We start from the raw sequence: 57,671 nt of genomic DNA, 5'->3' as shown, positions 1-57,671 counted from the left end.
AAGGTCAAGGAATCAAAACTTATTGCCCGCAGCGTCCAGCCGCTCGGCGAACAGTGCGTCGCATCGGGCAAAAACATAATCCCATTCCGCCTGATCGGCGGTGGAAGGTTTCGCTACAGCTTTAGTCCGCAGCAATCCGCCGAGTCCTCCGTCCATTCGTATCGGGGGCCACTTAGCGGCTTCGATCTGGAAGTTATGAGTGGGACACTGGAGACCTTGATCGGTTATAAACCAAATGTCGGCAACAACCTCTCTCAGACGTCCCTTCAAGCGAATTTCGTCACTGTCGCGACGTCTAGAACGAACCGCTAAGGACAGCGCGCGAGTGAAACGCGTCGCCACTCGACCCCACGGAATGTTCAGAATTCCGGCCCCCGCCTTCGAAAGCGCTAATACAAGGTGGCGGGCGACATCCGTGAATTCCTCACTCGGTGACCAAGTAGATTCCAAAATTTCGTCACTATCAGTCAAAGTCGATTCGGCCCGAAGGACAAGGACATGTGAAGTCCCGACCGTCTCTCGATCGAACACATTATCAATATGCTTCAACGCGATAGAAAGAGTTACTTCGCCGGGATTATCAGTTGCTTGAATGAAGATTTCTTCACCGGCTAGCGCCCCCACCTCCACGGCCTGAGTAAGCAACCGGAAGACAGAGTCGTAGGCGAAATTCTGTTCCGCAGCATGCAGGGTTTCGTCCTGACGCTTCACTTCTTCTGCGACAGCGGCGCCTACACGGTCTTCCAAGGTGTCTAACCGTTCAGCCAATGGCGCTGCCTCCACTAGGGCAGCGGCTTTGGCTTCCTCCCGAACTTTACGAGTTAGAAGGGGCTCAAAAAGAGCTAGTAGACCCGCCGTTATGAAAGCAGTGCCAACATTAGTGATGACTGACTGAACAACAGGTAGGTCATTCTGATCGAGCCACAGCCATGGCGGCCACCCCTGAAATCCCCTCACGCCCACTAGGTACCGCGGGAAGAAGGCCAGAAGAGTGATCAGAAAACCGGTTAGGACCAGTCCAAGTACCCAGCCCCAATGAAATTGAGCGAACCACTTTCGAATGGCACCTGTCCTAGAGCGACGGGGCTTCTGCTCAGAATTGGCTGTATCGTCATTGGTTCCCAAACTTCCCCAATCGCTGATCATAGCTGCGCTCCTACAATACAAGGCGTGAACATACTTCAGCGATTCTCAGGACTGATCATCGTGGTCGGTGGCCACTCGCTCAAGCCTTCCTGCTGGCCTATCCTGATTCACCAGCAGCTCCCACGCTTCGGCCGCGACGACACGACGACCGGCCGCGGAGACCCCACGTAGAACATCATCAAGATGGAGGTCGGCGGCCGCCCTCGCCTGGTGTGCTTCTTATGGCACAACAGCGCCTTCGCTCCGAAAATCAAGGACCTAGCCACCTTGTATCCGGAGGACTTTCACCGCCTCAACAGACGGCACGTGGCTCCCGTGCCGCCTGACCGAAGCCCAAAACCCCTGTGAAATTCCATCCTCACATCCCCGCGGCTCGTTCGCTAAACAGTTCCGGGTTCCACGACCACCCCTGGACTGCAGATGACCCTGCGAAGCGCAGAACGAGGGCTCGTACATTACGACTCTGGCGAAGAGCGCTGAGTAGATCCTAGGCCGTAACATGCGGCCCATGCGCGGAGTAGCGACTAGACCATAAGCGGTCCCGCACAGTCCACGAGCGTCAACGACACCTCCTGCGCATGCCTGTGGCGGATGCACTAATTCGGGGTCTTACCGGATCGGGCCTACGGCCGTAACATCGGCCCCTCACCGCGAACCACTTGCACCGCACCTAGGCAGACCGCTTTGATCACTCTATGACGAGCGAATGGGTTTACGACCTAAAGGGCAAGGAAGTTGTGTTCACCGGGAACTTCGAAGGTTGCGTCAAAGCTGACCTCGCGAAAATCGCACGTGACCTTGGTGCCAGGAATGTGTCAGGCTGGGTCAACCAGTCAAGCACCGATCTGCTCGTCCGTGGTTTCAGCAAGGCCTGGAAATACGGGGACTACGGTGACCGGGAAAAGCAGGTGGCAGACATGCAGTCGTATGGTCACCACATCCAGCTCATCGATGAAAAGGGCTTCCATGGTCTCCGATCCGGCTTCCCCGCTCCAGCGCTGAAACCTCACTGGCCCAACACACTGGTGCGTGCCGCGGCAGAGGGCGGAGTGGTGGGTGCCCCGTATCAGCCTGGTGCTTTCGCCGGCCCGCTGCAGGGAAACGGTGAGCACTACCGGGACCCGGGCATCATGGAACGAGGGCTCAAGGCGCATTCGGCGACGCAGGACAAGCTAGCGGAGCTGATAGAGCTGCGTGGGCTCACGCCGCTGTCCCCATTCGACACGACCTGCAACTTCGATCTGGCATGGGAACGCGAGGACGGCTCCGTCGGCGTCGCCGAGGTCAAGAGCATCACCGAAGCGAACGAGGCCTTCCAAATCAGGCATGGACTCGGACAGGTACTGGACTACGGCCACCGGCTGACGGGCCGCGGCTTCCAGCCGCAGCTGTTCCTAGTCCTTGAAGCGAAACCCCAAGATGCAGTTCACTGGAAGCCACTGTGCGCTGAACATGGCGTCGTCCTGACGTGGGGTCCGTTGTTCCGTGATGTTTTCCGACGCGCGGCTGTCTTTTAAGTACACGTTTTTTGTACGTGTTCCATCAGAAGCGATGTCGCTCTGAACCGGACCCGGGTGAAGAGTTGCTGCCGATCCGTTGATTCACATTCAATTCCTACTGAACGTCATGAAGTTGATCATCGGCAGAACCACAGCCTTGCGCAAGGAAGAGACAAGTGAACACTAATTAGGTCGCCTGGCGACGCCGTTTTTGGGCGAGGCGTTCCTCAAATACGAGTCGTTCCAACCTGCGATGCCACTCGCTTCCACAGTGCTGGTTCAGAAGTCTGACGAGCGTATCCCCGTCGCAAAGGGACATCCTCGCAGGGCTGAACGAAGCAACCTCAGTTGCCGAAGCGTGGCCGGAGGTGAACCCAGAAGTTCCGACCACGACCCCTCGCGTTACCCGATCCATCTCAACTCGGCCTGTCAGAGCCGCTACAACGTCAGAGTTCACACGACCACGCCAATTTTTGCATTCGATAAAGACAACCTCTCCAGGTTTTCGAGCAATGACATCTTTGCCCCTGTCCTTCTGCAGCGGCGTAACTTCAACCTCGTAGCCCATTCGCCGATAAATGTGCGCCACGAGGAACTCGAACTCTCGCGGTCGCATCGCGAGGAGCAACTCGGTCAGGGATTCAGTCGATTGGCTACCTTGCAGAATGTAACGACTCCGAATCAACTCAACTGCGTCCGCCAGACCGCTGTAGCGCAGGTCTGGCAGGACCTGGGCATGAGCAAGTACATACGCATGGACTGCATCGATTGCCTCTTGGGGAAAATGGGGCAACAGGTCGAGGACCCAAGTGCAACCTTCCCAAGTCGGTAGAGGAGACTGTCCCGCCGCCCGTGCGATCAGACGCCGCTCGTACTCAGTGAATCGCGGAGACCAGCTCAAGTGATCGGCATCTTCCCTATCACCCGGTGACTCACGGTACTTCATGAAAGCAAGGTGCAGTCGATCGTGCTCCCTAATCGACCTAGAGCCTCCAAGGAACGTTCGCAGGATGTTCCGAACTTCTTCCTCAGGGCGGACCGCCGCTTCGGACAAATAGGCCGTTCGGACGTCGTCAGTAGGGAAAGTTATCACTAGGTAATCAGGGGAGGGCTGAGCAATCAGTCCACATTGGACTTTCAGCCACTCATCCAGTTCATAGGACGCCATTCGCCCAACTGTGCCATGGATTCGGGCAGTTGCCTTATAGCCGGACCAAAAGGATTAGCTGCCATGATGAACTTAGTCAGGCTAATGGTCCGGGGGTGTCAGCGGCCATGAAAAACTGCCCATAGGCGGCCACGGAACTGCCCACTGATGGCCAGTAAAACTGCCCGCCGGTGGCCATGGGATCTGCCCACTTCTTTACTGGATCGACCGCGCTTGCGCGGCGGGAGCCTCTTCCCGGGGTTTGATGACGGTGTCTAGTCGCACCAAAGTCGCCCGGGAAGAGGCCCAATTGAAGTCTGACGGAGAAATCATGGAAATACTTGCTGCTTATGATCTGACCGGGTCGTTGCGCGCTGCCGCGGAGCTTACGGGCTGTTCCCACCACACGGTCAACCGGCATGTTGGGGCGCGGAACGCGGGCCAGCCAATGGCCGAGCCGGTCTACCGGGGCCGTGTCACTGACGCGTTCCTGCCCAAGATCGAGGAATGGGTTGAGGCCTCCAAGGGCAAGATCCGCGCCGACAAAGCCCACGACAAACTCCGGGCCCTGGGCTATGAGGGTTCGGAACGCTCGACCCGCCGTGCTGTCGCCCAGGTGCGGGCGGCGTGGCGGCTGGGTCATGTCCGGGTGCACCGGCCCTGGATCACCGAGCCGGGGATGTGGCTTCAGTACGATTTCGGCGACGGCCCCCTGATCGAGGGGAGGAAGACCGTGTTGTTCGTGGCATGGCTGGCCTGGTCGCGGTTCAGGATCGTGATCGCTTTGCGGGACCGGACGGCGCCGAGTGTGTTCGCGGCATTGGACCGCACCTTCCGTGTCCTGGGCGGCGCGCCAACCTATGTCCTAACCGACAATGAGAAAACGGTCACCGTTTCCCATGTTGCCGGGGTCCCGGTGCGTAACCAGCAGACCGTGGACTTCGCCCGCCACTACGGTGTGACAGTGTTGACCTGCCAGCCGGCGGATCCTGCCTCCAAGGGCGGCGTGGAGGCATCGGTGAGGGTCGCTAAAGCCGACATCGTCCCCAAAGACACGAATCTGCGGGCCGAATACGCCTCCTTCGCGGAGATCGAAGCGGCGTGCCAAGTGTTCATGGACGAGGTCAACAACCGTGAGCACCGTGCCACCCGCCGCAAACCAGCGGTGATGCTAGCCGAGGAAGCACCCCGGCTGCACCGGATCCCGGACACCGCGCACACGGTCGCGTTCGGGCTCTCCCGGACGGTGCCGGAGAACACGCCGATGGTCACCTTCGAAAACGGCCAGTACTCCGTCCCGGCAGCCCTGCTCGGCGCGCGCGTATTCGTGCGCAGCCACGGCGCCGGACCCGGTGAGCAGGTCATCATCGTCCATCACGGCAGCGCCGGCCCGGTGGAAATCGCCCGGCACCAGCGGGCCCGCCCGGGCAGCCCCGCGATCAACGACGCCCACTTCCCTGATCACCGGCCGAAGATCCCAGGCGATTACGCGGTCAAGGCCCGCAACGCCGCGGAGGCGGAGTTCCTTGGCATCGGGGACGGCGCCCGCGCGTGGCTGCTCGAAGCCGCCGCCGCGGGCACGGCGCGGATGAACGTGAAGATGGCCGAAGCGGTGGCCTTGGCGAAGATCGCCGGGCAGGCCGACGTCGATCAGGCGTTGGGGACCGCGGCCGTCCATGGCCGCTTCGCGCACAAAGACCTGGCCTCAATCCTGACCGCCGGGGGCGCCCGCACCACGACCCACGCCGCGGACGAAACCCGGTCCTTGACCCAGGGCACGGCCGGGTGGGCGGCCATCGGACGTCCCCCCGGTGCCGGCCGTGGTGAGACCGGACTGGAGGAAAGCGCATGAGCCCGGTCCCGGTCACCGCGCCCGTCCTGCCGGCGGACCTGGAGGCGCTGATGCGGCAGCTGAAGATGCCCTACGCGCGGGCTCTGGCACCGGAGTTGATCGCGACCGCCCGTGCGCAACGCTGGGAACCGGCCGAGGTCATCAAGGCCCTCTTCACCGAGGAAGTCGCTGGCCGGTCCCGGTCCATGCTCGCCACCAGGCGTAAAGCCGCAGGGTTCCCGACCGGGAAGACCTTCGGCACCTGGGATCCCGCCGCGTCCTCAGTCCCGCTACCGACGCAGCAGGCGCTGCGGACACTGGAATGGATCGGGCGCAAGGAAAACGTTGTCATTTGCGGGCCCTCCGGCACCGGGAAAACGTTCTTCCTCGAAGCCCTCGGGCAGCAGGCCGTCGAGGCCGGCATGCGTGTGGCATGGTTCCGCCTTGAAGACCTCGGCGCGCTGATGCGCGCGCACCGCTCCGACGACAGCGTCACGAAAGTGGTCGCCAGGATCCTGCGCGCGGATTTAGTGGTGGTCGATGACATAGGGCTCCTGCCTGTCGGGACCGATGCCGCCGAGGGCCTCTACCGCCTTGTTGACGCAGCCTATGAGAAACGCTCCATCGCGGTCTCCTCGAATCTGCATCCCGCGGGCTTCGACGAGCTCATGCCCAAAACCCTCGCCACCGCGACGGTCGACCGGCTGCTGCACCACGCACACGTCTGCCAAACCACCGGGGAATCGATCCGCCTCAGCCAAGCCCTGGCCGGACAAGGAGTCACGCCAATGAGCTAAACAAATCCCGAACATGGCCAACGCCGCCGAATACCCGGTGGGCAGATCCAATGGCCATGACCGGGCAGTTTTCATGGCCACCAGCGGGCAGTAATGCTGGCCACCCGTGGGCACCTTTAACTGGCCCTTGACACGGGGGGACACAAGCGCTGTATTAGAGCCCGAAGGACGGCGTCTCGTGCCAGCATCCAACGTGTTCTAAACCTTTCGAATTGCAGAGCAAGCTGGGCTTCTCCGGAAGTTGTGATCGGTCGCTCAGCCGCCAGCAGTCACGCCCTCGAAGACATCGTCACGGTCCTCCACCCTGTCAATCGCGCGGCCACACCAGCATTAGACTTAGTTCCATAGAAAAGTTTCACGTCCTTGCAGGTTGGGCATTCCAATCCCTCCGTACCGTATTGCGGGCATGTGCCTCCCGGATCATTTCGCCCGACTTGTGGAGGAATGCTTTTGATTGATCTTCAGGGAAGATAGTTGAGTTTCCCGCTCGACGACGTCAACGCAGCGATCAGGGGGCCACTTAAGCTGGTAAATCTGATGGGGCTCCAAATTCGCTTTGAGTGTTACAAGTGAGATGCTGCCAGGATTCTCCGAGTTGTTCACGTAGCGAACGACTAGTCCTGTGACTGCAACCGCCGCCATCAGGGTATGACCTGGATCAAAGTGTTCCGCCTCCAAATACGTATCCGGACAGATTGAGACTTCAGATAGCAGTCTGACCTCATGCAGGTACCCCGACTTCGTTGTCTGCGCTCGCTCCATTGCCGCTTCCCTTGAACCGAGATGGACGGGTGTCTGGTTCGAATCCTCGAGAAAGGCGGAATCTGCTGAAGAATGCCACCAAGTACGTGAAACTACTGCAGGTAGACGATCCAATAAAGGAACATCTCGCTGGAGAATGCCTAGGTTTTCAGACATGTTTGCATTGCAAGTACCACATTCATTGGACGATGTATTAGAAGGAACAAAAGGAAGAAAGTGACCTCTACGGCAGAGATTCCCCGACATCCCCGGTGGCGCGATTCTAATCGAAGGCAAGACAATGGTGTCGGCCGTCGGCTCGCCGTCCTCAGTCTATGACCTGACCACTTTTAGAAGAGCCTGATCGTCCGGGATCGTGAACGTTTCCATACCGCGAGGGTACCGTTGACCCAACGATCGTTCCTCCTTGATCGTTGGGTCAAGACAGACATAGGTCCAATGCCTGCCTCACACAGCGAGATTCACGCGGTATTGGGCGACGCTGGCAAGCGCGCGCGATGTCCATCAATCCCTGCTTGCGCACCAACACCTATTACACAATCTTCCTTCGCAGCGCTTTAGCTTCGGTCCAAAAATCAATCGACGTTGGTCGTACTCGATCCTCATAGGTCCCCTGAAAGCATCGCTCATGAGTCCTCGGGCTCTCGGATGCTAAGGCTTTCACCGTGTCAGTAGACCAGACAGAGTGCCATATGCGTGGTGCTTAGTGCACGTCTTTTAGGAAGTGTCGCCTCGGCCACAGCGAAAACTATTCACCCATATGTTGAGTACACCGCCGCGGTCCCCTAGGTAAAGAGCCCCGTCGGTCGCGCATGTTCGTGGCGATTACTCGCTTAGGGCCTCAGCGATAGGCCTACCCACTTCGCGTTTCCCTAGGTAATACTCACCTTTGTGCGCTTCGGCGCCGTTGTCGACAGTCCAGCGGGACTCCAAGATTGCGTCGGTGGGTCTGTTTCGTTCAAAGAGCCCAGTGAGGTCGGGTTCGGCGGCGACGAGGTCGTTTCGGTCGGCGATGTTGACCCAGCGGCGGGCACCTTCCGGGTATCCGGGCGGTTGGGGTTGAAGTCGGTCATAGATGATGCTTCGCAATCCTAGGGGGCTGCCGAGGGTGACCAGTAGCGGCAACCGGGTGGGGAGGTGCTGGGCCACTATCTCGTAGGCCACCACTGACCCAAGGGAATGACCGACAATAACTTTCGTTTCCGGTCCCACATGGGCCAGGACACGGCTCTGGATTTCATCTCGCAGTGCCTGGTCGGTTAAGTATGCTGTGACCTGGCGCAGGGGTTTCTTCAAACGTTCCGCCACGGCCATGGCCCCGCCGCCGCCGAACCACGACAGTCGGGTGGCTGCGTTGATCATCACTCGGGCGGCTTCTTCCTTGATTCCCTGGGTTTCGTGGGTGGGGTTGAGGAAGCCGAGTTCACGGACCGCGGTCTTATGGTCCGGATGGTCCTCGCGTTCGGCGGCCCGTTGGAGCCACTCTGCGGTGACCGATTCAGCGACGGCATGTTCGAGGGAGCCCAGATCGTCGAGGTCGTCCCCGGACCCTTGCACGCCCGGGGTGAGGAACAGGTCCCCGTATGCGGCCATCCGCACCTCAATACGATCGCCGCTATGGCGGTTGCGCCAGATCCTGTCGGCCAGGTCAGCGTAACCTGCGACGCGGATCCCGCCAGCCAGAGCCGGAAGCCAACTTTCCTCAAGGCTGTCTGCAGTTTCCTGCTCCTGCGCCATGCCATGAACCAAAACAATCTCGGACACCGAAACCTCTCCGTGCAATAGTTCAAACGCCAGCGGATACTTATTCAGAATCTTATCCACCGTCGTTGTGGTCGTGATAGACAGTGTTCATGGGTTCCCGTCATGCACTTGTCGTGGGGTCGCAATGTGACTCTCTGCAAAATCAGCAATTGTCCTTCTTACCGGACCGTGCCCAGCGACTGCATCAGGTGCTGACGGACCCCCGGCTGGGTGACTGCGACCCAGCCGGCAGCACGCTTGTCCTCGACCCGACGATGGCGGAACTGAAGACGGAAGTGAAAGCCGCGGTGACCCGGGCGGCGGGGACAAAAGCGACCTTGGTGTTGGCGTTCATCGGTCACGCGGAGATCAATACGAACAAAGCATCCGCGCCGCTATTTCTGCTTCCCAAGGATGGCGATCCCCGCGACCTTGACGATGACAGCGCCTACGAGATCGGGCGTCGGCTGGGCAACATGAGCTTGGGAAGCCTAGATGGCCTGATTCTCATCCTGGATGTTTGCCACGCGGGCCTTGGAGTGACAGACGTGATCAAGAACGGCCTCGACCTGAAGGACCAGGTCCGGCTGGAACTCCTCGCTGGCACCTATGATCGGGAAGCCCGCAACGGCTGTTTCTCCCAGTCGTTGATTAGTCTCATGGAATCGGGACAGCCGGACCTATCGGTGGACTACCTAGACATTCGGCATGCCGCAAACTACGGAAACGACACGTGTCATGCCGTTCAAGACCCTCCCATCTACATCGGCTCAGGGATGGGACAAAACACCAGCGATCCCGGGCTGTGGATAACCCGGAATATCGCCTCCCCCAATTTCTGGCCCCTTTCAGGCACCGCCGAAGGGGCACTGGCGGTAACGCTGACCCAATCCTTTCAGATAACACACGACCTGGAACGCGTCATGCGAGCTTTGGCCGAGCAACGCCTAGTGGTCATTCAGGGCGATGGAGGCTCGGGTAAGTCCGCCCTCGTGGCGGCTCTGGCTCGCCCGGAACTCGTACCGGAGCTGTCGAAGCAGTATCTTTCCGCTGTGGCTTTCACTGCCTTGTCTCCTACTCTGGCTGCACTGGCTGAAAGCATTGGCAAACAGCTAGAACACAGAGCAGGTTTTGACGACGCCGTTACCGTCTACAACAACGGCTTCACCCCCCAGGACCTTGACCGCCAACCCGCATTGGAGCGACTAGTATTCGGTCCGTTATCCCGTATGAAGGTCCCATTGGGAAATCGGATTCGCTTGGCAATCGACGGTATTGACCAGCTCGAACCCTCAGTGCGCAACGAACTAATCTCAACCCTCGTGAATACCAGCCTTGACGACCGGCTCGAACGCCTGAGCATTCTCCTGAACACCAGGGGGGAAGGAACAGAAAAACTCTCGGAAGACCCAATCATCCTTGTCCGGCCGGGCACGGATGAAATTGCCGAGTATCTTGCAGCTCAGGGGCTCCCGACGTCGCTCGCTGCCGACATCACAGCACACTCCTCCACGTGGCTCGAAGCACGGCTCCTGACCGACGTCATGTCGACTATTGGGAACGAGTCAGTCAAAGATGCTGTCACCCTAAGTGATCTCTACCAACGGTTGTTCTCATCAATCACCGGCGAGGACACAACGGAGACGAAAACTACATTGGCGGTGCTTGCGGCCGCCGGTAGCGGGCCCGTTATGCCCATCCGTGTCGCAGTTGAAGCATGCTCACGTCTTGGAGGCGCCGCAGATGAAGCGCGGTTCCGCGACACACTGAAGACGCTGGGCGGTCTCGCCACCCGCGCTGACCCCGGGACATCTGACGAACACGTCGGCCTCTTCCACGACACCCTAGTCCAGCAAGTCCACCAACAAGACCGCTGGCCTGTAGCGACCCTCCAGGCGCACCAAACAATCCTCGAAACGCTCGAAACCATGAGCGATCCTGCCTCAAGCGCCTACCGCCGCCGCCACGCGGCCGAACACCTCTGGGCCCTCGAACGACATAAAGAAGCCCTCTCACTAGTCTTCGCAGGCTTAGGGCACCGGGCCGCAGACAACCGCGACCTCCTGCAGACCTGGCTCAACCGGGCCAAGGACACTCTGCCACCCGACAACATCGACCTGCTACGCCTCATCGGCAACCTCGCCACCTGGACCGGGCGGTCCGGGGACGCCACCGGTGCCATCAACCAGTTCCGTGAACTCCTCGAAGCCCGGCTGCGGGTGCTGGGCCCGGACCACCCCAACACCCTGATCACCCGTAACAACCTCGCCTCATGGACCGGGGAATCCGGGGACACCGCCGGCGCCATCAACCAGTTCCGTGAACTCCTCGAAGCCCGGCTGCGGGTGCTGGGCCCGGCCCACCCCAACACCCTGATCACCCGTAACAACCTCGCCTCCTGGACCGGGGAATCCGGGGACACCACCGGTGCCATCACCCAGTCCCGTGAACTCCTCGAAGCCCAACTACGGGTACTGGGCCCGGACCACCCCGACACCCTGACCACCCGTAACAACCTCGCCTCCTGGACCGGGGAATCCGGGGACACCACCGGTGCCATCACCCAGTTCCGCGAACTCCTCGAAGCCCAACTACGGGTACTGGGCCCGGACCACCCCGACACCCTGACCACCCGTAACAACCTCGCCTCCTGGACCGGGGAATCCGGGGACACCACCGGTGCCATCACCCAGTTCCGCGAACTCCTCGAAGCCCAACTACGGGTACTGGGCCCGGACCACCCCAGCACCCTGACCACCCGTAACAACCTCGCGTTCTGGGCCGGGAGATCCGGGGACACCGCCGGCGCCATCAACCAGTTCCGCGAACTCCTCGAAGCCCATTCGCGGGTGCTCGGCCCGGACCACCCCAACACCCTGATCACCCGTAACAACCTCGCCTCCTGGACCGGGGAATCCGGGGACAACGCCGGCGCCATCACCCAGTTCCGCGAACTCCTCGAAGCCCAACTACGGGTACTGGGCCCGGACCACCCCGACACCCTGACCACCCGCAACAACCTCGCCTCCTGGACCGGGGAATCCGGGGGCAACGCCGGCACCATCACCCAGTTCCGCGAACTCCTCGAAACCCAACTACGGGTACTGGGCCCGGACCACCCCAACACCCTGATCACCCGCAACAACCTCGCCTCCTGCACCCGAAAGTCCGGGGACAACGCCGGCGCCATCACCCAGTTCCGCGAACTCCTCGAAGCCCAACTACGGGTACTGGGCCCGAACCACCCCAACACCCTGGCCACCCGCATCAACCTCGCCTTCTTGGTCCGGGACTCAGGCGACACCGCCGGACTCAACCCGTAACAATCGCTGACAGTTGCCGACGATGGTTAGGTTACGAGCTGCTTGTAAGTCTGGGCGCCGGGCACTCGTTGCAACGCCTGACGATTGGAAATTCCAGTAAGACCACCATGGTGAAGAACCTTATCCGCCGAAGCTCAAGTGCAGGCGGTGAGTGCTGACGAGGAGATATGAAAACCAAGGACAAGGACCGGCTACACAGCGATGCTTGAAGCTCGCGAAACAGCCCGCAGCGTTATCGAGCCCTGTAGCGCGCATCTGTGCGGCGTCGAGACACCCCAAAACTGCTCCGCCAAAAATAAACCGAGTGAGCAGTTATTATCTCTGAAGCGGAGCGAACTGGCGCGGCGCGGGTACACGTCTTTTGAGAAGTCCCGCATCAGTTGAAGACTTCACCTAAACAGGAGTTGGTCTGGTCGAGGCGGCTGATCTGACCGCCCGCTAGGTGGTGCGCATAGAGTCAGATTGAACCACCTAGCTTCCGGGTATCGCCGAAATCGTCCCCTCCCCATTACCTTTTTCGTAGCCCGTTTCTGTTGCAGGATGTGGATGCACTGGCCTGCTTACCCCGGCATGATTGCCGCCCCAGTCGCTCATGATCTGGGGTGTCGCCGGGGTTGGAAGGTGCCAGCGAGACCGTTCATAGAGGCAGGACAGATCCAAGGTCGTGCGTACCGTGGATACCGGGCTCTGACACCGTGGACAGTCCAGCACGGGACTACCAGCTGCTGCGACTGACCAGGACTTGCTGGATCTTGTACTGGCCGTTACCTCCCACGCGAAGGGCTCCCACCAGAATTCCATCATGGTCGAGCACCCGGGCGGTTCAGTGAGCTTCGAACGTGCCGACACTCTCTGCCCTTGGCCGAAGCCGGCCCAGGCGTTCCGGATTATCGACGGCAGCAAACTGAGCAGTGCCCGTAATTCGGCACTAGGCTGGTATTTCGCGCCGGAACCCGGCCAGCTGATACACCTCATGGAGGCTCAACGTGGAAAACGTTTGGAGTTTCGCAAGCAAGGTCAATCCCGGTCCCGGGGACCTCGAGCGGCAGTCGCTGGATCTCGACTGGTCCCTCAATTTGGACAGCCTTGGCGATGACTTCGACCCGAACGATGTAACCGCTCACGACCTCTTCGGAAAATGGGTGAAGCAGGTAGCCGACGCCGGCGAGGACCTTCCGATCGGATGGATGATCCCGAGCCTGAGCGAGGCCGCCCCATTCACCGGAGAGGACGAGGATTTCCTCACCTACTACCGATGGCCGATGCACTCCGAAACGGGAAAGCGGCTCAACTGGCTGACCCTGTCCCTTGTCGACAAGGCACCGGGCGACCACGGCTGGTTCATTCAGGGAGTCACCGGCTGGAAGCCGTCCGCGCTGCAGCGAATCGTTCACCTTCCAACCCTGCTGTCCGCCACCGGCTGGCGGTAAACGCGAAAGGCCGGGATTCTCCGCAAATGGAGTCGATCCCGGCCTCAGCTCCAAGGGCTGTAAGACGGTTACGGCCGCCTTGTACTCCGCGTTCCCGATCAGTTCCAGGAACGCCTCAGTGAAGCGCATCGGGATGGTGAGTGGGCGGTTGCCTGTGTGCTTTCTCATGTGCGTGGAGTCCGGGGACTCCATCATCGCCCGAAATGATCTAGTGTGGGCGGTCCAGACATCGCGGCGGAGCGGCCAGCAGCAACGACGGCTAGTTCAGGCGGCGGGGATTTCGTCTCTATCAGTTCGCCGGGGCATGGACGCGTCCGGAAATGGTCGCAGATGGTGCCTGGCGTATGGAGAAGTTTTCCTATGAAGAAAGTTATTGGGCCCCTTACCCTTACCGCTGCCCTTGCCCTCACTGGATGTGGTGGAGCTGAAAACAGCGCCACGCCTGCCAGCAACGGCGACACCGCCGTTGAGGAAGCGCCCGAGGATTTTGACCTGACAGGGACGTGGACGCAGAGCAACTCAAACAGCGAGGATTCCTACCAGCAGGCGACCATTACCGATGACACGATCAGCATCGATTGGGTCTCCGATGGAGGCGACACGACCGCGATCTACTGGATCGGTACTTTTGAGGAGCCGGCCGACGCTGAGGAGACGTTCGCGTGGACATCGATCAGGGATGCCGAAGCCACCGATATGGCTATCTTGGCTGCAACCTCAGATGACAAGGAGTTCACCTACGAGGGGGACACGATCACGTATGAGGTCAGCGCACTCGGTACTACGACTAAGGTGGCTCTTCGCGGTTCGTGGTGATTTCCGCTGCTGAGGAGATGTTCAGGCCGCTGTTCTAGCGGCGCTTCTCAATAGGATACGGGTTTTGTAGTTGGAGTTGTTCACGAAACCTCGTCCGGTCCTTTTGATGTTCTTGATCGCAGTGTTGTTGGCCTCGACCTTCGCCGTGGTCGCGCCGGTGACGACGAGGACTTCGATCTCGTTCCACCACCGGCAGACCGTGCGGTAGAGCCTTCTGGCCTCGGGCTGACCTGCCCGGTCGACCAGTCTTGCGAGCTCGGTCTTCGCCGCGGAGGCCTCAGCGATCGACCCAGTGCGCAGCAGTGCCCGGAGCTGTTCCTTCACCTCCCAGACGGCCTGCAGCCCGCCGCTGGGATCATCAACGGCGAAGACCACCTCAAGACGGTTCCGACCCCGGTCCGAAAGCCGTTCCGCACCCTTCAGCAGCAGTCTCCTGTTTGCCCACACAGGGTCGGTGGCCCGCCCGCGCCGGCCCTTGGCTTCCTGGCAGAGGCGTTGGCGGACCTCGGTGACCATAGCGTTCGCGAGCATGCCCAGGTGAAACGCGTCGACGCTGACAGCGGTGCGGGGCAACCACATCCGTAGCGCCTTGCGGAACGCCGCAGACGGGTCGATCGCGACGACCTGCACGCCGAGCCAGTGGGCGGGCCTTGAGCCAATCCCCAACACCGGTGCTGTCGCGTCCGTCGACGACGCCCAGGACCTGCCCGGTGTCCAAATCGACGAGGGTGGACATCCACGGCTCGTACCGGGTCCAGGCTTTCGTGGCCGGGTCCTGGAAGAACCGCACAGACCGGAACCGGTGCTCATCAATACCCAACCTGACCGGCGCCAGGGAGTCCACATCAGGTAGTTTCACCACCGCAGCATCCAACGCCCGCTGGACCAGCCACCAGGACACACCAAACGCAGAGGCGGTCTCCGACGCGGCACGCCCGGACCCGATCACCGCATCGGTCAGGGCCTCCCGCAGCCTCGCCGTGGACCGCGAGTATGCAGGCACCTGCGGGGTCGCCTCAGCGAAGGTCGTCCGGGCGCATTCGGTCTCGTCGCAGAAGAACCGGCGTTTGGACCAGATGACCTCCACCGGGCCGGCGATCCGGATGTCACGAATCCGCTGGAACCGGCGCGAGTGCCGGCGGGCACTGATCACCCCGCAGGCCCTGCAGCCAGCTTCCAGGACTGACTCGACCCGGATTCTGCGCCGCCCGCAGGCAAGGACCTCCGCGCTAGTGACCCGGTAACCGGGAAGGTTGAAAACAGTAGTGGCAGCGTCGGTACGCATGGCAGTAGGCTCGATCAAGGCTCGTGGTTCCTGTCAGTGATGAATGCGTCAAGAACATCCATCCCAGCAGGGCCACGAGCCCCTATACGTCTACGACACGAACCCGGCTTTCACCACGAACCACGGAGAGCCACTAAGGTCGAGCTGACTAAGGATTAACCCACGGCAAGTGGCAACGACAACGCCGAGGTGGCATGTCCGCCCCGGCGTTGCTCATGCCGGATCGATCTCCACAACGGACACCACGTTTGGTGCGGTGCGAGTTGAACTCGGCCTTCCGGTGCTCGCGCATGTTGATCAGGGACGCGCAAATGCCCGTCGAGATTCACAAGGTTCATAGACATTCACAATGTTTCACATGCCGCCAGGTTGGCTCCAACTCAGCGATCGGAGAACGACTCTGCGGTCTCGATGGTCGCAGCGAATCTGTTGCTATGATCCCAACTATGAATACTTCTGGATTGATCGACCCACATTTGTCAGCGGTTGTACAAGCAGCAGAGAACGGCGCAGTACTTCAACGCGTTGTTGTCGTCTGTGGCTCCACTTTATACGTAGGAATACCAGTGTCAACAGCCAAGTTCACTCACACAAATTTGACTGAGTTTGGAGTGGAATTTTTTAAGGATGCCGGTAACTGGAAAACGCCACGTCAGGAAAAGGAAGCCATAGCAGATCAAAGAGCAAATGAAGTGATTAGAGCTATTTCCCCTGAAGACAGCACACCGACAATGGATGTTCTTTCGCTGTGCCCGGCTCAGGTGCTGCCCGCGGGTATGGCTAGCTACGAAGTCCCAGCAGTTCGGGTCAACCTCCACCAGGTCGATTCTTGGTGGGTTGCACCCTTCGTTGAGCATCCAGCGAAGTTCCGAGGCGGTGGAGTAGGAGTCAGCTTCTAGCTCGTCAAACCCCCGCGCCAACAAACCAAAAGAAAGCACAGCAGCAGCTCAGTGTAGTCGTGCTCGGATTACACCACTGGCGTGACTTCAAGCAGGCGGGGATGATCCTTACCCGGCTCATCGCAATTGAGGGTGTAGTCGGGGTGTGAGCGGGATGGGCGCGTCGGTCACGGGATAGGGGTCGAGGCCTTCCGATGATGGAAGTTCTCACGCTCGCCATCCGGAAGACCTCAACGTGTTCAACGCTACCTTCGCTGCACCCGATCTGAGCACGTTCTGCCGACTCGATGAACTCGGTCTGGAAGCCATCGGTCAGGAGGTGAAGCCCGATGGTGCGGTGCTGGTTTGCGAGGTAGTGGAACCGGACTCGTGGTGCCGGCGCTGCGGAGCCCAAGGCGCTGCACGGGACATGGTGACCCGGCGCCTGGCGCACGAACCGTTCGGCTGGCGGCCAACGACGCTGCTGATCCGGGTCCGCCGCTACCGGTGCACCGGATGCGCTCACGTGTGGCGGCAGGACACCGCTAAGGCCGCCGAGCCGCGGGCGAAACTCTCCCGACGGGGCCTGCGCTGGGCGCTGGCCGGGATCGTGTGTCAACACCTCACCGTCGCCCGGGTCGCCGAGGGCCTTGGGGTGTCGTGGAATACCGCGAACACCGCGGTCCTGGCCGAGGGAAAGCGGGTCTTGATCGATGACCCGGACCGGTTCGACGGGGTGAAGGTGATCGGCGTCGATGAGCACGTGTGGCGGCATACCCGCCGCGGGGACAAGTACGTGACCGTCATCATCGATCTCACGCCGATTCGCGAAAAGACTGGGCCCTCAAGGTTGTTGGACATGGTCGAGGGCCGCTCAAAGGCCGTGTTCAAGCAGTGGTTAGCCAAACGCCCACAGGCGTGGCGGGACGGGGTGGAAGTCGTCGCCATGGACGGATTCACCGGCTTCAAAACCGCGGCCGCCGAGGAGCTTCCCAGCGCGGTGGCGGTCATGGACCCGTTCCACGTCGTCCGTCTCGCCGGGGACGCGTTGGATGGGTGCCGACGCCGGATCCAGCAAGCTACCTGCGGTCACCGCGGACGCAAGGGCGACCCGCTCTACAGCTCACGGCGGACCCTGCATACGGGGGCGGACCTGCTCACCGACAAACAGGAACAACGCCTCACCGACCTGTTCACCACGGACACTCACGTCCAAGTCGAGGCAACCTGGGGCATCTACCAGCGGATGATTGCTGCCTACCGGCACGAGGACCGGGCCCGAGGACACGAGTTGATGCAAGCACTTATCGAATCGGTCAGCGACGGTGTCCCGGCCGCGCTCACCGAGATCCGCACTCTGGGCCGGACCCTCAAACGCCGGGCCGCCGACGTCCTGGCGTACTTCGACCGGCCCGGCACCAGCAACGGACCCACCGAAGCCATGAACGGCCGCCTCGAACACCTCCGAGGCTCAGCCCTGGGCTTCCGCAATATCGCCAACTACATCGCCCGCTCACTCCTGGAAACCGGCGGCTTCAGACCCCGACTACACCCTCAATTATGAAGAGCCCCTTACCCCGGGGCGTCCTTTGCCAGGGCGCGCTTGTCCCGAACAAGGACTATCTGGTTATCTTTCTTTAGATCGAACAGCCCAATGGCATCAATTAGTTCGCTCAACTTTTGATAGCCGTAATTGCGGGAGTCCAGCGACGCTTGGTTGCCTATTTGGCTTCCCACCGCAGATAAGTTCGCCCAGCCGTCATCATCGCTTGCAGCTTCGACAGCGTTACGCATCAGGAGCACGAGACGGGTATCACCACGCAATTTCCTCGGGTCAGCGCGTTGTTCCACCGAAGTGTTAGAGCTATTGGGTGCCTGGCCCAATCCCTCAACGTAGGTGAATAGAGAACAAGCGTTGACAAAGGGCTCCGGAGCCTTCCTCTCCCCGAACCCGTACACCTTGTGACCGTTCGCCAATATTCGCATCACCAGCGGGGTGAAGTCCGCGTCGCTGGACATGAGGGCGAAGGCATCGATCGAGCCTCCATTGAGCAAATCCATGGCATCGATCACCATGGCCATATCAGCGGCATTCTTGCCAGTGCTGTAATCAAACTGCTGCATCGGTCGTATCGCATAAGGGTGGAGGGCGGCTTCCCACTGCTGTAGATGAGGGCTTTTCCAATCGCCATATGCTCGACGTACATTGGCAACCCCATGACGGGCCACTTCGGCAAGGACCACATCAATCTTGGAAGCTGGTGCGTTGTCAGCATCGATGAGCAAGGCGATGCGCTTCTCTTCAGGATTCACCAGTTGAGCATGCAGGCAGATGCAGCCTCGGTCAACTCTCCCGGTGTTCAAAAAGTCTGCTGCCTTGCCTGCCTGCTGGGCATCAGCATGGCGCAGACGTATGCAATGGTGAAGAGCGGTGAGTTGCCGTCCATCCAGGGTGGGTGCCGTTTGCCAGAACCGAGAACAGCCACCCCCGCCGGACTGCACTACTAATCGATCCTCAAATCTGCTCGTATTGCCTTCACCAACTGTTTGAATGCCTCTTGATCGGTCTCTCTTGACTTTACGATCATGTGAGTTGTCTGTTCCTTTGTGTTTTCGCTCCCGTATGTCTCACTAAGAACAAAGGACAGTACGCCAACGGCAACGACTACGTCGTTGCATAGCTCAACAATTTCATCGGTTCCGACGACCTGCACAAGCCCCTGCTTCTCCGACAGCCCGAGCATCATCTCGTATGGAGGCCTTCTCGAGCCGGAAATGCCAGGTTCGCTCTCGCGTTGGGCTTGAAGGACCGCGCCAAGGAAATCCCCATAGGCATTCCTCTTTTCGCTCCTTACCCATTGTTTGTGCTCCGTTGTTCGGCCAAAGCGTGAACCAAACCAACTCCCCAGTACAGCGAAGATTCCGGTCACAATTGGTACTAGCACGAGGAGCCACTGGTCAGGATTCATCCCTCCAAGGTACGGCGATACATCACCCCGTTCCTACAACAGGATCTCCAACTACGGCGGCGACTTTCGCCCTCGCGGCAGCCACCCGCGGTTCAGCTAAAGATTCAATTCGCAGAGCTGTAGGCTTCGTCGCACGAAGAAAACGAGGAGAGTAGCTGTCCGCGAACCAGATCAATCATCCGCATGCGAGAAGCACCCGAATTCGGGGTTGATCCAGATACCCATGGCCACAATTGCAACAATCGTGATTCCGATCATGCTGTTGGTGCTCCTCAGTCAGGGAGTGTGTGGACTGGTCACCTTGCAGAATGTATCGACTACGAATCAACCCCACCGCTTCGGGACTACCCCCGGTTCTGTTGACCCGCTGACCTGGTGGGCTGGCGTTCACGGATGGATGCCGATTATGCCCGGGCTAGCTTGGGGCGGAGTTCCCGCCAAGACATTATCGATGTGGCCCTGTCTCACAGGCACTCACGCTCGGGCGACCGCTACAGCTAGCAGGCCCAGCGCTCCGGCGCGTCGTGAGCGCCGCCCTCGCCCGATTTCGCGCTCGTGAAGGTACACGTCTTCTGAGAAATGTGACATCGGCTGCAATGAAGACTATCTACCCCCGCTGTCGAGGTAGCGGGGTAGGTTTCGGGGCGTTTAGCCGCTGAGGGCTTCAGCGATCGGTTTACCCACTTCGCGTTTTCCGAGGTAGTACTCGCCATTGTGTGGTTCGGCGCCGTTGTCGACTGTCCAGCGGGACTCCAGGATGGCGGCGGAGGGTTTGTTTCGTTCGAAGAGCCCGCTGAGATCTGGTTCGGCGGCGACGAGGTCGTTTCGGTCGGAGATGTTGACCCAGCGGCGGGCACCTACTGGGTACCCGGGTGGTTGGGGTCGGAGCCGGTCATAGATGATGCTTCGCAGGCCCAGGGGGCTGCCTAGGGTCACCAGTAGCGGCAACGGGGTGGGGAGGTGCTGGGCCACTATCTCGTATGCCACCACTGACCCAAGGGAATGGCCGACGATTACTCTGGTCTCTGGCCCTACATGTGCCAGGACGCGAGTCTGGATGTCATCGTGCAGTGCCTGGTCGGTTAGGTATGCGGTTACCTGGCGTAGCGGTTTCTTCAGGCGTTCCGCCACGGCCATGGCCCCGACGCCGAACCACGATAATCGGGTGGCGGCGTTGATCATGGCTCGGGCGGCCTCTTCCTTTATTCCCTGGGTTTCGTGGGTCGGGTTGAGGAATCCGAGTTCACGGACCGCGGTCTTATGGTCCGGATGGTCCTCGCGTTCGGCGGCCCGTTTTAACCACTCTGCGGCGATCGATTCAGCGATTGCTAGTTCGACGGTGTCCAGATCGTCGAGGTCGTCCCCGGCCCCCTGGGCACCCGGGGTGAGGAACAGGTCCCCATAGGCGGCCATCCGGACCTCAATGCGATCGCCGCTATGGCGGTTGCGCCAGATCCTGTCGGCCAGGTCTGCGTAGCCTGCGACGCGGATCCCGCCAGCAAGAGCTGGCATCCATCTTTCCTCAAGGCTGTCTGCCGTCTCCTGCTCCTGCGCGATGCCATGAACCAGAACAATCTCAGCCATTGATACCTCTCCTTGTACCCGGTCGGACGCCAGCGGATAAGTACCGAGGATCCTACCCGTAGACATCGTGGTCGTGATAGACCATGGTCATGGGTTCCCGTCATGCACTTGTTGTGGGGTCGCAGTGCGCCTCGCTGCGAAACCAGCAACTGTCCTTCCTGCCAGCTCGTGCCGAGCAACTATTCCTGGCGCTTACGGACCCCCGACTGGGTGGCTGCGACCCAACCACCAGTGCGCTCGTGATCGACCCGACCATGGTGGAACTAAAGATCGCAGTTAAGGCTGCGGTGGAGTGCGCGGCGGAGACGAACGCGACTCTCATTTTGGCGTTCATCGGTCATGCGGAAGTCAATAAGAACAGAGCAACCGAACCCTTATTTCTACTGCCAAAAGATGGCGACCATCGTAACCTAGATGACGACAGCGCCTTCGAGATCGGCCGCCGGCTGGGCAACATGAGCTTGGGAAGTCTGGATGGTCTGATTCTCATCCTGGATGTCTGCCACGGGGGCCTCGGAGTGACAGACGTGATCAAGAATGGCCTCGACCTGAAGGAACAGGTCCGGCTTGAACTCCTCGCCGGAACCTATGATCGGGAAGCCCGAAACGGCTGTTTCTCCCAGTCATTAATCACGCTTATGAATTCGGGACAGCAGGACCTATCGGTGGACTACCTAGACATCCGGCATGCAGCGAACTTCGGAAACGACACCTGCCAGGATGTTCAAGATCCGCCCATCTACATCGGCTCCGGGGTGGGCCAGAACAGAAGTGATCCCGGGCTCTGGGTAACCCGGAACATCGCCTCCCCCAATTTCTGGCCCCTGTCAGGCACCCCCGAAGGGGCTCTGGCTGTGACGCTAACCCAATCTTTCCAGATCACACACGACCTGGAACGAATCATGCACTCATTGGCCGGACAACGCGTAGTGGTCGTCAAAGGGCTAAGCGGCTCGGGCAAGTCCGCCCTAGTCGCAGCCCTGGCCCGCCCGGAACTTGTCCCAGAATTGCCGAAGCACTACCTGTCCGCTCTGGCGTTCACTGCCTTGACTCCTACTCTGGCTGCAATGGCTGAAAGCATTGGCAAACAGCTGGAACACAGAGGAGGCTTCAAAGACGCCGTCACCGCCTACAACAACAGCTTCGATCCAGAAGACCTTAATCGCCAGCCCGCACTGGAGCGTCTTGTCTTCGGGCCGTTATCTAAGCTGGCAATACCTTTGGGAAGTCGGATCCGTCTGGCAATCGACGGCATTGACCAGCTCGAACCGTCCGTGCGCGATGAACTCATCTCAACCATCATCAAAACCAGCCTTGACGACCGGCTCGCACGCGTGAGTATTCTCCTGAACACCAAAGGTGAAGGAACGGAAAAACTAACAGAAAACCCTCTGATCCTCGTCCCGCCAGGTACGGATGAAGTTGCCGAATATCTTGTCGGTCAGGGGCTTCCGACGTCGCTCGCCGCCGACATCACGGCCCATTCGTCCACATGGCTTGAAGCACGGCTTATGATCAATGCCGTAACGACCATTGGCGCTGAGTCACTCAGCGACGCGACCGGCCTCGATGATCTCTATCAACAATTGTTTTCATCGATGATCGGCGACGACTCAACCAAGGTAAAGGTCATCTTGGCGGTGCTCGCAGCCGCAGGAAGTGGACCGGTCCTGCCCATCCGTGTCGCAGTTGAAGCATGCTCACAACTCGGCGGACCCGCTAACGAAGCACAGTTTCGCGACACGCTGAAAACGCTGGGCGGGCTCGTTACCCGCGCTGACCCGGGCACAGCGGACGAACACGTCGGCCTCTTCCACGACACCCTGGTCAGCCAAGTCCCCCAACAGGACCGCTGGCCTGTAACGGCCCTCCAGGCGCACCAAGTAATACTTGACACGCTCGAAACCCTGAGCTATCCAGCCTCCGATGCCTACCGCCTCCGACACGCGGCCGAACACCTCTGGGCGCTCGGCCGCGCCCAGGAAGCCCTTTCATTTGTCCTCGCGGGGCTAGGGCACCGGGCCGCGGACAACCGCGTCCTCCTGCAGACCTGGCTCACCCGGGCCAAAGACGCCCTGCCAGCATACAACCCAGACATCCTAGCCACCCGCAGCATCCTCGCCTCTTGGACCGGGAAATCCGGGGATACCGCCGGGGCCATCACCCAGTTCAGGGAACTGATCCCCGCCCAAATGCGTGCCCTCGGCCCAGACCACCCCCACACTCTAACCACCCGCAGCAACCTCGCCTTCTGGACCGGAGAATCCGGCGACACCACTGGGGCCATCACCCAGTCACGTGAACTGCTACAAGCCCAATTGCGGGTCCTCGGCCCGGACCACCTTCACACCCTAGCCACCCGGATCAACTTGGCCTCTTGGACCGGGGAATCCGGCGACATCGCCGGGGCCATCACTCAGTCCCGTGAATTGCTCCCGGCCCAGTTGCAGGTCCTCGGCCCGGACCACCCCCACACCCTTGCGACCCGCAGCGCCCTTGCCTCCTGGACCGGAGAATCAGGGGGGATCACCAATGCCATCGCCCAGTTCCGTGAATTGCTCCCAGCCCAGTTGCGGGTCCTCGGCCCGGACCACCCCGATACCCTGACCACCCGTGGCAACCTCGCTTTCTGGATCGGGGAATCCGGCGACACCGCCGGGGCCTTCAACGAGTTTCGCGAACTCCTCGATGCCCGGTTGCGGGTCCTCGGCCCGGACCACCCCCACACTCTGACCACTCGGAACCATCTCGCCTTCTGGATCGGGAAATCCGGTGACACCGCCAGGGCTATCACCCAGTCCGGTGAGTTACTCCATGACCAGTTGCGGGTCCTGGGCCCAGACCACCCCGACACCCTGACCACCCGCAGCAACATCGCCTTCTGGATCGGGCGATCCGGGGACATTGCTGGGGCAATTACCCAATCCCGTGAACTGCTCCATGACCAGTTGCGGGTCCTGGGCCCAGACCACCCCGACACCCTGACCACCCGTAACAACCTTGCCTCTTTGACAGGGGAATCCGGGGACATTGCTGGGGCAATTACCCAATCCCGTGAACTCCTCCAAGTCCAGTTGCGGGTCCTGGGCCCAGACCACCCCGACACCCAGACCACCCGTAGCCACCTCGCCTATTGGGCCGGGTAATCCGGGGACACCGCCGGGGCCATTACCCAATCCCGTGAACTCCTCGAAGCCCAGCTGCGGGTGCTCGGCCCGGACCACCCCCACACCCTGACCACCCGCAACAACCTCGCCTCCTGGACCGGGAGATCCGGCGACATTGCCGGGGCCACACCGGATCAATCTTTGACACGTGTTGACGAAAGTTGAGTGATGAGCTGCTTGCGAACTGGCGGCCTGTGGTGACGCCTAGTGGCTGGCGTGCGGCAGGAGAGTTAGACATACCGTCATCTGTGAGGCGGTCGGAACCAGCTACCGACGAAGCTTCTCCAGGATCAGCGGGATTTACTTCATCTTGGAGGTAACCCCGCCGACCTTGCAAGCCGTATAGACCCTTGCGAAGGCCTAGTTGTATTCCTCGCGGATTCGCCGGCCGGCGACATCGACATCTCGAAAGGTTCGGGTGGAAGCTGCGACCCCATCACGAATAGCATCGCGACCGACGACCTACGGATCTACTGCGCGCCATCAAGATTATCGAACCTGAGGGACTGCCCCCGGTTCTGTTGACGCCTACAGCTAGTATGCCCAGCGCTCCGGTGCGTGGGGAGCGTCCCCCTTGCCCGAGCTCGCGCTCGTGAGGGTACACGTCTTTTGAGAAGTACCGCATCGTGGGCACTATTGGCATGGACGCTACACATCCCGGGTAAGCCCGAATTGAGCGCCACCAGCATGTCCAGACTTTCTGCTTCCCGTACCTCGCCGACGATCAGCCGATCGGGACGCATCCGCAGCGCCTCTTTGACCAGCCTCCGCAACGGAATTTCGCCCTGTCCTTCCAGATTTGGAGGGCGGCACTGCATCCCCACAACGTCCCGGAGTGGCAGCTTCAGCTCGAAGATTTCCTCCACGGTCACCACTCGCTCCCGCGACCCGATGCTCGATCCCAGACAGTTCAGCAACGTGGTCTTTCCTGCCTGGGTGGCGCCGGAAACCAGAATGTTCAACCCGCTTGCGACCGCCGCATCCAGGAAGCGGGCGGCCTGCGGTGTGAGGGTGCCCAACTCGACCAGGTGGTCCAGCCGGGTGGCTTTCGCGATGAACTTCCGGATGTTCACCGACCAGTGACGGCGGGTGACATCCGGGATGACCACGTGCAACCGGGAACCGTCGGGCAGGGCCGCATCCACAAAGGGCGACGAGAGATCCAGCCGCCTGCCCGAGGATTTCAGCATTCGCTCGACGAGGTCATGAATCTGTTGCTCTGCCAGCACGAGGGAGGTCAATTCAGACTCGCCAAATCTCGCCACGTAGATCTCGGACGGGGAATTGATCCACACCTCCTCCACCGTCGGATCGTCCAGCAGCGGCTGGAGGGCACCAAACCCAGCGACTGCGTCAAAGACGTGCTTCCGCGCCAGGTCCAGCTGCCCAAGCTGCGGCAGCGTGCCCAGCACTGAACGCTCGTCGTAGTCACTGACCGCAGCCTCCACCAGCCTCAGCACCTCACCGCTTTGGCGGCTCGGATCCAGGCCGCGGCGGCGAATCAGCTCGCGCACCTCGTCCTCAATAATTCCTACGGCGTCCATAGGACTCCCTGACGTCAGTGTGTACCGACTCCTTCGGCCGGTACGCCTGAGACCGTGGCTGTAACCGGTGAATTCGTCCAAGGGTAGGGGAATCCACGATCCGCGCCTAGCCCCAAAAAACCTTTTGTGGATAACTCTTTACTCCCTGGTAACACCAGCATCTGTAGTAACATCCGTCACAGTCGGCTATTCTCGAAGGGACGACGCCCTCTCTCGCCTTGGGCTCGCACTACCCGGAGAAATTCTGTGACTCACTCTCGTGCCTCCACTGTCCTTGCCGCCGTCCTCCTCACCACCGCGATGGCCGTCGGACCAATACCCGCCGTCGCCGCCCCGCAGCCCGTCCCCTCGGCACCTGCCGTCGTGGACCCGGCCGAATCCGTTCCGGTCGAATCCGGGCTCGCCGACCCGCCAGCTACCAGCACGGTGCCCGCCGAGCCATTGGTCCCAGCCCCCACCACGGACCCGGGTGAACCCGACGTCGTCGACCCGGCAACAGTCCCTGAGCCAGCTGAAACCGCTGAGACGGCCGAAGCAGTCGACCCCGCGGCAGCCGCGCCTGAGGAACTCACCGCCGCCGAGCTCGCCGCTGATCCCGAAGCACTCGCCAAGTTGATCGGCCCCCACGGAGCCAGCCTGGGCCAGGGCGCCGAGCGGATCGCCGAGTCCGGGAATCCTCAGGTCCCCACCACCCAGGAGCTTCAGGACCAGACGAAACTCAGCGATGCACCCGCTGCAGCAGCGGACCCGTCCGTCAATCTGTGGCGCCCCCAGGGCATCCTTGGCGTGGACGTCAGCAGCTACCAGGGCAACGTCAACTGGGCAGCAGCCTGGAACCAGGGCTCACGGTTCGCCTACACCAAGGCCACCGAAGCCCTGAGCTACAAAAACCCCAACTACAACCAGCAGTACACAGGGTCAGCAAACGTCGGAATGGTCCGCGGGGCCTACCACTTCGCCATCCCCAGCATCTCCACCGGGGCGGCGCAAGCCAACTACTTCATCAACAACGGTGGCGGGTGGACCGCCGACGGCAAGACACTCCCACCCCTGCTCGATGTCGAATACAACCCTTACAAATCGCTGGGCAATGCCTGCTACAACATGAGCACCACCGCAATGGTCAACTGGATCCGGGACTTCTCCAACACCATGCTTAGCCGTACCGGTCGGGTCCCCATGATCTACACGACTACCGACTGGTGGAGCAGCTGCACCGGTAGCTCCACCGCCTTCGCGGACCACCCACTGCATATTGCCTCCTACAACAACGTGGGGGCAGGAACTCTGCCAGCTGGCTGGAACAAGTACAGCCTCTGGCAATACACCCATGAGGGTCCTGTGGTGGGCGACTGGAACGTCTGGAATGGCACGTCTGCAGCACTTGCCAATTTCACCCGCAACTCAGCCCCGGTCGCGGCGCCACGCCCCACCGGCCCGTCCATCCGCTCGTCAGCGGATGTGATCGCCGTCGACAGCGCCGGCAGACTTTTTAACTATCCCGGCACCGGGAATGGATCTGTCGCCCCGAAGGTGCAAATAGGACACGGCTGGTCCAATACCCGAACCATCCACTCGGTGGACTGGAACGGCGACGGCGTCATCGACATCCTCGCCCAATGGACCAATGGCCGCCTGACCGTCTACCTCGGCCGGACTACCGGTGGCTTCTATCCCGCGCAGGTCCTGGCCACCTCGGGCTGGGGCGGCATGAAAATGACCGTTGGCCCGTGGCTCCGCGGTGCCCGACCCACCATTATCGGCACCCGTTCTGACGGCACCCTGCATTACTGGCCACAAAACAACAATGGCACCCTGATGTCGCCCCGCAAGATCGGCCACGGCTTCGGTTCCATGTCGGTGGTCATGACCGACTTCGACGGCGACGGGCGCCAGGACCTGCTCGCCCGCAACACGGCTTCCAAGCTGGCCCTCTACCGGGGGGCGGGCACCGGCGGTTTCCAGTACGAGGCCCGGCGTCTCGTCGGCACCGGCTGGCACACCACCCACACCATGGACAGTGTCTCGGGCTTTGCTGGCGCGGGAAGCCGGGGCATCATCGCCAAACGCCACGACGGTACTCTGCACTACTACCCCATCAGGACCGGGGGCGTCTGGGGCACCTGGGCCCAGTTCGGCCACGGCTGGTCCACCCTGACCGTCGCCGGAACCCGATTGCACTAGGTCCCGCACCCCACGTCAACAGGCTCCGTCCCCTCCAACTGAAGGGGACGGAGCCTGTTGGCTGTCGGGCCGACGAACGGGCCGGAGAGGAGGGGTCTAGGAGATGCCCGCGAGCTTCTTCACGGCAGCGATCCAGGGCGCCGCAACATTCTCAGCGCTGAGGGTACGGGCTGCCTGGTGGGAGGCCTGCTTCATTTCGGCAATCTGCTCCGGGGTAAGTCCGATCAGAACCCGGGCGGCCGACTCGGCGTCGAAGTCCTTCGACACCACTCCGAAGCCGTGCTCCTCGACCACACGCTTCATCTCTGGTGAGGGGCCGATAAGTACGGCGAGACGCGCCTGGACAAATTCGAACAGCTTGTTCGGCAGGGCGTGCAGCATGTTGAAATTCGCGGGCGGGCAAAGGTAGAAGCCAATGTCGTAGCCGTGCAGCAGTCCGACAATTTCCTCGAACTTCACCGGCGGCAGCATCCTGATCACGCCGCCCGGCACCGCAGCAGCTTTCACCGCCAGTTCGTCGATGTAGTCCTGCTCACCGGGAACCAGCACGACGTCAAAGGTGACGCTGCCAGGCTTGAGCTCGTTGGCGCGGGCGACGGCGTCCATCATGATCTCGATCTTGCGACCCCGTCCAGCGGCACCAGCGTGGATCAGGCGCAGCGGCGAGTGCACCGGTGAGGGACTGTACCGGTCGTCGTAGTAGGAGGCGTTCGGCACGACGGCAGGCTCAGGAATCCGGTAGACGGCCGCGTACTCCTCAGCGATCCCCTTGGCCACGGTCGACACAGAGTCGGCCTTTGTGACGTACTTGCGGCACGCCCAGTCCATCAGCGGGCCTACGAGGAGCTTCCACTGCAGCTTGTCCTCCCCCTGCCGGGGAGCGTATTCGTGCAGGTCGGCGTGGATGCCCTTGCGAGGGCGCAGCGCCACAGCGGCAGGGACGGCCAGTGCGTCATTGGCGACGATCACGTCGACGCTCCCAGCCGGGATGTTCTTCAGGACGTGCTTCACCCGGTCGGAGTCGAAGTACAGGCGTTCATGGAACCGCGCACCAAGGAGCACTGCAACCTTCTTGAAGTCCGGACGCCACGGCTTGTATTCGACCGGGATCTCAACGTGGTCCACCACTCCTTCGGGTGCCGCACCGTAGCCACAGGACATCACATCGGCGAACTCACTGAAGAACTGGATCTGCCGCAAGACCCGGGGATCCCGGTGGATTGGCGAGAACGAGAGCACAAGAATGCGAGGACGGGCTCCGGGAAGGTTTCCCTCGGTCATGGTTTTACTCCAGGTGTGGTTGGTTGAAGGAGAAGTGGAGGGTATGGGCTACGTAAGGCCGGCCAGGGCGGCCTGCTCGGCGAAGTCAGGCATCTGGGCGATGACCTCGGCGAAGGTTCCCTGGGCGGCCAGCTTGCCATCGGCGAAGAAGAAGACCACATCGCTGTCCCGGATGGTGGACAGGCGGTGGGCGACGGTGATGGTGGTGACGCTGCCGGTAAGTTTGCGGACGGCCTGGGTAACCGCCGCCTCGGTGGCGGTATCGAGAGCGCTGGTAGCCTCATCCATCACCAGCACCGCCGGGTCCGCGTAGAGCCCGCGGGCAATGCCGAGCCGCTGCCGCTGCCCACCGGACAGCGCCATTCCACGCTCTCCAACCGCACCCAGGATGCCGTCGGGACGCTTCTCAACGGTCTCGAGCATCTGGGCACGGGCCAGCGCACGGCGAACCCGGTCCTCGTCCACCTGCTCGGGATCCCAGGTCAGGGCGACGTTCTGGGCGATCGACGCGTCGAACAGCGAAACTTCCTGGGGCACGTAGCCCACGCGGGAACGCCAGGAGTGAAGCACGGCGCGCATCGGCACTCCCCCGACCAGGACCTGCCCCGAACTCGGCAACAAGAGTCCCAACAGCAGGTCGATCAGGGTTGATTTGCCGGCACCCGACGAACCGACCACCGCGACGCGCGATCCGGACGGGATGGTCATGGTGACGCCGCTCAGCGCCGGGGATTCCGCCCCGGGGTAGGTGAAAGACACGTCGTTCAGCACCACGTCGGGTACACCCTGGGGCAGCTCCGACTGGTCGGGCTCCTCCTGGTCCTTGGCGCTGGCTTCCGATTCCTTGATGTCGGCGAGCACCTGCTCGGCGAACGGCGAGTTGGAGTGCACCATCGAAAGGATCGCCTGGAACCGAGTCAGGGACGGAATGATCCTGAACCCCGCAACGCCGAAGAGGGCGACGGCGGCCAAGGCGTTGGTGACCGGGTCAACGCCGGATGGGCTGGTGAGCAGCCCGACCCCACCCACCAGCATGAAGCCGCCTATCAGGCCAGCCTCCAGCACGAACCGCGGCACCTGGCCGAGGAAAATGGCCAGGGCCCGTGCCTTCGAGGAATGGATGCGGTTGTTGTGGACGGCCTTTTCAACGTCCTGCGAGGCACCACGCAGGGTGACCTCCTTCAACGCGCCAACTGCTTCGGTCAGCAGCCGGACGGTCCTGAACGAGAACTGGCGGTTGCGTCGTCCATTGGCGACGGCCCGCTTGGAGATGCCGCGTGAAAGCAGCAGAGCGATGAGTCCGAGGTAAATGATGGCGGTGACAGCAGTGATCCAGTTGCTGATAAACAGCACGCTGATAACGGCGATGACGGAGACAATTTCACCGGCCAAACCCATTGACGGCATCAGCACACCCGATACCGTCAGCGACACGCCCGAATCAACCGAGCGGACCAGTTCAGCCGAATTTCGTTTCAGGCGGTCAACCCAGGGGGCGCGCATGTAGGCAGCCAGCAGCCGATCGCCGATGGCCACCTCGTGGGAGGCAAACTTTGAGGTCGCGTAGCGCAATAGCGCAATGTTCAGACCGCTCTTGATGATGACCAGCGTGCAGAAGACTGCCAGCACGGTGATGTAATGGTTGACCTCGTCGATCAGTCCGAACGGTCCGAGGCTGACGGGGTTGCCCGTGATGATGCTGGACATGACAATGGCCAGCAAACCCAGGGCCACCACATCGATGAGAGAGAGCAGGGAAGAAAGGATGGCGTAGCGCAGGAGGAACCTGCGTGCGCTGGGAGGGAGGACCGCCAGAAGCTGACGGTTAATACTGATAAGTGATTTCATGGCTCCCGCAAGATTAGCTTAGTTGGGTCCGCGGAGGATCGTCGGATGTGGCTCCTGGCAGGCTTGGATTGCCGGTCTCCGCCTCCCAGACACGCGGGGTTTCGTCGAGCGCAACCCGGCGGGCGAGCCGGGTCAGGGACTCTTCCATGTGGCGGTGCCGCTGGGCGGAAGATGCCATGAAGACCATGAAGCAGACGATAAATCCGTACAGGACCAGGTCGGTGCCTCGGCCAATGCCGAACACGTTCGCCAGCCCGGTCAGCAGCTCCGGCAAAAAAATCGACAGCGCGGCGATCAGGGCGAAGGCCAGCAGCAGTATCCGCCGGATCGCGAGGTGGCTTGCGTTGGCGCCGCCGCGCATCAGCACCAGTGAGCCGAGGATCACAGCAAGGACGAGGACGATCTGGACGATAAAGAGCATGGGGTTCACCTGAAGAAGAGATCGGCGAGAATGTTGACGCCGTTGAGCAAGGACTGGCCTTTGGCCTTCGAATAGTCGGTGTAAATGATCTCGACCGGGTGCTCCGCGAGCCGCGGCTTCAGTTCTGCCAGCTGGTGGATCAGTTCGGACGCGTGGGCCATCCGATTCTGCTTCAGGTGGATACGCCGCGCGATCTCGGCATTGATGACGCGGAGCCCGTTGTGCGCGTCGGTCAGTTCCAGACCGGTCGACAGCCTGGATTGGAAAGCGACGGTCCTCAGCACTAACCGCTTCAGCGGCGAAATTTTCGTGCGCCCATCCAGGAACCGGGATCCAAGCACCACTTCCAGCTCGCCGGACTGCACCCGGGCAAGCATTTCCTGGGCATCCTGGACACGGTGCTGGTTGTCGGCGTCGAAGGTGATGACTGCATCCAGTGCGGGGTCCTGCAGCGCGTACTCCAGTCCGGTCTGCAGGGCGGCGCCCTGTCCCAGATTGAAAGGGTGGCGGACGACGACGGCGCCCGCCGCAGCAGCCGCCTCGGGTGACCCGTCGGTGCTGCCATCATCCACGCAGACAACGTGGGGAAAATGTGGGAGGAGTCCTTCGATGACGCCACCTACAACGGTGGCTTCGTTATACATTGGTATTACGACCCAGGAGCGACTCACAGGGGTAAGTATTCCATACGTTCCCCGGGCAGCCCCCCAGCATCAATGCCGGGGGCGCGCCGCCCTGCCGGGCTGCCGACCCGTGCCGAACCGATAGGCTAGCGGTCATGACCCTCCGCATCCTCTGTATCTCCTTCTCGGACATCAACGCTGATTCCCGGGTATTGCGGCAGGTAAAAACCCTCGCGGCATGCGGAACCGTGACGACTGTCAGCTACGGATCGGCCCCTCCCGGGGCGACCACACACCTCGAGGTGGAGTCGGCTCTCCCTTCCCTGCCCCAGACCCCCACCGGTGTGCTCGGCCTGGCCCTGCGCCGCTTCACCACTGCGGGATCCAAGGCACCCGCGGTCCAGCGGGCCCGCGAACTGATCGGGGCAGCTGAGTATGACCTGGTGGTTGCCAACGAGGCACGCGCGCTCCCCCTCGCCCACGAGGTGGCTGGCTCCGCTCCGGTACTCGGCGACATGCACGAGTGGGCGCCCGAGGAAAGATCGCACGTCCTGGCCTGGAAACTCCTGGTGAAGCCCTACATGACCTGGGTCTGCAAGACCTACCTCCCCCGGTCCGCTGGGATCATCACCGTCAACGAGTCGATTGCCCGCCTCTACTCCGAACGTTTCGGCTGCCGCACGGAAGTAGTCCGCAATGCGGGCCCGCTGCGCCCGCTGGAGCCGTCCCCCATGATTGATGGCCGAATCCGGCTGGTCCACAGCGGTGCCGCCGTGCCGGGCCGCAACCTGGAAGCAATGATCGAGGCGGTCAAAGCCCTGGACGAGAGGTTCAGCCTTGACCTGTACCTCGTGAAGGCTCGCGATGGCGGGAAGTATTGGGAAACGCTCCGCGCGGCGGCCGGCGCGCAGGACCGGATCACCTTCCACGACGCCGTCGCCCCGGATGACCTACCAGCCACGCTCAACGGGTACGACGTCGGCGTCTTCAGTCTTCCCCCGAGGACCACCAATCACGCGCTCATGCTCCCGAACAAGTTCTTCGACTTTGTCCAGGCGCGGCTAGCCATCGTGTTCAGCCCCTCACCCGAGACGTCTAGACTGATTCAGGACCATCAGCTCGGCGCAGTGACGCAGGGTTTCACGGCCGAGGACCTCACCCGGACCCTGTCCGAGCTCACAGAGCAGGAGGTTTCCCAGTTCAAACGGAACGCCCACACCGCGGCGCCGGAGTTGAGCTCGGCCACCGACGAATCAGTGATACGGGCCATGGTGCAGCGGCTCACGTCCCCCCGGACCTAGCCGCCATGACCCAAGAAAAGGTGAAGTGCCGATGAGTTGGTGGCAGGTAGCGCCAGTCATCCTGATGGCTCTGGTCATTCTGATGGTGCCCGGATTCCTGGTGGCCAGGGCCTGCGGTACCCGTGGGTTCATGTCGGTTGCCCTCTCCGCACCGATCTCCGTGACGCTGGCCTCAGTCGGCGCGATGATCGCACCCTTCCTCTCCATTGCGTGGTCGCCCGCCGTGCTGGTCGGCATCACGGTGCTGACCGCAGGCGGGGGGCTCCTGGCCCGGTTCCTCTGGCTGAGGTCCCGTGGCGAGCCGCTGGTGCTCCTTCATCGGCCGACCCGGGCGGGCCTGCTGAACGGCGTCCTATGCGCTGTGGCCGTCGCCGTCCCCACGGTGATCATCGGTGTGCGGTTTGCCCAAATCTTCGCCAGTCCCGAGAATATCTCGCAGACCTACGACAACATCTTCCACCTGAACTCTCTGCAGTACATCCTGGACACCGGATCCGGATCGTCCCTGACCCTGGGCAACCTGACCAATGATGGCTCCGGGCTGAGCTTCTATCCGGCCGCGTGGCACGATCTCATCACCCTGGTCGCGCTCACCACTGGCGCTCCCATCGCAGTCGCCGTCAACGCGGCAAACATAGCGATCGGAGCGTTCGTTTGGCCACTGTCCGCCCTGTTCATGGTGACCCGCATTACCGGCGAAAAGCCCCTCCCCATCCTGCTGACCGGCGCCCTGGCGGGTGCGTACCCGACCTTCCCGTACCTGATGGTGGACTTCGGTGTCCTGTACCCCTATCTGCTCTCCATTGCGCTGCTTCCCGTCGGTATCGGGCTGGCCGGGACCATGCTGGGAGTGGTCCAGGATCCGTTGAACGGCAGGGTCCTAGCCGGGCTCGGCCTGCTGGCTGTGTTACCCGCCATTGCCCTTTCCCACCCGAGCACCATGATCGCCCTGTTCCTGTTCGTGGTGCCATTGGCCGCTCTCGTGCTGTGGCGCACCACCAGGTTCATGGTCCGCCAAGGTGCGCCCTGGTACCGTCATCTCGTGCCGCTGGTCCTGTTTGTCGGCTACCTTGGGTTCACCTACTATTTCTGGATTTCCTTCAGGCCCTCGCTACAGAACTCGCTCTGGGAGCCGTTCCTCAGTCCCACCCACGCGGTCGGCGAGGCCTTGGCTGTCGCCCCGATGCGTAGTCAGATCAGCTGGATTCTTTTGGTGCTGACCCTGGTGGGTCTGGCCGTCACCATCAACGCCCGGCGATACTGGTGGGTGCTCGGGATCTTCGCGGCCAGTGCGCTGCTGTATGTGAACGTGGCCAGCACCGAAATAGGCGAACTGCGCCACTTCTTCACCGGTCTCTGGTACAACGACAGCAATCGCCTCGCGGCGCTGCTCCCGGTCGCGGCCATACCGCTGGGCGTGCTCGGCGGGACCGCTATCCTCACCGCTTTCGTGCGCCGAACCGCCAATCGCCGGTACCAGCAAGCCATCACCTGGGTAATCATCATCGCTGGCTGCACGATCGTCGGAGTTCTGGGACAGGGGAAGTCGGTCGACAACGCCGAGGCCAAGGCCCGTGCGGAGTACGTCCTGGACGGGTCTTCGCAGCTGCTGACCATTGACGAACTGGCCCTGCTCGATCGGTTGGATGAGTCGGTACCCGAGGACGCCGTCGTCGTCGGGAACCCGTGGACGGGTGCGTCGCTCGCATACGCCCTCGGCGGGAGGGAAGTCCTGCTCACTCATGCCTCCAGCAGCGTCGCCGACGACGACCTCCTCCTGATGGACCGCATCGATGAGGCCGCGACCACGCCCGAGGTGTGCCGCGCGGTGCAGGAACTGGATGCTTTCTACGTCCTGGACTTCGGGGACCAGGAATTGCACGGAGGGACCCAGCCCTATCGGGGGTTCGACAACCTGGCGAGTGCTCCGGGGATCGAGCTGATCGATCGGGAAGGCCAGGCGCGGCTCTACGAAGTTACTGCCTGCCGCTAGGGTTGCGGCACCGGTGGGAGCCCCGCGCCTAGCTAGGGGACGATAGGTGTGCTAGCTGCGCATCCTGGACACCACGTCGTTGACGGGAGCGTCCATGACGATCCGTCCATGCTCAAGGAGCACACCGCGTTCACAGACCTTCGCTACCAGGTCCAGGTCGTGGCTGACAACAACGAGGGTCTTCCCCGCCGCGGCGAGTTCCATGATCTTGGCGATGCACTTCTTCTGGAACGGCTCATCGCCGACGGCGAGAATCTCATCAACCAGGAACACCTCCGGGTTGGTGTGCACAGCCACTGAGAAAGCTAGGCGCAGGTACATGCCCGAGGAGTAGAACTTTACTTCGGTGTCAATGAACTGCCCGATCTCCGAGAAGTCAACGATCGAGTCGAAGAGGTCATCGATCTGCTGTTCGGTCATGCCGAGAATGGCGCCGTTGAGGTACACGTTGTCCCGGCCACTGAGATCCGGGTGGAACCCGGCCCCCACCTCGATCAGTCCGGCCACCCTCCCACGGGTGCGCACGGTGCCGCTGTCCGGCAGCATGACCCCGGAGATGTGCTTGAGCAGGGTGGACTTGCCGGAGCCGTTGAGCCCCAGCAGGGCGACCGACTCCCCCTGACGGACGTCGAGCGACACATTGTCGAGCGCGTGGAATTTCTGCGAGAGGTCTCCCTTCCGGCCCTTGACCAGCCAGACGAACGCCTCCTTAATGGACCGGGTGTGGCGCAGGACAAACTGCTTGGAAATACCACGTACTTCAATGGCGGTGGTCACGGGTCACAGCTCCTGGGCAAAGCGGCCCTCGAGCCGCCGGAAGGTCCACTGGCCCAGAATGGTCACCAGCAGTGCGGTCGCCAGCCCAATCGGAAGCCACATGTCGAGCAGATTGGGCGGGACCGCGATCGCGGGATCGGTGATCTCGGAGGTGGTGGGGAGCCAGAAGGCGAAGTGGAACAGCTCCACCGCGATGGTCAGCGGGTTGGCCTGATAGATCACAAGCAGCACCGAGGCAGTCCCCGCGGAGAACGCCGTCGCGAGTCCGTCCCGCACCATGGTCCAGGTGTAGAGAACCGGCGAAGCCCAGGTGGCAATCATCAACAGCATGTCCACGAAATTTTCGCTGTCCCTGAAATACACGTTGGCTGCGCCGAAGAACAGTCCCAGACCCGTTGCGAGCAACGCAACGATCGTGAACCCGGCCACGGCCGCGAAGATTTGAAACACCCCCGGTGTCCAGCCGGCGAACAGACACGCCACCAGCAGGACCAGCAACTGTGGGAAGAAGTGCACCGCGGAAACCCAGACGGACGCGACGGGGAACAGCTCCCGCGGCAGGTAGATCTTCTTGATCAGCCCCCCGTTGCCCACCACTGAACGGGAGGCATTGCCCAGCGCCTCATTGAAGAAGTTAATCAGCACAATGCCGGAGAAGAGGTAAATGGCATAGTTCTCGGTGTTCCGGTTCATCCCCAGGAAGACCCCGAGGGCAAACCAGAACACGAAAAACTGCACTCCGGGCTTCACATAGGACCAGAGAATCCCCAGGACCGAGCCGCGATACCTGACCTGAAGTTCCTTGGCGACCAGCAGCTTCAGAAGGAAACGGGAGCGTAGGACGTCGCGGAGACCACCACCCAGTCCGGGTGTGATGAGTTCGCTGCTGCTCAACCGTTATCAGCTCTTCTCTGAGTGGGCCTCGAAGGTTTTCTTCCAGGCTTCGAAAGAACTGATCTCTGCCGCCGCAGCCTTGTACCGGGCACTAAGCTGTGGCCAAGTCCGGAGAATCTCCGCGTTCAGACGCCCAGCTTCGGTGAGCATTGAGCGCAGCTTCTGGGGATCGCGCTGATACCACGAGGCACCGCTGCCCTCCGCGTTGGAAACCACCGCGCTGTCGTACTGGGACATCCGCCACCACTTGTTGTCCTGGTGGGCGACGACCGCCTGAGGGCGTTCCCTGCTGGAATCCTGCACCGGCCTGCTCAGCTGCCGGACCAGGGTCTTCGCCGCCCACGGCACCAGGGTGGCGTAGGACGGCGCGCGGAATCCCTGCCCCTGACGGGGTGGCTTGTCCATCCGCGCGGCGGGGAACGCGTCGGGGTCGGTCTTGAACTGGGAGTCGGGGAACTCCTTGACCATGGCCCGGATATCGGGCAGCTTCGTGGGCAGCACCTCGTGAAGTGACTCGGGGCCCTTCAGGATGTCCTGCAGGGCCATGATCCGGCCGCGCGCGGTGAAGTACTGCATGGAGATCAAGTGCTTGATGTCCATGTAGCCGGATTCCCTGACGACTCGCCCGCCATGCTCGTAGGGACTGTGGATCAGCGCGGCGATCATCCGGTTCCGGGTGTGGAAATACGCCTGCCACCCCACCAGGTCATCCTTATCGATCCAGGAGACGTGCCAGACCGCCGAACCCGGCATTGAGACAGTCGGGTAGCCGGCGGCCTTCGCACGGAGGCCGTATTCGGCGTCGTCCCACTTGATGAACACGGGCAGCGACAAACCGATATCCCGGATGACGGCGGTCGGGATCAGACACATCCACCAACCGTTATAGTCGACATCGACCCGGCGGTGCAGCCAGGGGGTGTGGCGAAGGTTCGACCGGACGAAGTCATGACCGAGTGTCTGGCCCTCGACCGGCTGGTCGGGCTGGAAGCGCCACGGGTTCACTGTCTCGCCGAACGTGTGCAGCACGGTCCGGTTGTAGAGGTCAAACATGTGGCCACCGACGATCGTCGGGGTCTTGCAGTGATCGGCGAAGGTCAGCAGCCGGGCGATGCTCTCGGGCTCGATGACGACGTCGTCGTCCAGCAGCAACGCGTAGTCGCTCCCGTTCTCCACCGCCTCATACATGCCGCGGGCGAACCCGCCGGAGCCACCCAGGTTGGCCTGGTTGATGATCCGCAACTTGCCCCGCAGTGCAGCTTCCACCTCGGCGAAACCGGGCTGGTCGGCCACCTTCTGCGTACCCTGGTCCACCACCAGGATCTCTTTGAGCGGGGCGAGGGAATCCGGGTGGTTGGCCAGGATGGAAAGGTTGTTCAGGCAAAAATCAGGCTTGTTCAGGGTGGTGATTTCGAGCGTGATCGAACCGTGGGTACCGCCGGCGTGCGGAGCCTGCCACTCAGCCTCGTCCAGCACAAGAGTCCCGGATCCGGCCACCAGGTCAAACCAGTACCAGCCGCCGTCGCCAAACGGTGCAAGCGTGAGATCAAAGGTGGTGACCGCGGTATCGGTGACACGCTTCGTTTCGACATGCTGCAGGGAACCGCGGGCGTTCGATTTGTAGACGCTGACACCACCGGAACCGCTGGTTTTCACACTCAGTCGGACCGACTGGACGGTGGTCCACCGGCGCCAGTAGCTCGCAGGGAACGCGTTGAAGTAGGTGCCGAAGGAGACGCGCTCCCCCGCCCTGACCAGGGTGGAGCGGCGTGACTTGAAGTCCTCGGCGTGAATCTCCTTGCCGTCGCTGCTCCGCGCCTGTCCACCACCCTGCGTGGCTACGCTGCCGTCCATGGTATTCAGCTGCACACTCATGGCGCTGCCGGTATCCATGTAGAGAGGCGCCGTATCGAGGTCGCTCAGGTTGGGAAGGACAACGCGCTGGAGGGTCTGCCACGGTGTGGCTCCTGCGGGTGTTTCGGGGGTGGTGGTGACGGTATCGCTCATGCGTCGACTCCTCCGCTTTCGAACTTGGCGCCAGCAGTGAAGTGCGGCTTAAGTTTGTTGTCGTACATGGACAGCGCTGACCCGATCGCCATGTGCATGTCAAGGTACTTGTAGGTACCCAGCCGGCCCCCGAAGAGCACCGACTTCTCCCCCTTGGCCAGGTCGCGGTAGGCGCTCAGCTTGGCGCGGTCCTCGCTGGTATTGACCGGGTAATAGGGCTCGTCTTCCTTCTGGGCAAACCGGGAGAACTCACGCATGATGACCGTGGCGTCCTTCGTGTAGTCCCGTTCGGGATGGAAGTGGCGGAACTCGTGGATCCGGGTATAGGCAACATCCTCGTCGGGGTAGTTCATCACTGAACAACCCTGGAAGTCCTGGACCGGGAGGACTTCCTCTTCCAGATCGATGGTGCGCCAGGAGAGGTCCCCTTCGGCGTAGTCAAAGTACCGGTCTACCGGACCGGTGTAGACGACCGGAACCTGGCCCAGGGTGGCTGTCCGTGAAAATTCGTGGGTGTCGTCGAAGAAGTCGGTGTTCAACTGGACAGTGATGTTGGGGTGGTCGGCCATCCGCTCGATCCATGCCGTGTAGCCGTCCACCGGCAGGCCCTCGTACTTGTCGTTGAAGTACCGGTTGTCGTAGGTGTACCGAACAGGAAGCCGCGAGATAATTTCAGCGGGCAGGTCCCGCGGGTCGGTCTGCCACTGCTTCCCGGTGTAATGCTTGATGAAAGCCTCGTAGAGGGGCCGGCCAATGAGCTGGATGCCCTTGTCGTTGAGGTTCTGCGGATCTGTTCCGGCGAGCTCGCCAGCCTGTTCCTGGATAAGCGCCCGGGCGTCGGCGGGACCGTAGGAGGACCTGAAGAACTGGTTGATGGTCCCCAGGTTGATGGGCATCGGATACACCTCGCCCTTGTGGCTGGAGTACACCTTGTGGACGTAGTTGGTGAACTCGGTGAACCGGCTCACGTAGTCCCAGACCCGCTCGTTGGAGGTGTGGAAGAGGTGCGCCCCGTAGCGGTGCACCTCGATCCCGGTTTGCGCTTCCTTCTCGCTGTAGGCATTACCGCCGATATGGTGGCGCCGGTCAAGCACAGCCACCTTCAGGCCGAGCTCGGTGGCCGCCCGTTCAGCGATGGTCAGGCCGAAAAAGCCTGACCCTACGACAACGAGGTCAACGTTCACAAACACTCCTGAATTGTTGGGGGCTGCGCCAGCTACATGGTGGGGCCGCGCTGGCTACCCAGCGCTGTGCCTGCTCAAGATTACCGGAGAATCGGGGCGCGGCTTGTATTTAGGCATCCCGGGCAACCGCTAAAGTGGAACGCATGCGAATCCTCAGCGTCGTTGGCGCACGCCCACAGTTTGTGAAGCTCGCGCCGATCGCGGCAGCCATGAAAGGCCGTGCCGAACACCTGATCGTCCACACCGGCCAGCATTACGACTCATTGATGTCGGACGTGTTCTTCCAGGACCTTGCTATTCCGGCCCCCGACTATAACCTCGGCGTCGGCTCAGGTAAGCACGGCAAGCAAACCGGCGCGATGCTCGCCGGGCTGGAAGAGATCTTCGAGCAGGAGCGGCCCGACCTGGTGCTGGTGTACGGGGACACAAACTCGACCCTTGCCGCAGCCCTCGCCGCCGTGAAGCTGCACATCCCGGTCGCCCATTTGGAAGCCGGTCTTCGTTCCTTCAACCGCCGCATGCCCGAGGAACACAACCGGGTGCTCACCGATCACGCGTCGGACCTTTTACTGGCACCAACGGACGTCGCGATGACCCACCTGGCCACCGAGGGGCTCGCGGACAAGAGTGTGCTCGTCGGCGATGTGATGACCGATGTTCTCTTCAAAACCCGTGAGTCTCTTCGGGCCCGGGATGAACCGCTGCCCACAGGGCTGGTCTCCGGTGGGTATTACGTGAGCACCATCCATCGTCCGGACAACACTGACGATCTGGCAAGGCTCCAGCAGATCATCTCTTCGCTGTCCCAGCTGGACAGGCCGGTACTCTTGCTGGCCCACCCCCGCCTGGTGGATTTGGCTGCGAGCCACGGCATCGAGCTGGAGACCGGCGCCATCCGCGTGGGTCCGCCGCTGGCCTACCCTGGGCTGATCAACGCCGTGATGAACAGTGCCGGCGTCATCACCGACTCGGGTGGGCTGCAGAAGGAGGCCTTCCTCCTGCGGGTACCGTGCACCACGATCCGCCCGGAGACCGAGTGGGTCGAAACCGTGGAACTCGGGTGGAATGTCCTGGTGTCAGAGCACCTCAACACTCTCGCCGACGTCGTCCAGCGCCCCCACCCCGAGGAAACATCGGCGGCGCCCTACGGCACCGGAGCGGCCGCAGCCGCGGTGGTCGATGCGATCACTTCTTTCGGGGCTACTCGCTCGCAGCAGCCTCGATAGCCTCCGCTGCCCTGGCCCCGACGCTCCTCAGCGAGTAGTTCTGCAGGACCCAACCGGAAATTCGCTGGCGCTCGGCAGCGTCCTGGGGCCAGGCGAGGGCTTCCCTCATCGCGGCCGCGACCACGGCCGGCTCCCAGTCAACACTGACACCAAGGTTTTCGTCGGCGATGATGTCCTTCAACGGACCAACGCCAGCGTAGATCACGGGTGTGCCACAGCTGAGGCTGACCAATGCCTTGGTGGCGAACGCGAAGTCGTATCCTCGGGACGGACGCACCGAGGCAAGGCCGGCAACGCTGCCACGCAGCGCTGCGGAGATCTGGTCACCATCCACGTTGCCCCGGAAATCGATCGGCGCGGACACTGCTTCGGCGCGGGAACGGAGATCGTCGAGCTCCACCCCCTGGCCATACATCACCAAGCGGACATCGGGGTACTCGGCGGCGATGCTGATGAAAGCGTCGACAAACACGCCGGCGCCCTGAATCTCCGACATGGTGCCGGCATAGACGAAGTAGCGGCCGCCGTCGGGACCTGCCGGCCCCTCATGGGTGAACTGATCAGTGTCGACCCCGGTTCCCACGTTGACGATCAGGTCGGACGGACCCACCAGGGACGCGACAGCGGTCGAGACACCTTCGGAGACTGTCAGGATTCTCCGCGCCCTCGCAAGGGTCCAGCGTTCGATCGCCCGAAGGACCAGCACCACTGCCGGAGACACGCCGATGCCCTCGGCCGCCACCGAACTGACGTCGGCGGCGAAGTAAACAAACGGGCGACGGCGTAGCGCCGACGCCACCCTGACCACCACACCGGTAGTGGGTGGAGGTTCCACCACGACCAGGTCGAAGGCCGGCGCCGTGAGGAGCCGCAGGAAGAGGGGAATGTCGAAACTGGCATACTGCACATAACCGCGGACCGCGCCGGACTTGTCCCGCAGGACCGGCCAACGCCGGACCGATGGGGAGGACCGTTTCGCACCCGGCGATGAGGTGGTCAGAACGGTGACGTGGTGCCCCCGGTCCTCAAGCGCCCTCACCATCGCTGCCAGCCGGAAGGCCGCCGCTCCCGTCTCCGGGGCATAGATGCGCGTTGCAACAAGAATTCGAAGCGGCATACCTAGTGCTTTAACGCCGTGAGCTTCAGCGTTGAGCCGACACGGGCCGACTCAATGATTGCCTCCGCGACCCTCAGGGTGTTCAACCCCTCCCGCATGGTGACGATGTTGTTGGACAAACCCAACACCGCATCCCGGAACGCCTCGTGTTCGGAGCGCAGGGGTTCACGCTTGGTCAGCGCCAGCCGGGTGATGTTTCCCTCCGAGACCCCACGGAAATTGGAGACAGCCTCCCACTCTGTGGTGATGGTGCCGTTCTCGAAGAAGGTCAGGTCGGCGGTCAGAGTGTCAGCGACGAAGGCCCCCTTCTCGCCGGTGACCACGGTGAGGCGTTCTTTCATGGGCGATAGCCAGTTGACCAGGTGGGAGGTGATGACCCCATTCTCCAGTTGGCAGGACGCGGTCACCATGTCTTCGTGCGGTCGGCCAGAGCGGGTACTCGTGAGCGCAGATACCGAGGCGAAGGGCGACTGCGCCAGCCAGGAGGTGAGGTCGATATCGTGGGTTCCGAGGTCCTTCACGACACCGACGTCGGCAATCCGGGACGGGAACGGGCCCTGGCGTCGGGTAGCGATCTGGAAGACCTCGCCGAGATCCCCGTTCTCGATCCTCGCGCGCAGGGACTGCAGCGCCGGATTGAACCGCTCGATGTGTCCGACAGCGCCCACCAGGTTCGCGGCCTCGAACGCGTCGACGAGGCGCTGGCCGCCTTCGATGGTCGAGGCGATAGGCTTCTCAACCATTGTGTGGATACCCGCTGCTGCCAGCGCCAGTCCCACCTCTTCGTGCAAGCCGGTGGGGACGGCACAGACCGCCATGTCGATGCCCTGGGCGATAAGCTCGTCCACCGAGCCGCAGAGCGGAAGCGTGCCCGCCACCCCATGAGGGTCACCGAAAGCGTCGGCTACCGCGACCAATTCCACGCCATCGAGTTCTCTGATGACCCGGGCGTGGTGGCGCCCCATCATCCCGAGGCCGATCAGGCCGACTCTAAGATCCGCCATGCTCAGGCTCCTGCCGTCGTGAGCGCGTTGACCGCAGCGACGATGCGCTCGAGGTCTTCCTGGTCCAGAGAAGGATGCACCGGCAGGGACAGCACTTCCTTAGCCGCAATTTCGGTGTTGGGGAGGTCTTCTTCCCTGGTGAAGGACGGCAGGCGGTGGTTAGGGATCGGGTAGTACACGCCCGATCCAATCTGGTAGTCCTCCTTGAGGGCAGCCGCCAGACGGTCGCGTTCCGCAGCGCCGCCATCCACCCGCACGGTGTACTGGTGGTAGACGTGCTCGGCGCCGGAAGCAACCACGGGCGTGCGGACACCGGTGAGGTTGGCGTCCAGGAACGCCGCGTTGGCCTGGCGTTGCGCGGTCCAGCCCATGACCTTGGTCAGCTGGACACGCCCGATCGCTGCGTGCAGGTTGGTCATCCGGGCGTTGAACCCGACCAGCTCGTTCTCGTACTGCTTCTCCATGCCCTGGTTGCGCAGCAGACGAAGGTTCCGTTCGATGGTCGCGTCGCCGGTGGACACCATTCCGCCCTCACCCGAGGTCATGTTCTTAGTGGGGTACAGGGAGAACATTGCGAAGTCGCCGAAGGTACCCACCTTGCGGCCATCCAGCCCCGCACCGTGGGCCTGGGCAGCATCCTCGAAGAGGGCGATGGAGTGCTTATCAGCGAGGGCACGGAACGCGACGATGTTGGCCGGGTGTCCGTACAGGTGCACGGGCATGATGCCCTTGGTGCGCTCGGTGATCAGCGACTCGACGTGGGCAATGTCGAGGCAGTAGTGGTCCAGTTCGATGTCGGCGAAGACCGGTGTCGCGCCAGTCAACGCGACGGAGTTCGCGGTCGCAGCGAAGGTGAAGGACGGCACGATGACCTCGTCCCCGGGCCCGACGCCAGCGGCCAGCAGACCGAGGTGCAGGCCGGAGGTGCCTGAGTTCACCGCTACCGCGGCGCGTCCGTCCAGGAGAACCTGCGAGAACTCGCTCTCGAAGGACGCCACCTCGGCGCCCTGGGCGAGCATCCCCGAGAGGAGGACGGCGTCGACCGCTGCCCGCTCGTCATCCCCAACAATCGGCTTCGCTGCCGGAATAAAGCCTTTACTCATGCCTCTACCTCTACTGGTTTCAGTGTTGAATTCGATTCCACATATCGCTCCCCGGTGGCGGGGCAAACCCATTCGCCGGCTTCCTCGCGGAGGGGGTGGCCGGCCTTGCCGACCCAGCCGATCCTCCTCGCGGGCACTCCAACCATCAGTGCGTAGGCGGGGACATCCTTGGTGACCACGGCGCCCGCGGCAACGGTTGCCCACTCCCCGATGCTGACCGGTGCCACGCAGACCGCGCGGGCGCCGATGGAGGCACCGTCGCCGATGGTGACGCCGACGGGCGTCCAGTCGTGGGCGCTCTTGAGTTCGCCGTCGGGCGACACCGACCGGGGGTAGGTGTCATTGGTGAGCACCACGGCGGGACCGATGAAGACCCCGCGCCCCAGCGTCGCCGGCTCGTAGACCAGCGCGTAGTTCTGGATCTTGGAATTCGCACCGATCTTCACACCCGTGCCGATGTAGGCTCCTCTGCCGACAATGCAGTTGGCGCCGAGGACCGCTTGCTCCCGTACCTGCGCCAGGTGCCATACCTTGGTCCCCTCACCCAGGGTGGCCTGTCCGGACACGTCTGCGCCGTCCGCGATGAAGCTCATCGAGTTCCTCTTCCGTAGTGAATTGGCATCCGTACTGTCAGGCCTTGCCGATGACCCGGTAAAGAACACCGTCCCAGTGTTCAGCCGAGCTCACCCGGCGTCCGTCAATGAACGCCTTGATGCCCGGCAGGTCCGCCGGGCTCAGTGACGCATAGGATGCGTGGTTGGCCTGCACCACGGCGGCGTCGACCGGCTCGCCGAGGTGGTAGGGATCGAATCCGAGCCGCTGCAGTTCCTCGTCGGTGTACATCGGATCGTGGACCAGAGCGGTCGCCCCGCGCGACTTCAAGGAGTCCACCGCTGCGAAGACTCCCGAGAACGCTGTCTCTTTGACCTCGCCCCGGTAGGCCGCACCGAGCACCACCACCCTCGCTCCGGAAAGGTCGCCGTACGCACCCTCGAGCAGGCCGATGGTGTAGTCGGGCATCCCCGCGTTGGCTTCCCGGGCGGCCCGGACCACCGTGGCATCCGGGTCGTTCCAGAGGTACAACCGTGGGTACACGGGAATGCAGTGACCCCCCACAGCGATGCCGGGCTGGTGGATGTGGCTGTAGGGCTGGGAGTTCGACGCGTCAATGACCTGGTAAATGTCGATCCCGGCGGTCGCGGCGAAACGGGCAAACTGGTTGGCCAGGCCGATGTTGACGTCCCGGTAGGTCGTCTCGGCCAGTTTGGCCAGTTCTGATGCTTCGGCGGAGCCAAGGTCCCAGACGCCGTTGCCGCGGTCAAGGTCAGGACGGTCGTCGAAGTCGAGCACCGCTTCGTAGAATTCGATGGCAGCGGCGGCTCCGGCGTCGGACAGGCCGCCGACCAGTTTGGGATATTTCTTCAGGTCTTCGAAGACGCGCCCGGTCAGGACCCGCTCCGGGGAGAAGACAAGGTGGAAATCCTTTCCTTCGACCAGGCCGGAACCTTCCTCGAGCATCGGCTTCCACCGGGTGCGGGTGGTGCCCACCGGAAGGGTGGTCTCGAACGAAACCAGGGTGCCGGGGGTCAGGTGCCGGGCCAGCTCCGTTGTTGCGGAGTCCATCCAACCGAAGTCTGGTTTCGCGTCCTGATCCACGAACAAGGGAACCACGAGCACGACGGCGTCCGCTCCGGGGACGGCGTCAGCGTAGTCGGTGGTGGCACGCAGCCGGCCAGCTGGAACCAGCTCCGAGAGCATCTCCTGCAGGTGTGCCTCGCCGGGAAATGGCTCAGTGGCCCGGTTCACCAGCTCGACGACCTGTGCGTTCACGTCCACGCCAACCACCTCGTGGCCTTTGGACGCGAACTGCACGGCGAGCGGGAGCCCGATTTTTCCAAGCGCAATAACAGCAATCTTCACGAATCATTGACCTTCTCTAGAGGCGGGTAGTGAACATGTCCGACCGGACCCAGTAGTCAAGCCTATAGGCAGTCGGGGAAAAACACCTGATCTAGGGTTGTCCACATTCCCGGTGGCGTCCACGATCGCCTGCCCCTCCTCCCGATAGCGTCAGTCGCACCACCCGTCCCCGTCCCAAGGCGGCCCGATGCTGCTGCACCTCTCGCTCGTCGGCGCCCCGGGCGTGGCCCGACCCGCTCCGGGCACCGTCGTGGAACTGGTGGTTGATACCTCAATTGTCGACTCGGTCCTTGCCCTGAGGGCGCTGCTGGTCGAACATCACACCAGCGCCGCCTGCGCTGTGGCTGGCCAGCCACTGGAGTCGCTGACCCTTGGCCTTGCGCCGCTGGTGAACGGGGCGGTGATCGTGGCCGGGGGTGGGCCGTCAGCGCGAACCCGGCGCGGACGGCTGCCGAATCTGGTGCTGGTGGTCAGCACAGGGCCGGACGCCGGCCAGCTGATCGGGCTGCGCCGCGGCACCTACACGATCGGCCGCCTAAATTCCCATATCGTGTTGGAGGATCCTGCGGTGTCGCGGCGCCACGCCCTCCTGACCGTCGAGACGAACCGTGTCACCCTGCACGATGTTGCCTCGGCCAACGGCACCTGGGTTGACGGTGTCCGGGTTGCGGAGGCCACGATCTCGGTCGCTTCGGATCTTCGGATCGGTAACAGCGGCTGCCGTCTGGTGCTGCTCGACCAGGTTGCACTCAACCACCGGATTCCCGCCGTGCGGGATCCGTTGGAAGTTCAGTCAGCGGCGCCCCGCCCCTCCCATCCGGTCCTGCTGGGTTCGGCGGTCCTGCCCCTGGTCCTCGGCATCGTCCTCGCCCTGGCCACCGGGATGTGGGTCTTCCTCGGATTCAGCGTGCTCTCCGCCACCGCCGCTCTGGTGCCGCTGGTGACCGGCCGGCGAGCGCGCAGGGCTTTCACAGCAGCCCTGGCCAATGCGGCTGCAGAGGACCGACAACGACGACTGGCGGCCACTGATGACATCGGGACGCTGGCGGCGGCAGCGTACTCGCCTGCGTCCACCGACTCGGCCGGACCGGGCGGACCCGGCGGACCACCATCGGTCCCGGTGTATGTGCGGCTGGGGCTGGCGGCCCAGCGTGCGCACCTCGTGGTGAAACCGGCTGACGCGGCCTGGACCTGCCCGCTGTTGGACGACGTGCCGGTGATGATCGAGCTCTCCGCCGGCACCCACCCCACCGGGCCGCCGGAGGTCTGCTTCTCCGGCTCCAGACGGGACCTGCTCGGAATGGCGCAATCGCTGCTCCTGCAGCTCAGTCACCGGCCGGGCACCGCGATCTGTGTGGGAACACCCGCCGATCTACCCGCGGATGCCCGTTTTCTGCCTGGTGTGATTCTGGCTTGCCCATCCGAGCTGGCGGCCCTTGCGCGGACCGCAGGGCGGGTGCCCGTCTTGCTGTTCGGGTCCGCCGCAGCCGACCATGTGCCAGAGGCGGCCGGGATTTTCCGCTTCGGGTGTTCGCCCGGCGAGCTGTCCCACGGTTCCGGGACTGTGCGCGAAACAGTCACTCTGGGCCGTGGCGGGGCAGAACTGGGGGGCATACGGACCATCAGCTTCCGCCCTGATCTGGTGAGCAGCATCTCCTTTGGACGGCTGGCTCGCGCTCTCGGCGGTCGGACATTGCCTGCCTGCGGGGACGAGGGAAAGGCGTCGTATGACGCCCCGCTCGTCCTGCCACCCCGGATCAGCCTTGACCGGATTGCGCCTTCCACCCCCGATCAGGTGCTCCGGGCCTGGTCGCGGCCGCTGCCCGGGCTTACCGCGGCAATCGGCAGGAGTGCCGAAGGCGTCCAGTTGTTTGACCTGGTGTCCGATGGGCCTCATCTGGTGATCGCCGGCACCACCGGTTCAGGGAAATCTGAGTTGCTCCGGACCCTGATTCTGTCCGTCGCCCTCCATCACAGCCCAGCAGAGGTCAACTTTCTCCTGATCGATTTCAAGGGTGGCGCCGGACTGAGGCCGCTGGCCGCCCTGCCTCACGCGGTTGGCCTGCTGACCGACCTCTCGGCCGCGTCGGTCTCCCGCGCCCTGGTGTCGTTGCTGGCGGAGCTTCGACGACGCGAACAGCTCTTTGCCAGCCATCTGGTCACCGACATCGCCGATTGGCCCGCCGCTCATCGTGCACCGCTACCCCGTCTTGTGGTGGTGATCGACGAGTTCAGGATGCTGATGGAGGATGTGCCGGGCGCGGCTGGCGAGCTGGTGCGCCTCGCCACGGTGGGCAGATCACTCGGGGTTCACCTGGTGATGTCCACCCAGCGGCCACAGGGCGCCCTCGGCCCGGACATCCGGGCCAATGTAAGCGCGAGCATCGCGCTCCGGGTCAGTTCGGCCCTCGAATCACAGGACATTGTTGGGTCCTCCGCCGCCGCGGTCATCCCGGTCAACACACCGGGGCGTGCCCTGCTGCGGCTGGGGATGGGCCCGGCCAGGCTGTTCCAGGCCGCATCAACAGTCCCGAACACCGAAGAGTCATCGACTGGTGTCATCGAGTGGAACATGTCCTTCCGCCGCCCGGCGTCGCCGATGGCCGGGCCGCGGCTCAAGGATCGACGGGGTCCGGCAGGGCCGGTCGCCGCGATAGCCTCCGCTGCCGAGGATTTCAGATACGAGTCCCTGCACTATCCGGTCCTGCCGGGGCTCCCCACCGTCATCACCGCATCGGCGATGGCCCCGGCTCCTGAGGGTGCGGTGGTGCTGGGCCTCCTTGACCTCCCCGAAGCACAAACCCAGCGAACGCTGCTGTGGGCCCCCGGCATTGATTCGCATCTGGCATTGATTGGTCAGCCCGTCGCCGGCACCGCTGCCACGCTCGTTCAGGTGGTGGCCGGCCTGCTGGAATACCTTCCCGACCGTCACCTGTACATCCTTGATGGCGACGGAACCCTCAGCTGGGCGGCGTCGGCCCCGCAAGTGGGCGCCTATGTCGGCGCCCAGGAACCACGCCGGGCTGCCCGTGTCGTCCGCAGGCTCGCCGAGCTGCTCGCTGAGCGGCTGTCGGGCGATGGGGCAGCGGCACCGGGCCGGGGGCAGGACCCGGATCCTGGTCCGGCGCTGACGGTGGTCGTGTCGGGGTGGGGTCGCTGGGTAGGAGAACTGAGGGCCAGTCGCTGGCCCTGGGCCGAAGAACTGATCCAGGATCTCGCTCGTGACGGCCAGCTGGCTGGCATCACCCTGGTTATATCTGGTGGCCGTGAGGTTGTCACGGGTCGGTTCTTTCCCCTCCTGCCCAATCGACTGTACTTTCCGCTGGGCGCCACCCAGGAGTCCACCCTTTCGTGGCCGAAGCTGCCAGCGACCGAGCCCGTGCCGGGTCGGTGCCTGGTGCAGGGGCCCATCGCCACCCCCGAGGGAGCCCTGGCCCAGGTGATCCTTGGCCGGCGTGAAACGTCAAGCGCCCGTGGCGTGGCTCCGGTGACACCTGCCAAAGCCCCGTTTCGGGTGGTGCCGCTGCCGACGGCCATCCACGGGACCGATCCGCGGCTCACCAACGCTACGGGCGACTGCGGTCGGGTACCGATCGGAGTTGGCGGGGACGACGCCGACGTCGTCTTCATCACGCTGACGCGGCGTATGGTCTTCCTGATCATTGGTGCTCCAGGTTCCGGACGCTCGACCCTGATCGAGCAGATCGCCGCCGCGTCGACGACCAGCTGTGTGCGCCCCGCGCCCGGGGAGGATCCGGTGGATTTCTGGTCCGGGCAGACACAACTCCTGGCCAGCACGGGCGTTCCACCGGAAAAGTCGCTGCTCCTCGTCGATGATGCAGACCAACTGCCGCAAGAGACCCAACGTCACCTCGGTCAGCTCTTCGCGCAGGGGTACCGCCTGATCCTGGCGGTAACTGACGGTGCCACGATTCTTGCGAAGGTCCCGCTCGGTACGCAGGCCCGGTCCGGCCGGACCGGGGTGATCCTCGGACCACGTCAGGCGTCCGACGGCGATTTCTTCGGTGTGCGTCTGGATTGTGATGCCAGGCCGTGGCCCGGTCGCGGGTTCCTGTTCGACGGCGGAGAGGTGCGGGAGGTGCAGGTTGCCCTCCCTGCGCCGCGCAGGCCGAGTGAGAATGGCTGACGAGGGTGAACCGGTCGTGGCTTCGGACCCTAGAGGACCTTTGGGTTGTCTCCGGTCCGCGAGGTGTAGGCGAGCACCGGCTTGGTAAACAGCACCAGCAGGACGGCTGCCGCCGGGACCAGCAGAGCCAGACCCACCGGGATGATTCCGGCGGAGAGGGTGGGCACGGCGATGACGATCACGAACAGCTGGAAGACCAGCGCAGCAGACCGGGTCCAGCGGTATCCCTTCACCAGGTGATAGCTCACCAGCACCAGCCACAGTGCCAGCACCACCAGGAACACCAGGGTGAAGATGGCACCGCCCAGCGACGTGGGCGTACTGGTGAGGAGACCGTAGAGGTACCACCCCGCGGCGGTCAGCAAGCTCAGCGCCTCCAGCACAAGGATCACGGCAATGACAGTGACCCCGGCGGGACGGGCCTGCGGAGCCGACTGGCTTGCCGTCTCACTCATCGGTGCAATCCTGCGGCATGTACGTCATCTCTATCGTCTAGTCGGTCGCCCGCACCGGGTACCCGGCCAGGGCGTCCGCCCAGTCCCGCGGTTGGAACCCGGAGGCTTCCAGCTTAGTCAGGTCAAGGACACTTTTAGCGGGGCGGGGCGCCGCGTCCTGGTTGAGGAAATACTCCTTGGCCGTGACGTCGACCACTTGGCCTGGATCGGCTCCGGCCCGCTGATACACAACGCGTGCCAGATCTGCCCAGCTAAGAGGCGTCCCCGCGTTGGACATGTTGTAGGTGCCAAACGCTGCGGAGGAGTCGATGAGGTGAAGGATCGCCGCCGCCAGGTCACCGGCGAAGGTAGGCCGCCCGATCTGGTCGTTGACCACGGTTGGTGACACCCCCCTGGCTGCCAACGCCGCCATCGTCCTGACGAAGTTCCGGCCCTCTCCAATGACCCAGCTGGTGCGCACAAGGTAGTGCTGAGGCGCGGCCGTGCAAACTGCCAGGTCCCCGGCCGCCTTGGACTGGCCGTACACCCCGAGCGGGCTGGGTGGCGCGTCGTCCAGATAAGAATTCTCTACACCATCGAAGACGTAGTCCGTCGACACATGGACGAGGGTTATTCGGTGCGCTGCGGCGATCTGCGCCAGCCTCGCAGGAGCGACGGCGTTGATGGCCCAGGCACGGCGCCGCCCGTCGGTCGTCTCGGCACCGTCGACATCCGTGTAGGCAGCGGCATTGATGATGACCGAATAGCGGCTCCAGTCGCGGTCGTAAGACGCTTCGTCTGCAAGGTCGAAGTCCCGGCGGGTAGAAAACTCGGCATCGGGCAGCATCACACGCAGCGCTCGGCCGAGCTGCCCGTCAGCACCCAAAACGAGGGTGGTGCGGGGCGGGACGGGTCGTACAGCAGTTAGCCGTGGATGGTCGCGGTCCTTCGCCGACACCTCTGCCTGCCCCAGCGGGAGTGGCCACTGGATATCCAGTGTCTCGTCGGCCAGATTGACCAGGACATACTGGTCCACAGCGTCCGGACTCCAGTGATCGTTCACCAGGTAGTTGTACACCGTGTCCTTTTCGAGGGTCTGGAATGCGTTGCCAACCCCGCGGGGGACAAAAATCGCCACTGCCTCGTCGATCTCGGTGGTAAAGACGGTGCCGAACCCTGGCCCCTCCCGCAGGTCGACCCACGCCCCAAAGACCCGACCGGTGGCGACTGTGACGAATTTGTCCCATGGCTCGGCGTGGATACCCCTGGTGGTTCCCGCAGTCGCGTTATAGGAGATGTTGTTCTGCACGGGCCCGAAGTCGGGCAGGCCAAGGGCCACCATTTTCTCCCGCTGCCAGTTTTCCTTGAACCAGCCGCGGCCATCGCCGTGGACGGGCAGGGTGATGAGCATCAGGCCGGGAATGGGGGTCTCCACCAGCGACAGCTCGCTCATTGACCGGTGGCCCCGTAGAGCGCTTCCACTGCCTCCTTGCCGGGTTCCCACCAGGGGCTGTGATCCCGGTACCACTCGATGGTGTGAGTGAGACCTGCCTCGAAATCAACGAACCGTGGAGTCCACCCCAGTTCTGATCTGAGGCGTGTTGAATCGATCGCGTACCGACGGTCGTGCCCAACCCGATCCCGCACCAAATCGAACGCGGTTTCGGGTTCGCCCATGAGCCGGAGCAGTGTCCGCACCACCTCGATATTGCTGCGCTCCCCGTCGGCACCAATCAGATAGGTTTCCCCGATCGTTCCCCGATCGATCACGGCGAGGACCGCCGACGAGTGATCTTCGGTGTGGATCCAGTCCCGCACGTTCAGGCCGTCCCCGTAGAGTCGGGGGCGCTGGCCCTGGAGCACATTGGTGATCTGGCGGGGAATGAACTTTTCGACATGCTGGAAGGGTCCGTAGTTGTTGGAGCAGTTGCTGATGGTGGCACGTACGCCAAATGACCTGACCCAGGCCCGTACCAAGAGGTCAGACGCAGCTTTCGTTGACGAATACGGGCTCGACGGGTTGTAGGGCGTCAGCTCGGTGAACCGGGCTGGATCGTCCAGTTCCAGGTCCCCGTATACCTCGTCGGTGGACACGTGGTGGAAGCGGATCCCATGCTTCCGGGCCGCTTCCAGGAGGGTGTAGGTTCCGACGATGTTGCTGTGCAGGAAGGGTCCCGGGTCGCGAAGCGAATTGTCGTTGTGGGTTTCGGCTGCGAAATGAACCACCAGGTCATGTCCGCTGAACAACCGGTCTACAAGGACGGCGTCAGCAATATCCCCGGTGACCACCGACACCCGGTCCGGATCCAGGCCCTCCAGCGAGGACCGGCTCCCCGCGTAGGTCAGCTTGTCCAGCACGGTGACCGAGTCGTCAGCGACCGCGAGTAAATGGCGGACGAAATTTGACCCAATAAAACCGGCGCCCCCGGTCACCAATGATCTGCGCATACCGACAATGTATCCGCAAGCCGCGCCGAATTCCTAGGTGTCGCCGATTCCCGGGGCCTGCTCCGGATAGCATAACGACCATGAAGGGAATAATTCTGGCAGGCGGCACGGGATCTCGGCTTCACCCCATCACACTGGGGGTCAGCAAGCAGTTGGTGCCCGTGTACGACAAGCCGATGATCTATTACCCTTTGTCCACCCTGATCCTTGCGGGGATCAGGGACATTCTGGTGGTGACGACGCCGCACGATGCCGAGCACTTCAAAAACCTGCTCGGAGACGGCTCACGGTTTGGCATTTCCCTGACCTACGTGAAGCAGCCGCGGCCTGAGGGACTCGCCCAAGCGTTCATTCTCGGCGCTGACCATGTGGGTTCCGAGTCGGTGGCGCTGGTGCTCGGGGACAACATTTTTTACGGACCCGGGATGGGCACCCAGCTCCAGCGGTTCAGCGGGATCGACGGCGGAGCGGTGTTCGGGTACTGGGTGGCTAACCCTTCGGCATATGGTGTCATCGAATTTGATGACGAGAAGCGGGCGGTGTCGCTCGAAGAAAAGCCTGATCACCCCAAGAGCAACTATGCGGTTCCCGGGCTCTACTTCTATGACAACTCGGTACTGGACATCGCCGGTTCACTGCGACCATCGCCCCGGGGCGAACTGGAGATCACCGATGTGAACATGGAGTACCTCTCCCGGGGCAAGTTGCACGTCGAGATTCTCCCCCGCGGTACCGCATGGTTGGATACCGGAACATTCGACTCCCTGACCGACGCGTCCGACTTCATCCGCACCGTGCAGAAGCGTCAGGGACTGTCCATCGGTTGCCCCGAAGAGACGGCCTGGCGGCAGGGCTTTCTCACCGATGACCAGCTAAAGGATTGCGCGACACCGTACCTGAAGAGCGGGTACGGCCAGTATCTGCTTAATCTCTTGGACGGCTGAGGACCTCGATTGCTCCGTCACTCGACGGGAGGGGTCTTGACACGGAAGTAACCAGCCGACATAGTCGATTGGTGTTCACGTGGCACTTGCGATGCCCGTAATGACAACGGTTGTGATGCATAACTCACCACATTGCACAATTAAGCGCTTCCAACCTCTTGTTTGGCTGAATTTAACGTGACAGCCTTGAGGAAGAAGAAATCGGGGGCCGTACGGGCCCCTTTACTATGTGGCCGTTCGTGAATGTTTTCACAATCTCGAATGGCCGAAGGAGAAAGTGATCATACATGGATTGGCGTAGCCGCGCTGCATGCCTGGACAAGGACCCGGAACTGTTCTTCCCGGTCGGAAACACTGGGCCTGCCCTTCTTCAAATTGAGGAAGCCAAGAGCGTCTGTCGCCGCTGCCAGGTAGTTGACACCTGCCTTCAGTGGGCAATCGAATCCGGCCAGGACGCAGGGGTCTGGGGTGGATTGAGCGAGGACGAGCGTCGGGCGCTCAAGCGCCGGGCAGCCCGCGCACGCCGGGCCTCCTAGCGGAGCTCAGCGACGCTTCCTGGTCCCTGACGGACCAATTTGTCTTGCAGGAAACAGCGGACCGCCACCCTTTCGGTGGCGGTCCGCTGTTATGTGCGGTTGTCGTGCAGGCCCAGCTCGATGGTCACAGCAGTGCCGCCGCCCTCTCGGGGCTCCCACGTGATAGTGCCGTCCAGCTCGCTCATCACCAGTGTCCTGACGATCTGGAGACCCAGACCCTCCTTGTGGGCTCCGTTGGGCAGCCCAACGCCGTCGTCCGCGACCGTCACATTGAGGATCTCGTCGCCGTTGGCGCTCTTCCGCCGATTTGCCAGCAACCACACTGTGCCCGTTCGCTCCGACAGCCCATGCTCCACCGCGTTTGTCACCAGTTCGTTAATCACCAGTGCCAACGGCGTGGCAAAGTCACTGGGCAGCTCACCAAAAGAGCCGGCACGCTCGGTGCGCACCTCGTGGGCAGGCGACGCGACCTCGGCCGACAGCCGGAATTGGCGGGCGATGAGCTCGTCGAAATCGACACTCTGAGAGAGCCCCTGGGACAGGGTCTCGTGGACCAGCGCAATTGTCCCCACCCGCCGCATGGCCTGTTCAAGACCCTGCTTGCCTTCATCGCTCACCATCCGGCGCGACTGCATCCGTAAGAGGGCCGCGACGGTCTGGAGGTTGTTCTTCACCCGGTGATGGATTTCGCGGATGGTCGCGTCCTTGGACACCAACTCCATTTCCCTGCGGCGAAGCTCAGACACATCCCGGCAGAGCACCAGCGCACCGAACCGGTCCTTTTCGTCGCGGAGCGGGATGGCACGCAGTGACAGGCTGACGCCACGGGATTCGATTTCGGTCCGCCAGGGCATCCTGCCGGTCACCACCAGCGGGAGCGTCTCATCGACCAGTCGACGGTCGGTGAGAAGTGACGTGGCGACCTCCGCCAGAGACCTTCCTTCGAGCGTTTCAGCATCACCGAGCCGCCTGAACGCCGACACACCGTTGGGGCTCGCATACTGGATGACACCCTCCACATCCAGCCGGATCAACCCGTCACCCACGCGTGGCGCTCCGCGGCGCGAACCCGTCGGGGTCGCGAAGTCGGGCCACAACCCGAGGGTGCCCATCCTCAGCAGGTCGTGGGCGCATTGCCGGTAGGTCAACTCCAGCCTGGACGGCATCCGTGAGCTGGACAGATCCATGTGGGAGGTGACGACGGCGAGGGTTCGCCCGTTCCGCACCATCGGGACGGCCTCGACCCGCATGGCCATTTCAGTGGTCCAGTTGGTGTCCCCTGACCGTTCCATCTGCTGGCTCTGCCAGGCCTTGTCGACAAGCGGCAAAAGGTCAGCACGGATCCGCTCGCCGACAAAGTCGGTGTGGAAAACGGTGTGGGACGTCGACGGACGAACGTGGGCCAGGGCGACATATCCGCCGTCGTCCAGAGGGAACCAGAGAGCAAGGTCGGCGAACGCGAGGTCCGCGACCATCTGCCAGTCCCCCACCAGCAGATGCAGCCACTCCGCATCTCCCGGACCGAAATGAGCGTACTCGCGGATCGGATCGGTGAAGATTGCCACTGACGCCCCCGCCTACCGTCGCACGATCGACCGGAGCAGCCGCAGCGCCACCGACAGGGATGCCATGTCATCACGTTCCAGCTGGTTGACCTCGACGAACATGTGCCGCGCGCGCTCCAGCATCTCAGCGTTTTGCTGCTCCCAGGTGTCGAGACGCTCCCCGGCTTCGGCATGCTTCGAGAACGAGGACGCCTTCATCACTGAAACCGTCATGTCGGCGATGGTGGAGTAGAGGTCATCCCGCAGAGCGGCCCTGGCGAGCGCCTGCCACCGGTCCATCCGCGGAAGGGTGGTGATCCGCTCCAGCAGATTGTCGACCGCGAACCTGTCGTAGACCGCGTAGTAGACCTGGGCGATCCGGTCCACGGGCTCGTCTATCTGCTGGGCGATCAAAGCGATATCCAGCAACCCGAAGGATTCAAACTGCTCCGCCCAGTGGCGCGCGATGTCGTCCGGCAGTCCCCACTCCTCGGCCCGGGAAAACCACCGTTCAACCCGTTCCCTGTCACTGCCGCGGACGTAGTCCACCAGATGCGTGCGCAGCGGATCCATCAGCGGCTTGAACAACTCGATGTCCTCGGCCACCGAGGTTCCCTGGCCCACGTTGTTCACGAACCAGCGAACAGCCCGGTCCAACAGGCGCCGCATGTCGAGGTGGACCGCCGACCAACGGTCGGTGGGGAAACTGGGGGGGAGCTCACCGAGCGCGTTCACGAGAACATCAAGATCATAGATTTCCCGGAGCGCGACAAATGCCCGTGCGATTACCGGGCCGGACACCGATGTTTCCTCC

44 protein-coding genes and 2 pseudogenes (1 of these 46 cut by a window edge) are annotated in these 57,671 nt (G+C 62.5%); 18 read left to right on the top strand and 28 right to left on the bottom strand.

All coding sequences use genetic code 11. The annotated features are described in order from the left end of the window. Nucleotides 1-12: 12 nt before the first annotated feature. Nucleotides 13-1,146, bottom strand: coding sequence for a hypothetical protein (locus H4V95_RS05690; RefSeq protein ID WP_209729259.1), 1,134 nt, complete (start codon nt 1,144-1,146; stop codon nt 13-15). 24 nt (nt 1,147-1,170) lie between these two features. Between H4V95_RS05690 and H4V95_RS05685 the strand changes: the two genes are divergently transcribed. After that, nucleotides 1,171-1,317: a hypothetical protein gene (locus H4V95_RS05685; RefSeq protein WP_209729257.1), complete on the top strand. Its 147-nt coding sequence runs from the start codon at nt 1,171-1,173 to the stop codon at nt 1,315-1,317. A 524-nt stretch (nt 1,318-1,841) separates the two neighbouring features. After that, nucleotides 1,842-2,663, top strand: a complete 822-nt coding sequence (locus H4V95_RS05680) for a hypothetical protein (RefSeq protein WP_209729254.1) — start codon at nt 1,842-1,844, stop codon at nt 2,661-2,663. A gap of 169 nt (nt 2,664-2,832) precedes the next feature. Here the strand turns inward: H4V95_RS05680 and H4V95_RS18885 are convergent, their stop codons facing one another. After that, a complete protein-coding gene (locus tag H4V95_RS18885; protein WP_395939865.1) occupies nt 2,833-3,261 on the bottom strand; it encodes a restriction endonuclease in 429 nt (142 codons plus the stop codon). A gap of 841 nt (nt 3,262-4,102) precedes the next feature. On the opposite strand from H4V95_RS18885, the gene istA reads away from it, so the two are divergent. Next, on the top strand, nt 4,103-5,644 hold the full coding sequence (istA, locus tag H4V95_RS05670; protein ID WP_209729250.1) for an IS21 family transposase: 1,542 nt from the start codon (nt 4,103-4,105) through the stop codon (nt 5,642-5,644). Continuing rightward, nucleotides 5,641-6,420 carry an IS21-like element helper ATPase IstB gene (gene istB / locus H4V95_RS05665; RefSeq protein ID WP_209728298.1) on the top strand — a complete coding sequence of 260 codons (780 nt, stop codon included), beginning with the start codon at nt 5,641-5,643 and terminating at the stop codon, nt 6,418-6,420. Before istA ends, istB begins: the two co-directional genes overlap by 4 nt. A gap of 420 nt (nt 6,421-6,840) precedes the next feature. Here istB and H4V95_RS05660 read toward each other — a convergent pair whose 3' ends face one another. Beyond that, nucleotides 6,841-7,338, bottom strand: a complete 498-nt coding sequence (locus tag H4V95_RS05660) for a hypothetical protein (protein ID WP_209729248.1) — start codon at nt 7,336-7,338, stop codon at nt 6,841-6,843. A gap of 669 nt (nt 7,339-8,007) precedes the next feature. Further along, nucleotides 8,008-9,006: an alpha/beta fold hydrolase gene (locus H4V95_RS05655; RefSeq protein WP_209729246.1), complete on the bottom strand. Its 999-nt coding sequence runs from the start codon at nt 9,004-9,006 to the stop codon at nt 8,008-8,010. 89 nt (nt 9,007-9,095) lie between these two features. On the opposite strand from H4V95_RS05655, the gene H4V95_RS05650 reads away from it, so the two are divergent. The 3 genes from H4V95_RS05650 to H4V95_RS05640 all read left to right on the top strand — a co-directional run bounded on the left by H4V95_RS05650 (nt 9,096) and on the right by H4V95_RS05640 (nt 14,494). Further along, the gene (locus H4V95_RS05650) at nt 9,096-12,248 is read left to right on the top strand and encodes a tetratricopeptide repeat protein (RefSeq protein ID WP_209729244.1); all 3,153 of its coding nucleotides are present in this window, start codon (nt 9,096-9,098) and stop codon (nt 12,246-12,248) included. A 986-nt stretch (nt 12,249-13,234) separates the two neighbouring features. After that, nucleotides 13,235-13,678 (top strand): hypothetical protein, encoded by a 444-nt coding sequence (locus tag H4V95_RS05645; protein ID WP_312883955.1) that lies wholly within the window; start codon nt 13,235-13,237, stop codon nt 13,676-13,678. Between the two features lie 360 nt (nt 13,679-14,038). Further along, a complete protein-coding gene (locus H4V95_RS05640; RefSeq protein ID WP_209729242.1) occupies nt 14,039-14,494 on the top strand; it encodes a hypothetical protein in 456 nt (151 codons plus the stop codon). 21 nt (nt 14,495-14,515) lie between these two features. Here H4V95_RS05640 and H4V95_RS18245 read toward each other — a convergent pair whose 3' ends face one another. Together H4V95_RS18245 and H4V95_RS18240 are read right to left on the bottom strand one after the other, a co-directional pair. Beyond that, nucleotides 14,516-15,160 carry a transposase gene (locus tag H4V95_RS18245; protein WP_245345583.1) on the bottom strand — a complete coding sequence of 215 codons (645 nt, stop codon included), beginning with the start codon at nt 15,158-15,160 and terminating at the stop codon, nt 14,516-14,518. A 253-nt stretch (nt 15,161-15,413) separates the two neighbouring features. After that, nucleotides 15,414-15,779: pseudogene (locus H4V95_RS18240) on the bottom strand (transposase family protein); the annotation flags it as partial. A 446-nt stretch (nt 15,780-16,225) separates the two neighbouring features. On the opposite strand from H4V95_RS18240, the gene H4V95_RS05630 reads away from it, so the two are divergent. After that, complete coding sequence (locus tag H4V95_RS05630; protein ID WP_209729240.1) at nt 16,226-16,678, top strand: hypothetical protein; 453 nt, start codon at nt 16,226-16,228, stop codon at nt 16,676-16,678. A 235-nt stretch (nt 16,679-16,913) separates the two neighbouring features. Next, a complete protein-coding gene (locus H4V95_RS05625) occupies nt 16,914-18,221 on the top strand; it encodes an ISL3 family transposase (protein WP_209729238.1) in 1,308 nt (435 codons plus the stop codon). 8 nt (nt 18,222-18,229) lie between these two features. On the opposite strand, the gene H4V95_RS05620 is transcribed toward H4V95_RS05625, so the two are convergent. The 3 genes from H4V95_RS05620 to H4V95_RS05610 all read right to left on the bottom strand — a co-directional run bounded on the left by H4V95_RS05620 (nt 18,230) and on the right by H4V95_RS05610 (nt 21,210). Next, nucleotides 18,230-18,970, bottom strand: coding sequence for an NYN domain-containing protein (locus H4V95_RS05620; RefSeq protein ID WP_209729236.1), 741 nt, complete (start codon nt 18,968-18,970; stop codon nt 18,230-18,232). Nucleotides 18,971-19,161: 191 nt separating this feature from the next. Continuing rightward, nucleotides 19,162-19,626, bottom strand: coding sequence for a hypothetical protein (locus H4V95_RS05615; protein ID WP_209729234.1), 465 nt, complete (start codon nt 19,624-19,626; stop codon nt 19,162-19,164). Between the two features lie 648 nt (nt 19,627-20,274). After that, the gene (locus H4V95_RS05610; protein WP_209729232.1) at nt 20,275-21,210 is read right to left on the bottom strand and encodes a hypothetical protein; all 936 of its coding nucleotides are present in this window, start codon (nt 21,208-21,210) and stop codon (nt 20,275-20,277) included. 89 nt (nt 21,211-21,299) lie between these two features. Between H4V95_RS05610 and H4V95_RS05605 the strand changes: the two genes are divergently transcribed. Together H4V95_RS05605 and H4V95_RS18880 are read left to right on the top strand one after the other, a co-directional pair. After that, nucleotides 21,300-24,356 carry a tetratricopeptide repeat protein gene (locus H4V95_RS05605; protein WP_209729230.1) on the top strand — a complete coding sequence of 1,019 codons (3,057 nt, stop codon included), beginning with the start codon at nt 21,300-21,302 and terminating at the stop codon, nt 24,354-24,356. 15 nt (nt 24,357-24,371) lie between these two features. Next, nucleotides 24,372-24,542 (top strand): annotated as a pseudogene (locus H4V95_RS18880) (hypothetical protein); the annotation flags it as partial. 305 nt (nt 24,543-24,847) lie between these two features. Here the strand turns inward: H4V95_RS18880 and H4V95_RS05600 are convergent. Continuing rightward, nucleotides 24,848-25,921: a CpaF family protein gene (locus H4V95_RS05600; protein ID WP_245345582.1), complete on the bottom strand. Its 1,074-nt coding sequence runs from the start codon at nt 25,919-25,921 to the stop codon at nt 24,848-24,850. Nucleotides 25,922-26,167: 246 nt separating this feature from the next. Between H4V95_RS05600 and H4V95_RS05595 the strand changes: the two genes are divergently transcribed. Then, the gene (locus tag H4V95_RS05595; protein ID WP_209729228.1) at nt 26,168-28,105 is read left to right on the top strand and encodes a GH25 family lysozyme; all 1,938 of its coding nucleotides are present in this window, start codon (nt 26,168-26,170) and stop codon (nt 28,103-28,105) included. A 96-nt stretch (nt 28,106-28,201) separates the two neighbouring features. Here H4V95_RS05595 and H4V95_RS05590 read toward each other — a convergent pair whose 3' ends face one another. From H4V95_RS05590 to H4V95_RS05575, 4 genes are read right to left on the bottom strand one after another with little or no spacing between them, the layout of a single operon-like run. Beyond that, on the bottom strand, nt 28,202-29,386 hold the full coding sequence (locus tag H4V95_RS05590) for a glycosyltransferase family 1 protein (RefSeq protein WP_209729227.1): 1,185 nt from the start codon (nt 29,384-29,386) through the stop codon (nt 28,202-28,204). A gap of 48 nt (nt 29,387-29,434) precedes the next feature. Beyond that, nucleotides 29,435-31,234 (bottom strand): ABC transporter ATP-binding protein, encoded by a 1,800-nt coding sequence (locus H4V95_RS05585; protein ID WP_209729225.1) that lies wholly within the window; start codon nt 31,232-31,234, stop codon nt 29,435-29,437. Between the two features lie 13 nt (nt 31,235-31,247). Continuing rightward, entirely contained in the window at nt 31,248-31,655 is a 408-nt protein-coding gene (locus H4V95_RS05580) for a DUF2304 domain-containing protein (protein WP_196865706.1), read from the bottom strand. A 5-nt stretch (nt 31,656-31,660) separates the two neighbouring features. Then, nucleotides 31,661-32,299, bottom strand: coding sequence for a glycosyltransferase family 2 protein (locus H4V95_RS05575; protein WP_196865705.1), 639 nt, complete (start codon nt 32,297-32,299; stop codon nt 31,661-31,663). Between the two features lie 134 nt (nt 32,300-32,433). On the opposite strand from H4V95_RS05575, the gene H4V95_RS05570 reads away from it, so the two are divergent. Together H4V95_RS05570 and H4V95_RS05565 are read left to right on the top strand one after the other, a co-directional pair. Further along, entirely contained in the window at nt 32,434-33,579 is a 1,146-nt protein-coding gene (locus tag H4V95_RS05570; RefSeq protein ID WP_209729223.1) for a glycosyltransferase, read from the top strand. A 31-nt stretch (nt 33,580-33,610) separates the two neighbouring features. Next, complete coding sequence (locus H4V95_RS05565; RefSeq protein WP_209729221.1) at nt 33,611-35,572, top strand: DUF6541 family protein; 1,962 nt, start codon at nt 33,611-33,613, stop codon at nt 35,570-35,572. 51 nt (nt 35,573-35,623) lie between these two features. Here H4V95_RS05565 and H4V95_RS05560 read toward each other — a convergent pair whose 3' ends face one another. From H4V95_RS05560 to glf, 4 genes are read right to left on the bottom strand one after another with little or no spacing between them, the layout of a single operon-like run. Next, nucleotides 35,624-36,349, bottom strand: coding sequence for an ABC transporter ATP-binding protein (locus tag H4V95_RS05560; protein ID WP_209729219.1), 726 nt, complete (start codon nt 36,347-36,349; stop codon nt 35,624-35,626). A gap of 3 nt (nt 36,350-36,352) precedes the next feature. Next, complete coding sequence (locus H4V95_RS05555; RefSeq protein ID WP_209729217.1) at nt 36,353-37,243, bottom strand: ABC transporter permease; 891 nt, start codon at nt 37,241-37,243, stop codon at nt 36,353-36,355. Between the two features lie 6 nt (nt 37,244-37,249). Beyond that, nucleotides 37,250-39,250, bottom strand: coding sequence for a glycosyltransferase (locus H4V95_RS05550; protein WP_209729215.1), 2,001 nt, complete (start codon nt 39,248-39,250; stop codon nt 37,250-37,252). Beyond that, nucleotides 39,247-40,434 carry a UDP-galactopyranose mutase gene (glf, locus tag H4V95_RS05545; protein ID WP_209729213.1) on the bottom strand — a complete coding sequence of 396 codons (1,188 nt, stop codon included), beginning with the start codon at nt 40,432-40,434 and terminating at the stop codon, nt 39,247-39,249. The genes H4V95_RS05550 and glf overlap by 4 nt, the downstream gene beginning before the upstream one ends. A 143-nt stretch (nt 40,435-40,577) precedes the next feature. On the opposite strand from glf, the gene wecB reads away from it, so the two are divergent. Beyond that, complete coding sequence (wecB, locus tag H4V95_RS05540; RefSeq protein WP_209729211.1) at nt 40,578-41,660, top strand: non-hydrolyzing UDP-N-acetylglucosamine 2-epimerase; 1,083 nt, start codon at nt 40,578-40,580, stop codon at nt 41,658-41,660. Here the strand turns inward: wecB and H4V95_RS05535 are convergent. The 5 genes from H4V95_RS05535 to H4V95_RS05515 are packed head-to-tail and all read right to left on the bottom strand — an operon-like array spanning nt 41,635 to nt 46,804. Then, a complete protein-coding gene (locus H4V95_RS05535) occupies nt 41,635-42,777 on the bottom strand; it encodes a glycosyltransferase (protein WP_196865698.1) in 1,143 nt (380 codons plus the stop codon). The genes wecB and H4V95_RS05535 overlap by 26 nt on opposite strands. A 2-nt stretch (nt 42,778-42,779) precedes the next feature. Then, nucleotides 42,780-43,781 carry a Gfo/Idh/MocA family protein gene (locus H4V95_RS05530; RefSeq protein ID WP_209729209.1) on the bottom strand — a complete coding sequence of 334 codons (1,002 nt, stop codon included), beginning with the start codon at nt 43,779-43,781 and terminating at the stop codon, nt 42,780-42,782. Between the two features lie 2 nt (nt 43,782-43,783). Continuing rightward, complete coding sequence (locus tag H4V95_RS05525; RefSeq protein ID WP_209729207.1) at nt 43,784-44,884, bottom strand: DegT/DnrJ/EryC1/StrS aminotransferase family protein; 1,101 nt, start codon at nt 44,882-44,884, stop codon at nt 43,784-43,786. Beyond that, entirely contained in the window at nt 44,881-45,477 is a 597-nt protein-coding gene (locus H4V95_RS05520; protein WP_209729206.1) for an acyltransferase, read from the bottom strand. Before H4V95_RS05520 ends, H4V95_RS05525 begins: the two co-directional genes overlap by 4 nt. 37 nt (nt 45,478-45,514) lie before the next feature. Next, nucleotides 45,515-46,804: a nucleotide sugar dehydrogenase gene (locus H4V95_RS05515; RefSeq protein WP_209729204.1), complete on the bottom strand. Its 1,290-nt coding sequence runs from the start codon at nt 46,802-46,804 to the stop codon at nt 45,515-45,517. 187 nt (nt 46,805-46,991) lie between these two features. Between H4V95_RS05515 and H4V95_RS05510 the strand changes: the two genes are divergently transcribed. Beyond that, a complete protein-coding gene (locus tag H4V95_RS05510; protein WP_209729202.1) occupies nt 46,992-50,951 on the top strand; it encodes an FtsK/SpoIIIE domain-containing protein in 3,960 nt (1,319 codons plus the stop codon). Between the two features lie 29 nt (nt 50,952-50,980). Here H4V95_RS05510 and H4V95_RS05505 read toward each other — a convergent pair whose 3' ends face one another. The 3 genes from H4V95_RS05505 to rfbB are packed head-to-tail and all read right to left on the bottom strand — an operon-like array spanning nt 50,981 to nt 53,833. Beyond that, a complete protein-coding gene (locus tag H4V95_RS05505) occupies nt 50,981-51,406 on the bottom strand; it encodes a hypothetical protein (RefSeq protein ID WP_209729200.1) in 426 nt (141 codons plus the stop codon). Between the two features lie 37 nt (nt 51,407-51,443). Then, nucleotides 51,444-52,838: a dTDP-4-dehydrorhamnose reductase gene (rfbD, locus tag H4V95_RS05500; RefSeq protein ID WP_209729198.1), complete on the bottom strand. Its 1,395-nt coding sequence runs from the start codon at nt 52,836-52,838 to the stop codon at nt 51,444-51,446. After that, nucleotides 52,835-53,833 (bottom strand): dTDP-glucose 4,6-dehydratase, encoded by a 999-nt coding sequence (gene rfbB, locus H4V95_RS05495; protein ID WP_209729196.1) that lies wholly within the window; start codon nt 53,831-53,833, stop codon nt 52,835-52,837. Before rfbB ends, rfbD begins: the two co-directional genes overlap by 4 nt. An 80-nt stretch (nt 53,834-53,913) precedes the next feature. Here rfbB and rfbA point away from each other — a divergent pair, with 80 nt between their 5' ends. Both rfbA and H4V95_RS05485 read left to right on the top strand, forming a co-directional pair. Then, on the top strand, nt 53,914-54,777 hold the full coding sequence (gene rfbA / locus H4V95_RS05490) for a glucose-1-phosphate thymidylyltransferase RfbA (protein WP_209729194.1): 864 nt from the start codon (nt 53,914-53,916) through the stop codon (nt 54,775-54,777). A 287-nt stretch (nt 54,778-55,064) separates the two neighbouring features. Next, nucleotides 55,065-55,313: a WhiB family transcriptional regulator gene (locus tag H4V95_RS05485; protein WP_019483052.1), complete on the top strand. Its 249-nt coding sequence runs from the start codon at nt 55,065-55,067 to the stop codon at nt 55,311-55,313. 89 nt (nt 55,314-55,402) lie between these two features. Here H4V95_RS05485 and H4V95_RS05480 read toward each other — a convergent pair whose 3' ends face one another. Together H4V95_RS05480 and H4V95_RS05475 are read right to left on the bottom strand one after the other, a co-directional pair. Beyond that, entirely contained in the window at nt 55,403-56,878 is a 1,476-nt protein-coding gene (locus H4V95_RS05480) for a sensor histidine kinase (protein ID WP_209729192.1), read from the bottom strand. 12 nt (nt 56,879-56,890) lie between these two features. Continuing rightward, nucleotides 56,891-57,671: the final stretch of an NAD-glutamate dehydrogenase gene (locus H4V95_RS05475; protein ID WP_209729191.1), read on the bottom strand. The gene runs 4,064 nt beyond the window's last position; only the last 781 of its 4,845 coding nucleotides appear in the window; the start codon falls outside the window, past its right edge; it ends in the stop codon at nt 56,891-56,893.

It is taken from the genome of Arthrobacter sp. CAN_C5 (assembly GCF_017875735.1).
Lineage (GTDB): Bacteria > Actinomycetota > Actinomycetes > Actinomycetales > Micrococcaceae > Arthrobacter_D.
This window is presented reverse-complemented; position numbering and strand designations above follow the sequence as displayed.

Bases quoted from the DNA above. Each gene is read 5' to 3' on its own strand.
- H4V95_RS05690 (WP_209729259.1), bottom strand. From the start codon at position 1,146: ATGATCAGCGATTGGGGAAGTTTGGGAACCAATGACGATACAGCCAAT.
- H4V95_RS05680 (WP_209729254.1), top strand. From the start codon at position 1,842: ATGACGAGCGAATGGGTTTACGACCTAAAGGGCAAGGAAGTTGTGTTC.
- H4V95_RS18885 (WP_395939865.1), bottom strand. From the start codon at position 3,261: ATGCGACCGCGAGAGTTCGAGTTCCTCGTGGCGCACATTTATCGGCGA.
- istB (WP_209728298.1), top strand. From the start codon at position 5,641: ATGAGCCCGGTCCCGGTCACCGCGCCCGTCCTGCCGGCGGACCTGGAG.
- H4V95_RS05660 (WP_209729248.1), bottom strand. From the start codon at position 7,338: ATGTCTGAAAACCTAGGCATTCTCCAGCGAGATGTTCCTTTATTGGAT.
- H4V95_RS05640 (WP_209729242.1), top strand. From the start codon at position 14,039: ATGAAGAAAGTTATTGGGCCCCTTACCCTTACCGCTGCCCTTGCCCTC.
- H4V95_RS05630 (WP_209729240.1), top strand. From the start codon at position 16,226: ATGAATACTTCTGGATTGATCGACCCACATTTGTCAGCGGTTGTACAA.
- H4V95_RS05615 (WP_209729234.1), bottom strand. From the start codon at position 19,626: ATGAATCCTGACCAGTGGCTCCTCGTGCTAGTACCAATTGTGACCGGA.
- H4V95_RS05610 (WP_209729232.1), bottom strand. From the start codon at position 21,210: ATGGCTGAGATTGTTCTGGTTCATGGCATCGCGCAGGAGCAGGAGACG.
- H4V95_RS05605 (WP_209729230.1), top strand. From the start codon at position 21,300: ATGGGTTCCCGTCATGCACTTGTTGTGGGGTCGCAGTGCGCCTCGCTG.
- H4V95_RS05600 (WP_245345582.1), bottom strand. From the start codon at position 25,921: ATGGACGCCGTAGGAATTATTGAGGACGAGGTGCGCGAGCTGATTCGC.
- H4V95_RS05590 (WP_209729227.1), bottom strand. From the start codon at position 29,386: ATGACCGAGGGAAACCTTCCCGGAGCCCGTCCTCGCATTCTTGTGCTC.
- H4V95_RS05585 (WP_209729225.1), bottom strand. From the start codon at position 31,234: ATGAAATCACTTATCAGTATTAACCGTCAGCTTCTGGCGGTCCTCCCT.
- H4V95_RS05580 (WP_196865706.1), bottom strand. From the start codon at position 31,655: ATGCTCTTTATCGTCCAGATCGTCCTCGTCCTTGCTGTGATCCTCGGC.
- H4V95_RS05575 (WP_196865705.1), bottom strand. From the start codon at position 32,299: ATGTATAACGAAGCCACCGTTGTAGGTGGCGTCATCGAAGGACTCCTC.
- H4V95_RS05570 (WP_209729223.1), top strand. From the start codon at position 32,434: ATGACCCTCCGCATCCTCTGTATCTCCTTCTCGGACATCAACGCTGAT.
- H4V95_RS05565 (WP_209729221.1), top strand. From the start codon at position 33,611: ATGAGTTGGTGGCAGGTAGCGCCAGTCATCCTGATGGCTCTGGTCATT.
- H4V95_RS05550 (WP_209729215.1), bottom strand. From the start codon at position 39,250: ATGAGCGATACCGTCACCACCACCCCCGAAACACCCGCAGGAGCCACA.
- wecB (WP_209729211.1), top strand. From the start codon at position 40,578: ATGCGAATCCTCAGCGTCGTTGGCGCACGCCCACAGTTTGTGAAGCTC.
- H4V95_RS05535 (WP_196865698.1), bottom strand. From the start codon at position 42,777: ATGCCGCTTCGAATTCTTGTTGCAACGCGCATCTATGCCCCGGAGACG.
- H4V95_RS05530 (WP_209729209.1), bottom strand. From the start codon at position 43,781: ATGGCGGATCTTAGAGTCGGCCTGATCGGCCTCGGGATGATGGGGCGC.
- H4V95_RS05525 (WP_209729207.1), bottom strand. From the start codon at position 44,884: ATGAGTAAAGGCTTTATTCCGGCAGCGAAGCCGATTGTTGGGGATGAC.
- H4V95_RS05520 (WP_209729206.1), bottom strand. From the start codon at position 45,477: ATGAGCTTCATCGCGGACGGCGCAGACGTGTCCGGACAGGCCACCCTG.
- H4V95_RS05510 (WP_209729202.1), top strand. From the start codon at position 46,992: ATGCTGCTGCACCTCTCGCTCGTCGGCGCCCCGGGCGTGGCCCGACCC.
- H4V95_RS05505 (WP_209729200.1), bottom strand. From the start codon at position 51,406: ATGAGTGAGACGGCAAGCCAGTCGGCTCCGCAGGCCCGTCCCGCCGGG.
- rfbD (WP_209729198.1), bottom strand. From the start codon at position 52,838: ATGAGCGAGCTGTCGCTGGTGGAGACCCCCATTCCCGGCCTGATGCTC.
- rfbB (WP_209729196.1), bottom strand. From the start codon at position 53,833: ATGCGCAGATCATTGGTGACCGGGGGCGCCGGTTTTATTGGGTCAAAT.
- rfbA (WP_209729194.1), top strand. From the start codon at position 53,914: ATGAAGGGAATAATTCTGGCAGGCGGCACGGGATCTCGGCTTCACCCC.
- H4V95_RS05485 (WP_019483052.1), top strand. From the start codon at position 55,065: ATGGATTGGCGTAGCCGCGCTGCATGCCTGGACAAGGACCCGGAACTG.